The organism is Streptomyces sp. NPDC001415 (genome assembly GCF_053597395.1).
The window spans coordinates 1-57,671 of the sequence record NZ_JBSFIE010000027.1 but is presented as its reverse complement, the minus strand read 5'-3'; the positions used below and the strand labels follow the sequence as shown (position 1 = coordinate 57,671).

General features: G+C 71.2%; 44 protein-coding genes (1 of these 44 running past the window's edge). 34 read left to right on the top strand and 10 right to left on the bottom strand.

Features of this window, described 5'->3' with window-relative positions:
* From ACWC2B_RS28530 to ACWC2B_RS28515, 4 genes are all read left to right on the top strand, one after another.
* Positions 1-497, top strand: the 3' portion of a protein-coding gene (locus tag ACWC2B_RS28530; RefSeq protein ID WP_450721503.1) for a hypothetical protein. 55 nt of this gene lie to the left of the window's left edge; only the last 497 of its 552 coding nucleotides appear in the window; the start codon falls outside the window, past its left edge; the stop codon is at positions 495-497.
* 82 nt (positions 498-579) lie between these two features.
* The gene (locus tag ACWC2B_RS28525; protein WP_450721501.1) at positions 580-2,277 is read left to right on the top strand and encodes a recombinase family protein; all 1,698 of its coding nucleotides are present in this window, start codon (positions 580-582) and stop codon (positions 2,275-2,277) included.
* 22 nt (positions 2,278-2,299) lie between these two features.
* Positions 2,300-3,820: a tRNA (N6-isopentenyl adenosine(37)-C2)-methylthiotransferase MiaB gene (miaB, locus tag ACWC2B_RS28520; RefSeq protein WP_450721499.1), complete on the top strand. Its 1,521-nt coding sequence runs from the start codon at positions 2,300-2,302 to the stop codon at positions 3,818-3,820.
* A 71-nt stretch (positions 3,821-3,891) separates the two neighbouring features.
* Complete coding sequence (locus ACWC2B_RS28515) at positions 3,892-4,593, top strand: class III extradiol dioxygenase subunit B-like domain-containing protein (protein WP_450721497.1); 702 nt, start codon at positions 3,892-3,894, stop codon at positions 4,591-4,593.
* A 73-nt stretch (positions 4,594-4,666) separates the two neighbouring features.
* Here ACWC2B_RS28515 and ACWC2B_RS28510 read toward each other — a convergent pair whose 3' ends face one another.
* Complete coding sequence (locus ACWC2B_RS28510) at positions 4,667-4,909, bottom strand: antitoxin (RefSeq protein WP_450721495.1); 243 nt, start codon at positions 4,907-4,909, stop codon at positions 4,667-4,669.
* Positions 4,910-4,930: 21 nt separating this feature from the next.
* A complete protein-coding gene (locus ACWC2B_RS28505) occupies positions 4,931-5,212 on the bottom strand; it encodes a hypothetical protein (RefSeq protein ID WP_450721493.1) in 282 nt (93 codons plus the stop codon).
* Between the two features lie 182 nt (positions 5,213-5,394).
* On the opposite strand from ACWC2B_RS28505, the gene miaA reads away from it, so the two are divergent.
* The 6 genes from miaA (at position 5,395) to hflX (ending at position 13,494) form a co-directional block, all read left to right on the top strand.
* Positions 5,395-6,333 carry a tRNA (adenosine(37)-N6)-dimethylallyltransferase MiaA gene (gene miaA / locus ACWC2B_RS28500; protein ID WP_450721491.1) on the top strand — a complete coding sequence of 313 codons (939 nt, stop codon included), beginning with the start codon at positions 5,395-5,397 and terminating at the stop codon, positions 6,331-6,333.
* Between the two features lie 101 nt (positions 6,334-6,434).
* Positions 6,435-7,019 carry a hypothetical protein gene (locus tag ACWC2B_RS28495; protein WP_450721489.1) on the top strand — a complete coding sequence of 195 codons (585 nt, stop codon included), beginning with the start codon at positions 6,435-6,437 and terminating at the stop codon, positions 7,017-7,019.
* Between the two features lie 77 nt (positions 7,020-7,096).
* Positions 7,097-7,960 carry a diaminopimelate epimerase gene (dapF, locus tag ACWC2B_RS28490; RefSeq protein WP_450721487.1) on the top strand — a complete coding sequence of 288 codons (864 nt, stop codon included), beginning with the start codon at positions 7,097-7,099 and terminating at the stop codon, positions 7,958-7,960.
* Between the two features lie 207 nt (positions 7,961-8,167).
* Entirely contained in the window at positions 8,168-10,252 is a 2,085-nt protein-coding gene (locus tag ACWC2B_RS28485; RefSeq protein WP_450721485.1) for a RelA/SpoT family protein, read from the top strand.
* 75 nt (positions 10,253-10,327) lie between these two features.
* A complete protein-coding gene (locus ACWC2B_RS28480; RefSeq protein WP_450721483.1) occupies positions 10,328-11,791 on the top strand; it encodes a M1 family metallopeptidase in 1,464 nt (487 codons plus the stop codon).
* Between the two features lie 200 nt (positions 11,792-11,991).
* The gene (gene hflX / locus ACWC2B_RS28475; RefSeq protein ID WP_189969411.1) at positions 11,992-13,494 is read left to right on the top strand and encodes a GTPase HflX; all 1,503 of its coding nucleotides are present in this window, start codon (positions 11,992-11,994) and stop codon (positions 13,492-13,494) included.
* A 167-nt stretch (positions 13,495-13,661) separates the two neighbouring features.
* On the opposite strand, the gene ACWC2B_RS28470 is transcribed toward hflX, so the two are convergent.
* Both ACWC2B_RS28470 and ACWC2B_RS28465 read right to left on the bottom strand, forming a co-directional pair.
* Positions 13,662-14,831 (bottom strand): trypsin-like serine peptidase, encoded by a 1,170-nt coding sequence (locus tag ACWC2B_RS28470; protein WP_450721481.1) that lies wholly within the window; start codon positions 14,829-14,831, stop codon positions 13,662-13,664.
* Between the two features lie 173 nt (positions 14,832-15,004).
* A complete protein-coding gene (locus tag ACWC2B_RS28465; RefSeq protein ID WP_450721479.1) occupies positions 15,005-16,231 on the bottom strand; it encodes a trypsin-like serine peptidase in 1,227 nt (408 codons plus the stop codon).
* Between the two features lie 368 nt (positions 16,232-16,599).
* Here ACWC2B_RS28465 and ACWC2B_RS28460 point away from each other — a divergent pair, with 368 nt between their 5' ends.
* Genes ACWC2B_RS28460 through ACWC2B_RS28440 form a run of 5 tightly spaced genes read left to right on the top strand, consistent with a single transcriptional unit; the run spans position 16,600 to position 24,830 of the window.
* A complete protein-coding gene (locus ACWC2B_RS28460; protein ID WP_450721477.1) occupies positions 16,600-18,009 on the top strand; it encodes a diaminobutyrate--2-oxoglutarate transaminase family protein in 1,410 nt (469 codons plus the stop codon).
* A gap of 37 nt (positions 18,010-18,046) precedes the next feature.
* Positions 18,047-19,915, top strand: a complete 1,869-nt coding sequence (locus ACWC2B_RS28455; protein ID WP_450721475.1) for an IucA/IucC family protein — start codon at positions 18,047-18,049, stop codon at positions 19,913-19,915.
* A gap of 29 nt (positions 19,916-19,944) precedes the next feature.
* Positions 19,945-20,838, top strand: coding sequence for a GNAT family N-acetyltransferase (locus tag ACWC2B_RS28450; RefSeq protein WP_450721473.1), 894 nt, complete (start codon positions 19,945-19,947; stop codon positions 20,836-20,838).
* 58 nt (positions 20,839-20,896) lie between these two features.
* The gene (locus tag ACWC2B_RS28445) at positions 20,897-22,822 is read left to right on the top strand and encodes an IucA/IucC family protein (RefSeq protein ID WP_450721471.1); all 1,926 of its coding nucleotides are present in this window, start codon (positions 20,897-20,899) and stop codon (positions 22,820-22,822) included.
* Between the two features lie 37 nt (positions 22,823-22,859).
* Positions 22,860-24,830, top strand: coding sequence for an ATP-dependent DNA helicase (locus tag ACWC2B_RS28440; protein WP_450721469.1), 1,971 nt, complete (start codon positions 22,860-22,862; stop codon positions 24,828-24,830).
* A 109-nt stretch (positions 24,831-24,939) separates the two neighbouring features.
* Here ACWC2B_RS28440 and lexA read toward each other — a convergent pair whose 3' ends face one another.
* A complete protein-coding gene (lexA, locus tag ACWC2B_RS28435) occupies positions 24,940-25,728 on the bottom strand; it encodes a transcriptional repressor LexA (protein ID WP_053726378.1) in 789 nt (262 codons plus the stop codon).
* 556 nt (positions 25,729-26,284) lie between these two features.
* Here lexA and nrdR point away from each other — a divergent pair.
* Complete coding sequence (gene nrdR, locus ACWC2B_RS28430) at positions 26,285-26,806, top strand: transcriptional regulator NrdR (RefSeq protein ID WP_365442895.1); 522 nt, start codon at positions 26,285-26,287, stop codon at positions 26,804-26,806.
* Positions 26,807-26,961: 155 nt separating this feature from the next.
* Positions 26,962-29,856 (top strand): vitamin B12-dependent ribonucleotide reductase, encoded by a 2,895-nt coding sequence (locus ACWC2B_RS28425; protein ID WP_450721466.1) that lies wholly within the window; start codon positions 26,962-26,964, stop codon positions 29,854-29,856.
* 109 nt (positions 29,857-29,965) lie between these two features.
* Here ACWC2B_RS28425 and ACWC2B_RS28420 read toward each other — a convergent pair whose 3' ends face one another.
* Positions 29,966-30,496: a TerD family protein gene (locus ACWC2B_RS28420; RefSeq protein WP_450721464.1), complete on the bottom strand. Its 531-nt coding sequence runs from the start codon at positions 30,494-30,496 to the stop codon at positions 29,966-29,968.
* A gap of 165 nt (positions 30,497-30,661) precedes the next feature.
* Here ACWC2B_RS28420 and ACWC2B_RS28415 point away from each other — a divergent pair, with 165 nt between their 5' ends.
* The 4 genes from ACWC2B_RS28415 to ACWC2B_RS28400 all read left to right on the top strand — a co-directional run bounded on the left by ACWC2B_RS28415 (position 30,662) and on the right by ACWC2B_RS28400 (position 33,891).
* Positions 30,662-31,489 carry an arylamine N-acetyltransferase family protein gene (locus tag ACWC2B_RS28415; protein WP_450721462.1) on the top strand — a complete coding sequence of 276 codons (828 nt, stop codon included), beginning with the start codon at positions 30,662-30,664 and terminating at the stop codon, positions 31,487-31,489.
* A 112-nt stretch (positions 31,490-31,601) separates the two neighbouring features.
* A complete protein-coding gene (locus ACWC2B_RS28410) occupies positions 31,602-32,207 on the top strand; it encodes a YdbC family protein (protein ID WP_450721460.1) in 606 nt (201 codons plus the stop codon).
* Positions 32,208-32,298: 91 nt separating this feature from the next.
* A complete protein-coding gene (locus ACWC2B_RS28405; RefSeq protein ID WP_450721458.1) occupies positions 32,299-32,958 on the top strand; it encodes a histidine phosphatase family protein in 660 nt (219 codons plus the stop codon).
* A 12-nt stretch (positions 32,959-32,970) separates the two neighbouring features.
* Positions 32,971-33,891, top strand: coding sequence for an ADP-ribosylglycohydrolase family protein (locus ACWC2B_RS28400; RefSeq protein ID WP_450721456.1), 921 nt, complete (start codon positions 32,971-32,973; stop codon positions 33,889-33,891).
* Positions 33,892-34,012: 121 nt separating this feature from the next.
* On the opposite strand, the gene ACWC2B_RS28395 is transcribed toward ACWC2B_RS28400, so the two are convergent.
* Positions 34,013-35,566 (bottom strand): MFS transporter, encoded by a 1,554-nt coding sequence (locus ACWC2B_RS28395; protein ID WP_450721454.1) that lies wholly within the window; start codon positions 35,564-35,566, stop codon positions 34,013-34,015.
* Positions 35,567-35,867: 301 nt separating this feature from the next.
* On the opposite strand from ACWC2B_RS28395, the gene ACWC2B_RS28390 reads away from it, so the two are divergent.
* The 3 genes from ACWC2B_RS28390 (at position 35,868) to ACWC2B_RS28380 (ending at position 38,182) form a co-directional block, all read left to right on the top strand.
* Entirely contained in the window at positions 35,868-36,491 is a 624-nt protein-coding gene (locus tag ACWC2B_RS28390) for a TetR/AcrR family transcriptional regulator (RefSeq protein ID WP_450721452.1), read from the top strand.
* A 128-nt stretch (positions 36,492-36,619) separates the two neighbouring features.
* Positions 36,620-37,330: a ribonuclease HII gene (locus tag ACWC2B_RS28385; protein WP_450721450.1), complete on the top strand. Its 711-nt coding sequence runs from the start codon at positions 36,620-36,622 to the stop codon at positions 37,328-37,330.
* 234 nt (positions 37,331-37,564) lie between these two features.
* The gene (locus ACWC2B_RS28380; protein WP_450721448.1) at positions 37,565-38,182 is read left to right on the top strand and encodes a hypothetical protein; all 618 of its coding nucleotides are present in this window, start codon (positions 37,565-37,567) and stop codon (positions 38,180-38,182) included.
* A gap of 282 nt (positions 38,183-38,464) precedes the next feature.
* Here the strand turns inward: ACWC2B_RS28380 and ACWC2B_RS28375 are convergent, their stop codons facing one another.
* Both ACWC2B_RS28375 and ACWC2B_RS28370 read right to left on the bottom strand, forming a co-directional pair.
* On the bottom strand, positions 38,465-39,094 hold the full coding sequence (locus ACWC2B_RS28375; protein WP_450721446.1) for a hypothetical protein: 630 nt from the start codon (positions 39,092-39,094) through the stop codon (positions 38,465-38,467).
* A gap of 231 nt (positions 39,095-39,325) precedes the next feature.
* Positions 39,326-41,497 (bottom strand): RecQ family ATP-dependent DNA helicase, encoded by a 2,172-nt coding sequence (locus ACWC2B_RS28370; RefSeq protein WP_450721444.1) that lies wholly within the window; start codon positions 41,495-41,497, stop codon positions 39,326-39,328.
* A 243-nt stretch (positions 41,498-41,740) separates the two neighbouring features.
* Between ACWC2B_RS28370 and ACWC2B_RS28365 the strand changes: the two genes are divergently transcribed.
* The 5 genes from ACWC2B_RS28365 to ACWC2B_RS28345 all read left to right on the top strand — a co-directional run bounded on the left by ACWC2B_RS28365 (position 41,741) and on the right by ACWC2B_RS28345 (position 51,765).
* The gene (locus ACWC2B_RS28365) at positions 41,741-43,654 is read left to right on the top strand and encodes an FAD-dependent monooxygenase (RefSeq protein WP_450721442.1); all 1,914 of its coding nucleotides are present in this window, start codon (positions 41,741-41,743) and stop codon (positions 43,652-43,654) included.
* Positions 43,655-43,724: 70 nt separating this feature from the next.
* On the top strand, positions 43,725-49,010 hold the full coding sequence (locus ACWC2B_RS28360) for a type I polyketide synthase (RefSeq protein ID WP_450721440.1): 5,286 nt from the start codon (positions 43,725-43,727) through the stop codon (positions 49,008-49,010).
* 85 nt (positions 49,011-49,095) lie between these two features.
* Complete coding sequence (locus ACWC2B_RS28355) at positions 49,096-50,805, top strand: (2,3-dihydroxybenzoyl)adenylate synthase (protein ID WP_450721438.1); 1,710 nt, start codon at positions 49,096-49,098, stop codon at positions 50,803-50,805.
* Between the two features lie 88 nt (positions 50,806-50,893).
* Positions 50,894-51,526, top strand: a complete 633-nt coding sequence (locus ACWC2B_RS28350) for a VOC family protein (protein WP_450721436.1) — start codon at positions 50,894-50,896, stop codon at positions 51,524-51,526.
* The gene (locus ACWC2B_RS28345) at positions 51,523-51,765 is read left to right on the top strand and encodes a hypothetical protein (protein ID WP_450721434.1); all 243 of its coding nucleotides are present in this window, start codon (positions 51,523-51,525) and stop codon (positions 51,763-51,765) included. The genes ACWC2B_RS28350 and ACWC2B_RS28345 overlap by 4 nt, the downstream gene beginning before the upstream one ends.
* Before the next feature lie 42 nt (positions 51,766-51,807).
* On the opposite strand, the gene ACWC2B_RS28340 is transcribed toward ACWC2B_RS28345, so the two are convergent.
* Positions 51,808-52,707 carry a LysR family transcriptional regulator gene (locus ACWC2B_RS28340; protein WP_450721432.1) on the bottom strand — a complete coding sequence of 300 codons (900 nt, stop codon included), beginning with the start codon at positions 52,705-52,707 and terminating at the stop codon, positions 51,808-51,810.
* 174 nt (positions 52,708-52,881) lie between these two features.
* Here ACWC2B_RS28340 and ACWC2B_RS28335 point away from each other — a divergent pair, with 174 nt between their 5' ends.
* The 5 genes from ACWC2B_RS28335 to ACWC2B_RS28315 all read left to right on the top strand — a co-directional run.
* The gene (locus ACWC2B_RS28335; protein ID WP_450721430.1) at positions 52,882-54,321 is read left to right on the top strand and encodes an MFS transporter; all 1,440 of its coding nucleotides are present in this window, start codon (positions 52,882-52,884) and stop codon (positions 54,319-54,321) included.
* Positions 54,318-55,604, top strand: a complete 1,287-nt coding sequence (locus ACWC2B_RS28330; RefSeq protein ID WP_450721428.1) for a hypothetical protein — start codon at positions 54,318-54,320, stop codon at positions 55,602-55,604. Before ACWC2B_RS28335 ends, ACWC2B_RS28330 begins: the two co-directional genes overlap by 4 nt.
* Positions 55,601-56,350 (top strand): 4'-phosphopantetheinyl transferase family protein, encoded by a 750-nt coding sequence (locus ACWC2B_RS28325; RefSeq protein WP_450721426.1) that lies wholly within the window; start codon positions 55,601-55,603, stop codon positions 56,348-56,350. Before ACWC2B_RS28330 ends, ACWC2B_RS28325 begins: the two co-directional genes overlap by 4 nt.
* A gap of 112 nt (positions 56,351-56,462) precedes the next feature.
* On the top strand, positions 56,463-57,293 hold the full coding sequence (locus tag ACWC2B_RS28320) for an AfsR/SARP family transcriptional regulator (RefSeq protein WP_450721424.1): 831 nt from the start codon (positions 56,463-56,465) through the stop codon (positions 57,291-57,293).
* A 106-nt stretch (positions 57,294-57,399) separates the two neighbouring features.
* Positions 57,400-57,671 (top strand): carboxyl transferase domain-containing protein (locus ACWC2B_RS28315; protein WP_450721422.1); only part of this gene is annotated, 272 nt, incomplete at its 3' end.

Sequence of the window (57,671 nt, the reverse complement as noted above, 5' to 3'; positions counted from 1 at the left end):
TCCAGATGTGGTGGCCGCGCGACCAGCTCACCGGCGGCCCCAAGAAGCTCACAGTCGTCCCCGTCGCCGACGCCCCAGCCGCTGACATCGCGCGTGGCCTGTCCAGCACAGTCCTGCGTCAGATCGACACGGTCAGCGCGACGGCACACGTCGCCGAGATCGCCCCCAACATCGGGCGCGTGCGCGAGTACGCCGAGGGCATCGCAGCCCTGCGCCGCTCCCTGCGCCACCTGCTCGCCACCGAGGGCGTCTCAGACCTGTATCTGTCGCTTCTGGCGAGCGCGTACCACCTGTTCACACTCCAGGGGAAGCGGGGCATCGTCGCCGAACTCGCCGAGATGACTGAGCGCACCCCCGAGACGATCAAGGGGCATCTGAAGCAGGCGCGCAGGCGCGGTCTCCTGACCACGGTGGCAGGCAAGGCGGGGGGTGAACTCACCGGCAAAGCAAAGGGAATCCTGGCGCAGCACGACGCCCCTAACGGCACTACCGACTAGCAAACCAACCCCCGCAACGCCGCCGCCTGCCAGCGGTACGGAGCCACCAGGGACGAGGCTCCCGGCACAGAAAGACCAATAAGTGAGCGGAATACCCGCCACCTCCACCAGTGGCAAAATGCGACTTGTCGGAGTGATCCGGCTCAGCAAGGAGACCGAAGAGAGCACATCCCCCCAGGTTCAGCAGCGGATCATTCAGGGCCATGCAGACCTGCACAACGCCGTGATCGTCGGTTGGGCCGAAGACCTCGACGTGTCTGCGACCAAGTACGCCCCGCACCAGCGTCCAGAGCTTCGCAAGTGGCTCGACAAGCCGGACGAGTGGGACGGCCTTCTGTTCATGAGGCTGGACCGGTTCGTGCGGTCCACCATCGACTTCGCCGACATGATCCGCTGGTGTCAGCCGCTCGGGAAGAACCTCGTATCCGCGACCGAGCCCATCGACCTGTCCACCCCCATCGGCCGGGCCCTGGCCCAGATCATCGTGGTGTTCGCTGAGCTTGAAGCGGCGACCACCAAGCTCCGCGTTCTCCACGGAGTGGAGGAGAAGCGCCTCATGGGCCGCTGGACGGGCGGAGACCCGACGTACGGGTACAAGACCGTCCCCGCCCGCGACCACGTGGAGGGCTGCACGTGGGATGAATGCGGCTGCCCGCGGCGTGAAGGCCTTCAAATCGGCTTCGACCGCGATGTCGTCGGCGACGCCACGACCACGGCGTACGTCAACAGCTTTGAGGTCGTGACCCGGCTCCTCCGGGGCGACTCCATGAACTCCGTGTGCCTTGGCTTCGAGCGCCGGGACATCCTGGCGCCGTCCGACCACAGGCGCGCGCAGCGCGGCAAGCCTGCCCGCGAGAAGCGGGCTCAGTGGTGCCCGGAGACCATACGGAACATCGCCACCTCTCCCACGATTCGCGGCCTGATGTCCCACAACGGGGAAGTCGTGCACGGTCCCGACGGCATGCCCGTCCGGGTCGGTCCAGCCATGGTCACTGACGCCGAGGCGGCACAGCTTCAGATCCTCATGGAGAAGGAGACCCGAACCCGCACTGAGGGGGCGGCGCCCCTACTCGACGTGGGCTTCTGCCTCTCACCGGATTGTGGTCTGGTCAGCCCTGAACGCAGGCACGCCGAGGGCTGCACAGCCACGGGCCGCAAGCGGTGCGCTTGCCCCAGGGATCGGGTGCACGGCCCGGCCTCGCCCGGAAAGCTGTACGTGTGGCGAGTGACCCGCAAGCTGAAGAGCGGGCCCAAGGCGTACCGCTACTACCGGTGCGAGAACGTCACCCGGAAGACCTGCACTGCCCCGGCTCTCATCGCGGACGATCTCGAAGCCATCCTCGAAGCGACCCTGCTTCACGCGGCGGGTGACCTTGAGGTGCTGCGCAAGGTGTTCGTGGCAGGGGAAGACCACACCGAGGAGATTGAGCAGCGTCGAGCGGCCCTCTCGACTCTCACGGACCGGCTGTCCAAGGTTCCGGACGGGCCCGCGATGGACGCCGTATTGAGGTCCATGGGCGAGCACACCGAGGCTATTGAGAGGCTTGAGAAGCTGCCTCAGCGTGAGGCCACGTGGCACACCGAGCCGACTGGGGAGACGTGCGCGGAACTCTGGGCGCGGCTTGACTGGGCCGACCGGCGACGGTGGCTCATGGACTCCGGGGCGGCGCTCTACGCAGTTCACCCGAAGCAGGGGTTCTTCGAGGTACACACCAGCGTCGGGCAGGCCTACCAGGACCGCCAGGGTTTCGCTGCCACTGCCACCGCACTTGCAGCGTGATCGGAGCCCTTACCCTGGACGGGTGAGCGGTATCGACGTGGCAGGCGGAGCGGTGGACGGTTTTAAAACGTACGAGGTGCGCACCTACGGGTGCCAGATGAACGTCCACGACTCCGAGCGGCTGTCCGGCCTCCTTGAGGGGGCCGGTTACGTCCGCGCGCCCGAGGGCGCCGACGGAGATGCCGATGTCGTCGTCTTCAACACCTGCGCGGTGCGGGAGAACGCCGACAACAAGCTGTACGGCAATCTCGGCAGGCTCGCCCCGATGAAGACGAAGCGGCCCGGCATGCAGATCGCCGTGGGCGGCTGCCTCGCCCAGAAGGACCGCGACACCATCGTGCAGCGGGCCCCCTGGGTCGATGTCGTCTTCGGCACGCACAACATCGGCAAGCTGCCGGTGCTGCTGGAGCGTGCCCGCATCCAGGAGGAGGCGCAGGTCGAGATCGCCGAATCCCTTGAGGCGTTCCCGTCCACGCTGCCGACCCGCCGCGAGTCCGCGTACGCGGCCTGGGTGTCCATCTCGGTGGGCTGCAACAACACGTGCACCTTCTGCATCGTTCCGGCGCTGCGCGGCAAGGAGAAGGACCGCCGGCCCGGCGACATCCTGGCCGAGATCGAGGCGCTGGTCGGCGAGGGCGTCTCCGAGATCACGCTCCTCGGGCAGAACGTCAACGCCTACGGTTCGGACATCGGTGACCGCGAGGCGTTCAGCAAGCTGCTGCGGGCCTGCGGGAACATCGAGGGTCTGGAGCGGGTCCGCTTCACCTCGCCGCACCCGCGCGACTTCACGGACGACGTGATCGCCGCCATGGCCGAGACGCCGAACGTGATGCCGCAGCTCCACATGCCGCTGCAGTCCGGCTCGGACACGGTCCTCAAGGCGATGCGCCGCTCGTACCGGCAGGAGCGTTTCCTCGGGATCATCGAGAAGGTTCGTGCCGCCATTCCGCACGCCGCCATCTCCACCGACATCATCGTGGGTTTCCCCGGCGAGACCGAGGAGGACTTCGAGCAGACCATGCACACGGTCCGCGAGGCCCGCTTCGCGAACGCGTTCACGTTCCAGTACTCCAAGCGTCCCGGAACTCCGGCGGCGACCATGGACGGACAGATTCCCAAGGATGTCGTCCAGGATCGCTACATGCGTCTGTCCGCCCTCCAGGAGGAGATCTCCTGGGAGGAGAACAAGAAGCAGGTCGGCCGCGTTCTGGAGGTCATGGTCGCCGAGGGCGAGGGCCGCAAGGACGGCTCCACGCAGCGCCTGTCCGGCCGCGCCCCCGACAACCGTCTGGTCCACTTCACCAAGCCGGACCAGGAGGTGCGCCCGGGCGACGTGGTGACCGTCGAGATCACTTACGCGGCCCCGCACCACCTGCTCGCCGAGGGCCCGACGACCGGAGTGCGCCGCACCCGCGCGGGCGATGCCTGGGAGAAGCGCAACGCGGCGCCCGCCCAGAAGCCGGCCGGTGTGATGCTCGGCCTGCCGTCGATCGGCGCCCCGGCCCCGCTCCCGGAGCCCACGGGCGGCTGCTCGGTGCTCTGAGGCGGGACGGTCCCTGCCGCCGAGTCCCGGTGGCAGGGCCGGGCCGCCGGAACAGAGCTAGGCTGCGGATCATGCTCGTAGCCGCCGCTGTCTGCCCCTGCCCGCCCCTCCTCATACCCGAGGTGGCCGCCGGCGCCGCGCCGGAGCTCGACGCGGCGCGCGAAGCCTGTGCCGACGCGGTCGGCGTGCTCGCCGCCTCCCGGCCCGACCTCCTGGTCGTGGTCGGCCCGGCGGAGGACGGGGGCACCTTCCGGCAGGGCGCGGTGGGCTCCTTCGCCGGGTACGGCGTCGACGTGTCCGTACGCCTCGGGCCGGGCGAACCCGTCGCGCAGCGGCTCCCGTCGTCGCTCACGGTCGGCGCCTGGCTCCTGGAGCGGGCCGGCTGGGCGGACGCGCCCGTCGAGGGGCTCGCCGTCGCCGAGCGGCTGGAACCCGGGCCGTGCATCGACATCGGCGAGGGCCTCGCGGCGAGGGCCGCCCGCGTCGCCCTGCTCGTCATGGGCGACGGCAGCGCCTGCCGCACGCTGAAGGCGCCCGGCTACCTGGACGAGCGCGCCGCGAGCTTCGACGAGGTCGCCTCCGCCGCCCTGGGCGCCGCCGACACCGCCACCCTGAAGGGCCTCGACGACCGGCTGGCGTACGAGCTGAAGGTGGCAGGACGCGCGCCCTGGCAAGTGCTCGCCGGTGCGGGGGGCGACGCGGGCCTGGCCGGACGGCTGCTCTACGAGGACGCGCCTTACGGAGTCGGCTACTTCGTCGGCGTCTGGTCCTGAAACGCGGAGCCGGGGAGCGGACACGGCGGAGGGCCGTGGAGCTGTCCGCTCCACGGCCCTCCGGCGCGCGGGTTCAGGAAGTGGACGCGGGCGGCGTGCCGCCACCGTCCTTGTGGGAGATGCGGTCCAGGGCTTCCTTGGCCTTTCCCGTACCCGACTCGATCTTGTCGCTGTACTTGCCCTTGGTCTTTTGGTCGACCAGCTTGGCGGCCTTCTCCAGACCGTGGTCGATCTTGTCCCCGTGCTGCTGCGCGAGGTCCGAGACCTTGTCCTTGGCCGGGGCCAGCTTGGCTTTCAAAGTGTCCAGGAAACCCATGGGGCACCTTCCCTAGTGGAACTACTTGCGGGCGCTTTCGCCGGCCTCGCTGTCCGCCGCTTCCTCGGCGGACTGCTGCTTGGGGATGTCGACCCCCTCGGCGGCAGCGGCCTCGCCGGACTCCGCTCCGGTCTCCTCGGCGGCCTCGGACACCTCCGAAGCCTCGGCGGCAGGGGAGTCCGCCGAGGCTTCGGCGTCGCCCTCGGTCTCCGGCTCCGCCGTCGGCGTGTCCGCCTTCACTTCCTCGGTCGACTCCGCGACAGCAGCATCGGCCTTACGACGAAACCTTGAAAAAACGCCCATATCTACTCCATAGCGTACTCGTGTGGGCGAAATCCCGTGCCAACCGGAGCGCCTCATTGCGTCGCCCGGCGGCACCGGTCAACAAACCGGCGCTCGGAACCTCGCAACAGGCAACGAACCCAGCCGCGCCCCGTCACGTAGCTCGTTCGAGGAGGGCCGGTGAGGTTTGCGAGACTGTGACCGTGAGAAGTGCAGCTCCCGCACCGCGGGTCATCGCCGTCGTCGGCCCGACAGCGGCCGGAAAGTCCGATCTGGGCGTCTTCCTCGCCCAGCAACTGGGCGGCGAGGTCGTCAACGCCGACTCCATGCAGCTCTACCGGGGGATGGACATCGGCACCGCCAAGCTGACGCTCGACGAGCGCGGCGGCATCCCGCACCACCTCCTCGACATCTGGGACGTGACGGAACCAGCCAACGTCGCCACCTACCAGAAGCTCGCCCGCGCCGAGATCGACCGGCTGCTTGCCGAAGGGCGTACCCCCGTCCTCGTGGGCGGATCCGGACTCTATGTGCGCGCGGCGATCGACGTGCTCGAATTCCCCGGCACCGACCCCGAAGTGCGCGCCCGCCTGGAGGGCGAACTGGAGGAGCAGGGCCCCGGCGCCCTGCACGTCCGGCTCGCGGCCGCCGACCCCGAGGCGGCCCGCGCGATCCTGCCCAGCAACGGGCGCCGGATCGTCCGGGCCCTCGAAGTGATCGAGATCACCGGCCAGCCGTTCACGGCCAATCTCCCCACCCACGAATCGGTGTACGACACCGTCCAGATCGGCGTCGACGTCGGCCGCCCCGAACTCGACGAGCGGATCGCGCTGCGCGTCGACCGGATGTGGGAAGCGGGACTGATCGAAGAAGTGCGGGCACTTGAGGAAAGCGGACTGCGCGAGGGACGTACCGCTTCACGGGCGCTCGGCTACCAGCAGGTTCTCGGTGCATTCGCCGGCGAATGCACCGAGGACGAGGCGCGCGCCGAAACCGTGCGCGCCACCAAGCGCTTCGCGCGCCGCCAGGACTCCTGGTTTCGACGCGATCCACGCGTCCACTGGTTGAGCGGCGCCATGGAGCACCGTGCGGAACTCCCGCACCAGGCGCTGGCGTTGGTCGAACGAGCGGTTACAGCCTGATCACGTGATGGCATCGGGACGCTCCGCCGGTCATCGCGGCACTCTTGCGCGTGCCATCATCAATCGTCGATCGACCAGTGGAGTCCGAGTTGGGAGGGCGCGTGGCGATGGAGGCCGGCCCTCGAAACAGAGAGCAAGGATCGCGGGAGGACATCGCGCGCCCGGGCTCGACGGACCACGGTTCAGCGGCACCGAACCCCGCACAAGCGGAATCCGCCGACGGTACGGACGCCACCGCGCGCGCCGCGGAAGCGACCCCGTCGGCGCTGGGTTCCGCGGTGCTCGGCGCCTCGGGACTGAGCCCGGACGGGCCGGAGGACGGCTCGGTGGGCGCGGTCTCCGACGGCGGTGAGGTCGAGGTCGAACTGCGCCCCCAGCGCCGGCTGAGGATCTGGCAGCTCGCCCCCATCGTGATGCTCGCCGCGCTCGGCTCGCTCATGTTCGCCTTCCCCCTGGCCTTCGAATTCGGCGACGGCGGACCGGTCGTGGCCATGCTCGGACTTCTCATCAGCTGCTGCGCCGCGGGCTGGGGCATGATGGCCGCGCGCCGCGTCGGCCACACCTGGCCGGGGCTGCCCAGCAGGGGTTCCAAGGAGCGCCCGGACTGGCGCGCCGTCGCCCTGTACGTCGGCGTCGTCGGCGTACTCGTCGCGCTCGCGATCTGGCGCGTGGCCCGGCTCCGCTGAGCCCTCCTTCGGCCGGGACCGCGGTTCAGGACCCGCCGTCCCGGCCCGCTGTCAGCGCGTCCCCGTACGATTGACGCGTGAACACTTCGCCGATCGCATTCCTCAAGGGCCACGGGACCGAGAACGACTTCGTGATCGTCCCCGACCCGGACAACGCCCTCGACCTGCCCGCGTCCGCCGTCGCCAGGCTCTGCGACCGCCGGGCCGGAATCGGCGGCGACGGCCTGCTCCACGTGGTGCGCAGCGCGGCCCACCCCGAGGCGAAGGCCATGGCCGGGGAAGCCGAATGGTTCATGGACTACCGCAACGGCGACGGCTCGATCGCCGAGATGTGCGGCAACGGAGTGCGCGTCTTCGCCGGCTACCTGGAGCGCGCCGGGCTCGTCGAGGAGGGCGACCTGGCCGTCGCCACACGCGGCGGAGTCAAGAAGGTGCATATCGCCAAGGGCGGTGAGATCACCGTCTCCATGGGGCGCGCCCTGCTCCCCGAGGCCTCGGTCACGGTCACCGTCGACGGACGCAGCTGGCCCGCGCGCAACGTGAACATGGGCAACCCGCACGCCGTCGCCTTCGTGGCCGACCTGGATCATGCGGGAGAGCTGCGCTCGGTGCCCCCGTTCAGTCCCGCGGAGGTCTACCCGGACGGCGTGAACGTCGAGTTCGTCGTGGACCGCGGCCCCGCGCACGTCGCGATGCGGGTCTACGAGCGGGGCGCGGGCGAGACCCGCTCCTGTGGCACCGGTGCCTGCGCGGTCGCCGTCGCCGCCGCCCGCAGGGACGGGGCCGACCCGTCGGTCACCGGCACCCCGGCGACGTACACGGTCGACCTTCCCGGCGGCACCCTGGTCATCACCGAGTACCCGGACGGTGAGATCGAGATGACCGGGCCCGCGCTGATCGTCGCCGAAGGCGTCGTCGACCCGGCGCTGCTGACCGGCTGACCTGGGCTCCGAAGGCGTCCACCACACGACGATCAGCGCCGCCGGGATCGAAACAGCCGTGTCCTGAACCTTCGCTCGAATGGGTGATCCGGTTCACGCTGAGCGAGAGCGGGACTGCGCCACGTGGTGGGGTCGGTAGCATCAAGCACCGGTCCGGAGGGGCACGCCGGTCCCTCCACCACCGGTCGATGCTGCCGGAGGTGCCCCATGAGTGCAGAGGCCACAAATCCTGGTGCTCAGAGCCGCCGACGCGGCCGCCCCCGGATCGACCTTCGTCGCCTCGGCCGCGCGGCGCTGCTCGGACCGGTCTCCCGGGACCGGCTGCCCGACGCCATCGGCCACGTGGCCGACGCACACCGGGCCCACCATCCCGACGCCGATCTGGCCGTGCTCCACCGGGCGTACGTCCTCGCCGAAACGTCCCATCGCGGCCAGTTCCGCAAGAGCGGCGAGCCCTACATCACGCATCCGCTCGCGGTGACGCTGATCCTCGCCGAACTGGGCGCCGAGACCACCACGTTGACCGCGTCCCTCCTCCACGACACCGTCGAGGACACCGATGTGACGCTCGATCAGGTACGGGCCGAATTCGGCGAGGAAGTCACCTATCTGGTGGACGGCGTCACCAAACTGGAGAAGGTCGACTACGGGGCCGCGGCCGAACCCGAGACCTTCCGCAAGATGCTGGTCGCCACCGGCGACGACGTACGCGTGATGTCGATCAAGCTGGCCGACCGGCTGCACAACATGCGCACCCTCGGCGTGATGCGCCCCGAGAAACAGGCCCGGATCGCCAAGGTCACCAGGGACGTCCTGATCCCGCTCGCCGAACGCCTCGGCGTGCAGGCCCTCAAGTCCGAACTGGAGGACCTGGTCTTCGCGATCCTGCACCCCGAGGAGTACGAGCGCACCCGGATCCTGATCGCGGCCAACTCCGGCACCGTCGACCCGCTCACCGGCATCGCCGACGGCGTGCGCGGGGTGCTGCGCGAGGCCGGGATCAATGCCGAAGTCCTCATCCGGCCACGCCACTTCGTCTCCGTGCACCGGGTGCAGCTCAAGCGCGGCGAGCTGCGCGGAAGCGACTTCGGCCGGCTGCTGGTCCTGGTCGCAGAGGACGCCGACTGCTATGCCGTGCTCGGCGAACTGCACACCTGTTTCACGCCGGTCGTCTCCGAGTTCAAGGACTTCATCGCCTCGCCCAAGTTCAACCTGTACCAGTCGCTCCACACGGCGGTCGTGGGCCCGGGCGGCGAGGTCGCCGAAGTCCTCATCCGTACGCACCAGATGCACAAGGTCGCCGAGGCCGGCGTCATCGCGCTCGGCAACCCCTATGCGGGGGGACCCGGAGAGGGGGCGCAGCAGGCGGGCGACGAACGCGAGGACCCCACCAGGCCCGGCTGGCTCTCCCGCCTCCTCGACTGGCAGCAGAACGCCCCCGACCCCGACACGTTCTGGTCCTCCCTCCGCGAGGAACTGGCGGGGGACAGCGAGATCACGGTCTTCTGCGCCGACGGCCACACCGTGGTCCTGCCGACCGGTGCGAGCTGTGTGGACGCCGCGTACGCGCAGTACGGCGAGGACGCCCACAGTTGCATCGGAGCCCGCGTCAACGGCCGCCTGGCGACGCTCAGTACGGTCCTGAACGACGGCGACACCGTGCAGCCACTGCTCGCCCAGGACGCCGGCTCCGGCCCCTCGTCCGACTGGCTCGACCACGCCAGGACCCCGGCCGCGCGGATCGCGATCAGCGGCTGGCTCGCGGCCAACCCGGAGGGCGTCAAGGTGCCGGCCGCGGCGCCCCGGCCGCAGGTCAACGTCCCGGCCGACCGGCGCGCGGCCGCCAACGCGGTCACCGACCTGCCCGATGTGACGGTACGTCTCGCCGGCTGCTGCACCCCCGTGCCGCCCGATGCGGTCACCGGCTTCTCGGTACGCGGGGCGGCGGTGACCGTCCACCGTCAGGAGTGTCCGGCGGTCGCCCGCATGAAGGCGGTGGGACGCGCACCCGTGGAGGTGCGCTGGGGGGACGCGGCGGAGTGCAGGGTCACCCTGGTCGCCGAGGCCTTCGGCCGCCCCCGTCTCCTCGCCGACCTGACGGAGGCCATCGCCACCGCCGACGCGGCCATCGTCTCGGCCACGGTGGAGCCCCCCAGCGAACAACGTGTGCGCCACACCTACACCCTCCAACTCCCGGACGCCGCAGGGCTGCCCGCCCTCATGCGGGCCATGCGCGATGTGGCGGGGGTGTACGACGTGAGCCGGGCGCAGCATCCGGCGGCCGCGGGGTGAGCAGCACACCCTCGTTCGAGTGGCCCCCATGCGAGTCGGCGGACCCAGGGCCCGTCGCGCTGGTAGCGGTAGGGCATGTTGCTCACCCCGCGTCGCCCCCGTTCCCGCCGACTGCGTGCCGTTCTGTTCGCCGCAGCCGCGGCATCCGTAGTCGCCGCGGCTCTGCCCGCCCCGGTGCCGTTGGGGATCGGGGATCCACTGTTTCCGCACCTGGGCAACCCCGGGTACGACGTGCTCTCGTACGACATCGGGCTCACCTATCTGGGTGACAACAGCAAGCCGATGGAGGCTGTCACCACCATCGATGCCATCGCCACCGACGGCCTGGAGCGGATCAATCTCGACTTCGCCCGGGGCAAGGTGCACGGTGTGGAGGTCAACGGGCGGCCGGCGGAATTCGCCAGCGCGGACGAGGACTTGGTGGTCGCCCCCGAGAGCCCCGTCCACGCCGGCGAGCCCCTGCGGATCACCGTGCGGCACACCAGCGACCCGAACGCGGCACGTGACGGTGGCTGGGTGCGTACCTCCGACGGCCTGGTGATGGCCAACCAGGCCGACGCCGCCCACCGGGTGTTCCCCTGCAACGACCACCCCTCCGACAAGGCGTTCTTCACCTTCCATGTGACCGCCCCGGCCGATGTGACGGTCGTCGCCAACGGCCTGCCGGCCGCGCGGGAGCGCCACGGCGGGCAGATCGTCTCCACGTACCGCAGCAGGCACCCCATGGCGACCGAGCTGGCCCAGGTGTCGATCGGGCACTCCGCGGTGCTGCACCGGGAGGGGCCGCACGGGCTGCCCATCCGCGACGTGGTCCCGGCGGCCGACCAGGCCAAGCTGGAGCCCTGGCTGAAGAAGACGCCCCAGCACATCGCGTGGATGGAGCGGCAGGTCGGGCGGTACCCGTTCGAGACGTACGGGGTGCTGATCGCGAGCGCCGACACCGGCTTCGAGCTGGAGACACAGACCCTGACCCTGTTCGAGCGGTCGCTGTTCCTCCGGCCGGAGTTCACCGAGTGGTACGTGGACTCGGTGATGGTGCACGAGCTGGCACACCACTGGTTCGGCGACAGCGTCTCGCCCCGCGGCTGGGCGGACCTCTGGCTGAACGAGGGGCACGCCACCTGGTACGAGGCGCGGTACGCCGACGAGTTCGGCAAGCGGCGCTTGGAGGAGCGGATGCGGGCCGCCTACGGCCTGTCCGACGGCTGGCGCGCGGCGGGCGGGCCGCCCGCCGCGCCCAGGGCGTCCGCTCCCGGGCAGAAGATCGGGATCTTCCGGCCGGTCGTCTACGACGGCAGCGCCCTCGTCCTGTACGCGCTGCGCGAGGAGATCGGCACGAAGGCCTTCGACCGCCTGGAGCGACGCTGGGTGCGCGACCACCGGGACTCCACCGCCACCACCGCCGACTTCTCCGCGCTGGCCTCGCGAATCGCCGGGCGTGACCTGTCCGGCTTCTTCAAGGCGTGGCTGTACGGGGAGAAGACGCCGCCGATGCCCGGCCACCCGGACTGGCACACCCAGACGCCGAAGCACGCCTGACCGACCGGCGGGGCCCGGGCCGGGGCCGGAAAACCGGGGTGACGGCCCTGGAGGCACCGTGCGACCATCGTTGATGTCGGCGGCGCTGCCGGGGCCGGATTCCGTCCGGGAATCATTCGGACCCATTACGCGTTGTGACCGACACAGCCGGAATTCCCTCGGGGGCTCCGGTCCGGAATTCCAACGACGTAAAGGATCCAATGACCTCCTCTTCATCCCCTTCCCAGGACGAGCAGAGCTTCGCGGACACGCACCGCACCGAGAGCCTTCGGGCCGATGCCCTGATGGAAGAGGACGTCGCCTGGAGCCACGAGATCGACGGAGCGCGGGACGGCGACCAGCTGGACCGCTCCGAGCGTGCCGCTCTGCGGCGCGTGGCGGGCCTCTCCACCGAGCTGGAGGACGTCACCGAGGTCGAGTACCGGCAGCTGCGCCTGGAGCGCGTGGTGCTGGTCGGCGTATGGACCACGGGGACGCTTCAGGACGCGGAGAACTCCCTCGCGGAGCTCGCGGCCCTCGCCGAGACGGCGGGCGCCCTGGTGCTCGACGGCGTCTACCAGCGCCGCGACAAGCCCGACCCGGCCACCTACATCGGCTCCGGCAAGGCGCAGGAGCTGCGGGACATCGTGCTCGAAACCGGCGCGGACACGGTGGTCTGCGACGGTGAGCTCAGCCCGGGCCAGCTGATCCACCTCGAAGACGTCGTCAAGGTCAAGGTCGTCGACCGGACCGCGCTGATCCTCGACATCTTCGCCCAGCACGCCAAGTCCCGTGAGGGCAAGGCGCAGGTCTCGCTGGCGCAGATGCAGTACATGCTGCCGCGCCTGCGCGGCTGGGGTCAGTCGCTGTCGCGTCAGATGGGCGGCGGCGGGTCCAGCGGTGGCGGCGGCATGGCCACCCGTGGTCCCGGTGAGACCAAGATCGAGACGGACCGGCGGCGGATCCGCGAGAAGATGGCGAAGATGCGCCGGGAGATCGCGGAGATGAAGACCGGCCGCGAGATCAAGCGCCAGGAACGGCGCCGCAACAAGGTGCCTTCGGTCGCCATCGCGGGATACACCAACGCCGGAAAGTCCTCGCTGCTCAACCGCCTCACGGGCGCGGGCGTGCTGGTGGAGAACTCGCTGTTCGCCACCCTCGACCCGACCGTGCGCCGGGCCGAGACGCCCACCGGGCGGCTGTACACGCTGGCCGACACCGTCGGATTCGTACGGCATCTGCCGCACCACCTCGTGGAGGCGTTCCGCTCCACCATGGAGGAGGTCGGCGACTCCGATCTCATCCTGCACGTGGTGGACGGGTCGCACCCCGCGCCGGAGGAGCAGCTCGCCGCCGTGCGTGAGGTCATCCGCGATGTGGGCGCCGTCGACGTGCCCGAGATCGTGGTGATCAACAAGGCGGACGCGGCGGACCCGCTCGTGCTGCAGCGGCTGCTGCGGATCGAGCGGCACTCCATCGCGGTCTCGGCCCGCACCGGCGAAGGCATCGAGGAGCTGCTCGCGCTCATCGACACCGAACTGCCGCGCCCCTCGATCGAGATCGAGGCGCTGGTGCCCTACACGCACGGGCAGCTGGTCGCCCGGGCGCACGCCGAGGGCGAGGTGATCTCCGAGGAGCACGTCGCGGAGGGCACCGTGCTCAAGGCCCGGGTGCACGAGGTGCTCGCCGCCGAACTGGCTCCGTACGTGCCGGCCGCGCACTGAGCGCACGGACCGCGTACTGCCTCTGGACAGGCGGTAGTTGGCCGCACTGAACGACGCCCGGACTGAATGAGCCCGGACTGAACGACGCAAGGCCCGCCCCCTCGCAGGACAGGAGGGGACGGGCCTTGCGTCATATCCGGGTGTTGCGGTGTTCCGGTGCTTCCGGGTTACTGACCGCCGTACTTCGCGCTCATCGACTCGAAGAGCGCCTTGGCGCCGGGGCCGAGCTGCGGGCCGGCCAGCCAGCCCGAAGTGACCGGGCCGATCGAGGTGTTGGAGACCAGCTGCGCCTTGCCGTCGGGGCCGTTCATGAACCAGCCGCCGCCGGAGGAGCCGCCCGTCATGGTGCAGCCGATGCGGTACATCGGGGGCGTGCCGGGGCTGATGGAGAGCTGGCCGGGACGGTCGACGCACTTGAACATCTGCAGACCGTCGTACGGCGGCGCCGCCGGGTAGCCCCAAGCGCCCATCGCGCCGACGGACTTGGCCTGAGGGGCGGAGAAGTTGACCGTCAGGGCGTTGCCGACGGTCTCTTCGAGGGACTTGGTGCCGTTCTCCGGCTTCACATGCAGGACCGCGTAGTCGTACGGGGCGCCGGTGCCGCCGGTCGGGCCGCCGTCCTTGATCCACTCGCCGGACGTCGAGGCCCAGTCGGCCCAGTACACGCCGTAGGGCGCGATCTCCTGCGGCTGCGCGTTGTTGAGCGACGCCGCCGACTTGCCCTTGTCGTTGTACGACGGGACGAAGGCGATGTTGCGGTACCAGCCGCCGGAGCCGCCCTGGTGGACGCAGTGGCCCGCGGTCCACACCATGTTGGACTTGCCGGGGTGGGCCGGGTCCTTCACGACGGTGCCCGAGCACACCATGGCGCCCTCGGGGGAGTCGAAGAACACCTTGCCGACCGGGGCCGCGAAGTTGTGGTACGGCAGCTTCTCCTGGACGGCCTTGACGGGTGCCGGCTCGGGGTCGGAGATGCCCGTACCGCCGTTGACGTCACCGGCCGCCATGGTCTTCTGCGGGTCCTTGGCGGACTTCATCCGGTCGGGCTTCCACAAGCCGTCGATCACCGGGTTGACGAAGTCCTTGGCCTCACGAAGCCACTTGTCCTTGTCCCAGTTCTTCCAGCCGCCGCTCTTCCACTTGTCGAGGTCGACGCCGTGCTTCTTGAGGGCGTCGGCCAGGTCGGCGGGATTGGCGGAGTCGCCCTTGGCCTGCGCGGAGCCGGAGGCGGACGGCTTGCTGTCCGCGTCGTTGCCGCCGGGGCCGCACGCGGTGGCGGTGAGCGCGAGAGCCGCGGCGAGGCCGGAAGCGGCCAGCAGCGGACGTATGGATCGCATGAAAACGATTCCCCCTGATGAGCCTGCCCGTCGAGAGCAGGTTTTGCCATGTACTTGTCAGTACGGTGGGCGGGCGTACACACCTTCGCCCACCGTGCAGCCCCCTACTATGCCTGCTCGGCACGGGGGGTACGAACGGGGGCCCCGGCGTTCACAGGACCCCCGCAAAGCGCCTACTGTCCCGCGTACTTGGTGCTCACCGAGTCGTACACGCCCTTGGCCTCCTTGCCCAGGCGCGGGCCGGCCAGCCAGCCCGCCGTGACCGGGCCTATGGAGGTGTTGGAGACGAGCGACGGCTTGCCGTCCGAGCCGGTGGCGATCCAGCCGCCGCCGGAGGAGCCGCCGGTCATGGTGCAGCCGATGCGGTACATCGTCGGCAGATTCGCCTCAAGGGAGAGCCGGCCCGGCTTGTCCTTGCACTCGTACAGCTTCTGGCCGTCGTAAGGAGGCGCGGCCGGGTAGCCGTTGGCCTGCATGGCGCTGATCTTCGGCACGGCCGCCGCGTTGAAGTCCACCGGAAGCGCACCGCCGACGGTCTCCTCCAGGGACTTGCCGTTCGAGCCCTTCTCCGGCGTCACGTGCAGCACCGCGAAGTCGTACGGCGCGCCGGTTCCGCCGGTCGGGCCGCCGCCCTCGATCCACTGCTGCGACGTCTGCGCCCAGTCGGCCCAGTAGACGCCGTACGGAGCGATCTCCGCCTTGGCGGCCTTCTGCAGCCGAGCCATCGGCAGGTTGGAGTTGTTGTACGAGGGGACGAAGGCGATGTTGCGGTACCAGCCGCCCTTGGCGCCCGCGTGCACACAGTGGCCCGCGGTCCACACCATATTGGACTTGCCGGGGTGCGCCGGGTCCTTCACGACGGTCGCGGAGCACACCATCGAACCCTCGGGGCTGTCGAAGAACAGCTTGCCCAGCTCCGGCAGGCTCTGGTGGTAAGGAGCCTTCGCCGCGGCGGCCTTGACGGGCACCGGCGTCGGGTCCGTCACGCCCTTGTCGCCGGAGATGTCATTGGGGACGGCCTTCTCCGGGGGCTTGTCCGCCTTGCGCATCCGGTCCGGGTCCCACAGGTCCTGGATGATCGGGTTGACGTAGTCCTTGGCCTCACGAAGCCACTGGTCCTTGTTCCAGTTCTTCCACTCGCCGTTCTTCCACTTGTCCAGGTCGATGCCGTGCTTCTTCAGCTGGTTCTTGACGTCGTCCGGGATCTGGAGCTTGCCGGCGTCGCCCGTGGCCGCCGCCGAGGCCGTCGCCTTGCTGTCGGCGGTGGAATCACCGGGTCCGCAAGCGGTGGCGGTCAGCGCCAGCGCGGCCGTGAGGCCGAGAGCGGCCAGCACGGGGGAGACCCCGCGGCGCGTTCTCCTCCCCGTCGGCTCGGCGCTGGACGGGCGTATCGGTCGCATGTCGAATTCCCCCTGGAACTTCGTCATCAAAGCGTCTTCGTCTTCTTCGTCTTCTGAACTCGTGAACAGACTCGTGGACAAACTCGTGAACAGCGGCACCGTGAGCCGGTGCCGGAGTGCGGCCCCCACTATGCCGGTGCCGATGGGGACGGCACGCGGCAGGGCCGCGGTTCCCTCCCGCCAGGACCGTCCGGCCGGCCCGGTAAGGCGAACCTTGCCTGGAGGCAAGGAAGTTCCGGTCAGGCCGTGCTCCGGCGGTGCCGGCGTCGTTGGTACGTACGGGGGACATCAGGACAGCGTTCAGCGTGGGAGTACGCGCCGCGCAACGGACGCGACACGGAACCGTCACAGCGGGAGGACCAGCAGTCGTGGCCGTGACCGAACCAGCTCCGACGGCGCTGCCCAGCACCCCTGAGGGAATCCTGCGAAGGCAGTCCCTGAGGGAGTCGGCGGCCCGCACCTATGCCCGTTCGCTGCCCATCGTGCCCGTGCGGGCGCGCGGGCTGACGATCGAGGGCGCGGACGGGCGGCGCTATCTCGACTGCCTCTCGGGGGCCGGGACACTGGCGCTCGGGCACAACCACCCCGTCGTGCTCGAAGCGATCCGCAAGGTCCTCGACTCGGGGGCGCCGCTGCACATCCTGGACCTCGCGACGCCGGTCAAGGACGCCTTCACCACGGAACTGTTCGCCACCCTGCCGCGCCAACTCGCCGAGAACGGGCGGATCCAGTTCTGCGGACCGGCCGGCACGGACGCGGTCGAGGCCGCCCTGAAGCTGGTCCGCACCGCCACCGGGCGCACCGGAATGCTCGCCTTCACCGGCGCCTACCACGGCATGACCGCCGGCGCGTTCGCCGTCTCCGGCGGCGCCCGGGACGCCGGGGTGACCCGGCTGCCCTATCCGCAGAACTACCGCTGCCCCTACGGCGTCGGCGGCGAACGCGGGGCCGAGACCGCCGCCCGCTGGACCGAGAACCTCCTCGACGACCCCAAGGGCGGGGTGCCCGCCCCGGCCGGGATGATCCTCGAACCGGTGCAGGGGGAGGGCGGGGTGATCCCGGCGCCCGACGTCTGGATGCGCCGGATGCGCGAGATCACCGCGAGCCGCTCCATCCCGCTGATCGCCGACGAGGTGCAGACGGGCGTCGGCCGGACCGGAACGTTCTGGGCCGTCGAGCACAGTGGGGTGGTGCCCGACGTGATGGTGCTCTCCAAGGCGATCGGCGGCTCGCTGCCCCTCGCCGTGATCGTGTACCGGGACGGCCTCGACGCCTGGGAACCGGGTGCGCACGCCGGTACGTTCCGCGGCAACCAGCTCGCCATGGCGGCAGGCAGAGCCACCCTCGCGTACGTCCGCGAGAACCGGCTCGCCGACCGTGCGGCCGTCCTCGGCGCCCGCATGCTCGGCCAGTTGCAGGGCCTCGCCGCCGACCACGCCTGCATCGGCGACGTGCGAGGCCGGGGCCTGATGATCGGCGTCGAACTCGTCGACCCGGAGCGCGAGGACCTCAGCTCCGGCAATCCGCCGCCGCCCGCGCCCGCCCTGGCCGCCGCCGTGCAGCAGGAGTGCCTGCGCCGCGGGCTCATCGTCGAACTCGGCGGTCGCCACTCCAGCGTCGTACGGCTGCTGCCGCCGCTCACCCTCACAGACGAACAGGCCGTGGCCGTCCTCGACCGGCTCGCCGACGCCCTGGCCGCCGCCGCACGCTCCTCGCACCCGCGCGCCGACCCGGGGGCCGGCGTGCACCACCGGGCCGAGACCGGACCGTCCCACTGATCCCGGACCACCCCACGAGCTCGCAAGGAAGACCGCCGTGAACCCCACTCCCGCACCCGATGCGCCCGAGGCCGACGGCCCTGTCACGGCCCACCGCAGCCCGCTGGTGGCCGAGCCGACGACGGTGCCGCGCCAGAAGGCCGGGATCCACGGCGAACGACTGACCGCCCGCGACGATCCGGACCCGCTGGACGCCCCCGATCCCGAGGCCGCCGCCGAAGCGGCCGCCGTCGAGAACCTTCTCCGCTGCTGGGTGCGGGAGAACGACCTGGCCGCGCCCGACGGTCCCCTCCTGCGCATCCCGCTCCCGGCCAGCGCGACCGCCCTGCTCGTGCCCGTGCCGTACTGGTCGGCCACCGGCTGGCACCGGTTCGGCCGGCCCACCCTGGAAGGCGGCTCCGCCGGCGCCCCACCCGCCGACGCCGTCACGGTCGCCGCCCTGCTCGGCCGTGAGGCAGGCCGGAGCGAGGGGGCCGACCTGGTGGGACGCGTCGCCGATTCCGTGCGCCGCACCGCGGACTTCATCGCCGACCGGCGCACCCGCCCCGGCCCGCGCGACACAGCCGATCTCTTCCTCACCGCCGAACAGTCCCTCCTGCTGGGCCACCCGCTGCATCCCACCCCGAAGAGCCGCGAAGGCCTCTCCGAGACGGAAGTACGCCGCTACTCACCCGAGTTGTACGGCTCCTTCCCCCTGCACTGGATGGCCGTCGACCCCTCCGTGCTCGCCACCGACTCGGAATGGACCGAAGGCGGCCGCACCATCGACGCCGCGCAGCTGGCACACCGGCTCGCGGGCGACCTCCAACTCCCGCCCGGCACCGCCCCGTTGCCCCTGCACCCCTGGCAGGCCCGGGACGTCACCCAGCGCCCCGCCGTCGCCGCACTGCTCGACGCCGGACTCCTGCACGACCTGGGCCCGCACGGCGACGACTGGCACCCCACGTCCTCCGTCCGCACCGTCCACCGCCCCGGCACCGACGCCATGCTCAAGCTGTCGCTCGGCGTACGCATCACCAACTCCCGTCGTGAGAACCTCCGCAAGGAACTCCACCGGGGCGTGGAGGTCCACCGCCTGCTGCGGGCGGGCCTCGGCGAGGAATGGCAGTCCGCCCACCCCGGCTTCGACATCGTCCGCGACCCCGCCTGGCTCGCAGTCGACACCCCGGACGGCGAACCCCTGCCGGGCCTCGACGTCATCGTCCGCCACAACCCCTTCGCGCTCGGCGACGACGCCGTCTGCATCGCCGCACTCACCGCCCCGCGCCCCATGCCGGGCCGTACCGGCATGCACTCGCGCCTCGCCGACCTCGTGGGCCGGATCGCGGCCCGCACCGGCCGGCCCATCACGGCCGTCTGCGCCGAGTGGTTCCTGCGCTATCTCGACCAGGTCGTACGCCCGCTGCTCTGGCTGGACGGCACGGCAGGCATCGCCCTGGAGGCCCACCAGCAGAACACGCTGGTGCTGCTCGACCCCGACGGCTGGCCCGTGGGCGGCCGTTACCGCGACAACCAGGGCTACTACTTCCGCGAGTCGCACCGCGCCGCCCTGGAGCGGCGACTGCCCGGCATCGGTGTCGCCAGCGACACCTTCGTCCCCGACGCCGTGACCGACGAGCGCTTCGCCTACTACCTCGGCATCAACAACATCCTCGGTCTCATCGGGGCCTTCGGCGCCCAGCACCTCGCCGACGAACGCGTACTGCTCGCCGCCCTGCGCCAGTTCCTCACCAAGGCCACGGACCTCGGCTCGCCCCTGCCCGCCCAGTTGCTGGACTGCGCGACGCTGCGCTGCAAGGCCAACCTGCTGACCCGGCTGCACGGCCTCGACGAACTCGTCGGCCCGGTCGACACCCAGTCCGTCTACGTCACCATCACCAACCCCCTTCACACCAACGGAACTTGACCGTACGAACTGTTGAGAGGAGCGTCGCCGTGCCTCCCACCGATGCGAGTACCGGCGCCGGACCGGCCCCCCACCCGGGCGAGGCGGCCGAGGACACCCTGGACCTGGAGCTGCCCGACGAGCTGGTCGCCCTGTTCGGCGACAGCGCAGCCGGGCCGGGCGGCTGGAGCCCGGACAGGACCGGCGGGCCCCTGGGGCCCGAGCACGGCGGCCCGGGCACCGATCCCGCTCCCGTCGGCCCAGGGAGCGCGAGCCCGGATCCTCTCCCGGGCGACGCGGCCCAGCAGCTCGCCGCCACCGGCCCGCCGCCGCAGTCAGGCGGTGCTGACCGGCGGGCCCGCCCCGTCGCGGAGGACCTGCTCGATTCGCCGGGCGACTGGGCGCCCGTCACGACCCCGCTCGGGGTGTTCCAGCTCGTCCCCGTACATCTCGAACGCGACCTCGCTCTCCTTGCCCAGTGGATGAACGACCCTGCCGTGGCCGCCTTCTGGGACCTGGCGGGACCCGCGTCCGTCACCGCCGCCCATCTGCGCAACCAGCTGGACGGCGACGGCCGCAGCGTGCCCTGCCTGGGCGTCCTCGACGGAACTCCCATGAGCTACTGGGAGATCTACCGCGCGGACCTGGACCCGCTGGCCCGTCACTATCCGGCCCGCCCGCACGACACCGGTCTCCATCTGCTCATCGGCGGCGTCGCCGACCGCGGCCGGGGGGTCGGGACCGCCCTGCTCCGGGCCGTCGCCGACCTGGTCATCGACAACCGTCCGCACTGCCCCCGCGTGATCGCCGAACCCGATCTGCGCAACACCCCCTCCGTCTCCGCGTTCCTCGGCGCCGGCTTCCGCTTCCACGCGGAGGTCGACCTGCCCGACAAGCGAGCCGCCCTGATGGTCCGCGACCGCGCGCTCAGGAACCTGCTGTGAACGCCCCGCCGCTCCGCATACACCCTCAGTCGAATCGGTCCCACCCCGAGGAGTCTTTGTGCCGAACCCTCCTTCCCCCCATGACTCCCGCGGCCTCCTTACCCCCGAAGCCCCGCCCGGGCTGCTGGCCCCTCCCGAGCTGAACCGCGAGGCCTGGGACCGTGCGGGACGCCTCCTCCTCGCGAAGATGATCGGTGCCTTCGCGTACGAGGAAATCGTGCAACCAACGGTAGGCCCCACCACTGACAACGCCGGTCCGGGCGGAAAACACGCAGGTCAGTACGGGTTCACGCTGGACGACGGCAGCACTTTGACCTTCCTGGCCCGGCGCGGTGCGTACGGCGGCTGGCAGGTGGACCCCGACTCCGTCCGGCGCACCGAGCAGGGCCCCCGGCGCGTGGAGGAGCCCGGCGGCCGGAGCGCCCCCGGCCACTCGCTCCCGTCCTCCGAGGCATTCGGCGACCCCATCCGCTTCCTCGCGCTCGCCCGCCGGACCCTCGGTGTCGACGGGGCCACCTTCGGTCACCTCGTACGGGAACTCACCGCCACGCTGGCCGCCGACACCCGCCTGAACTCCACCGCGCTGCCCGTCGACCGGCTCGCCGACCTCGGCTACGCGGAGCTGGAGGGCCACCAGACCGGCCACCCCTGGCTCGTGCTCAACAAGGGCCGGCTCGGGTTCTCCGCCGACGACGCCGCGCGCTGGAGCCCGGAGGCCCGCACCCCGGCCAGGCTGCCCTGGATCGCGGTCCGCACCGACCTCGCGAGCTACCGCGGGGTCGAGACGCTGGCCACGCCGGACCGGCTCTACGACCGCGAGCTCGACACCCCCGCCCGCGGGGCGTTCGCCGCCGCGCTCCGGGCCCGCGGCCTCGACCCGGCGGCGTACCTCTACCTGCCCGTGCACCCCTGGCAGTGGACGGAGATGATCCTTCCGCTCTTCGCCCCGGCCGTCGCCGACAACGCCATCGTGCCGCTGCCCACCGACGGCGACGTACGGCTTCCGCAGCAGTCCATCCGCACCTTCCTGAACCTCTCGCGGCCCGAGCGCCACACGGTGAAACTGCCGCTGTCCATCCTCAACACCCTGGTCTGGCGGGGCCTGCCGACCGAGCGCACCGTGGCCGCGCCCGCCGTCACCGCCTGGGTGCAGGGCCTGTGCGACCGGGACCCCTTTCTGCGGGACGAATGCCGGGTGATCCTGCTTGGAGAGGTCGCCTCGGTCGCCGTGGAGCACCCGCTGTACGACCGCATGGGCGAAGTCCCTTACCAGTACAAGGAGTTGCTGGGGGCGATCTGGCGCGAGCCTCTGCCGCGGCGGCTCGCGGCGGGGGAGCGGGCCCGCACGCTGGCCGCGCTGCTCCACACCGACCCCGAAGGGCGCGCCTTCACGGCCGAACTCGTCGCCCGCTCGGGGCTCGCGCCCCAGGTGTGGCTGCGTCGGCTCTTCAATGCCTTGCTGCCGCCGCTGCTGCACTTCCTCTACCGCTACGGAACCGTCTTCTCGCCGCACGGGGAGAACGCCATCGTCGTCTTCGACGACCAGGACGTGCCCGTACGCCTGGCGATCAAGGACTTCGTCGACGACATCAATGTGAGCGCCGAACATCTTCCCGAGCACGACTCGATGCCCGAGGACGTGCGGAACATCCTCCTTACAGAGGAGCCCTCCTTCCTCACGCAATTCATTCATTCGGGGCTCTTCGTGGGCGTCTTCCGGTTCCTGGCCCCGCTCTGCGAGGACCAACTGGGCGTCCCCGAGGCCAACTTCTGGGCTCTGGTGCGCGAAGAGATCCTGCGCCACCAGGCACGCTTCCCGCACGAGAAGGACCGCCATGAGACGTTCGACCTGCTCACACCCCGGATCGACCGGCTCTGCCTGAACCGGAACCGGCTGCACACGGACGGCTACCGGGACCGCTCCGAGCGGCCGCACGCCACCGTCCACGGCACCGTGGCGAACCCTCTCGCAGCGGCTGAGTGATCGGATTGTCAGTGGCGAGCCGTAGGGTGGTCTGGCTATGACAAAGCCTTCACTCCCCGAGCTCCTGCACGCCGCCGTCACCGCCGTCGGCGGCGTGGAGCGGCCTGGCCAGGTCACCATGGCCACGGCTGTCGCCGATGCCGTTGACGACAGCTCCCACCTGCTGGTCCAGGCCGGGACCGGCACCGGAAAGTCCCTCGGCTATCTGGTGCCGGCCCTCGCGCACGGGGAGCGCGTCGTGATCGCCACGGCGACGCTGGCGCTCCAGCGCCAGCTCGTGGAGCGCGACCTGCCGCGCACCGTGGACGCGCTGCACCCGCTGCTGCGGCGCCGCCCGCAGTTCGCGATGCTGAAGGGCCGCTCCAATTACCTGTGTCTGCACCGCCTCCACGAGGGCGCGCCGCAGGACGAGGACGAGGGGCTCTTCGACCAGTTCGAGTCGGCCGCGCCCACCAGCAAGCTGGGCCAGGACCTGCTCAGGATGCGGGACTGGGCGGACGAGACCGAGACCGGCGACCGCGACGACCTGACACCGGGTGTCTCGGACAAGGCGTGGGGCCAGGTCTCGGTGTCCTCCCGCGAATGTGTGGGCGCCACGAAGTGCGCCTACGGGGCGGAATGCTTCGCGGAGATGGCCCGCGAGCGCGCCAAGCTCTCCGACGTCGTCGTCACCAACCACGCCCTGCTCGCCATCGACGCGATCGAGGGCGCCCCGGTGCTCCCGCAGCACGAGGTGCTGATCGTCGACGAGGCCCATGAGCTGGTCTCCCGGGTCACCGGCGTCGCCACCGGCGAGCTCACCCCCGGCCAGGTCAACCGGGCCGTGCGGCGCAGCGCCAAGCTCGTCAACGAGAAGGTGGCCGACAGCCTCCAGACGGCCGCCGAGGGTTTCGAGCGGGTGATGGAGCTGGCGCTGCCGGGCCGCCTGGAGGAGGTCCCGGAGGACCTCGGCTATGCGCTGATGGCGCTGCGCGACGCCGCCCGCGAGGTGATCTCGGCGCTCGGCTCCACCCGCGACAAGTCCGTCCAGGACGAGGACGCCGTGCGCAAGCAGGCCCTCGCCATGCTGGAGACGGTTCACGGCGTGGCCGAGCGCATCACCAACGGCTCCGAGTGGGACGTCGTCTGGTACGAGCGCCACGACCGCTTCGGCGCCTCCCTGCGGGTGGCCCCACTGTCGGTGTCGGGCCTGCTCCGGGAGAAGCTCTTCGCCGAGCGCTCGGTGGTCCTGACGTCCGCGACGCTCAAGCTGGGTGGGGACTTCAACGGCGTGGGCGCCTCGCTCGGCCTGTCCCCGGAGGGCACCGGCGGCGAGGACGTCCCGCAGTGGAAGGGCCTGGATGTCGGCTCGCCGTTCGACTACCCCAAGCAGGGCATCCTCTACGTCGCGAAGCACCTGGCCACCCCGGGCCGGGAGGGTTCGCGCGGCGACATGATGGACGAGCTGGCCGAGCTGGTGGAGGCGGCCGGCGGCCGCACCCTCGGCCTGTTCTCCTCGATGCGGGCCGCCCAGGCCGCCGCCGAGGAACTGCGCGGACGCTTGGACAATCCGATCCTGCTGCAGGGCGAGGAGACGCTGGGCGAGCTGATCAAGTCGTTCGCGGCCGACCCGAAGACCTGTCTGTTCGGCACGCTGTCGCTGTGGCAGGGCGTCGATGTGCCCGGGCCGAGCTGTCAGCTGGTGGTCATGGACCGGATCCCGTTCCCGCGCCCCGACGACCCGCTGATGAGCGCCCGCCAGAAGGCGGTGGAGGAGGGCGGCGGCAACGGCTTCATGGCCGTGGCGGCGACACATGCCGCGCTCCTGATGGCGCAGGGCGCGGGCCGTCTCGTACGGGCGACGGGGGACCGGGGCGTGGTCGCGGTGCTCGATCCGAGGCTGGCCAACGCCCGCTACGGCAGCTATCTGCGGGCCTCGCTGCCCGACTTCTGGTACACCACGGACCGTAACCAGGCGCGTCGCTCGCTCGCGGCCATTGACGCGGCGGCCAAGGCGGACGGCAAGTAGGACGGGTGCCGCTCCCGCCCACAGCGCGTGGGCGGGAGCGCGGCGGACACAGCGGGGCCCCGGGACCGGCGCAGAGGGTCCCGGGGCCCGGTCAGAGCCGGCGGAGGGGTCAGACCCGCCGGAGCACCGCCACGACCTTGCCCAGAATGGTCGCGTCGTCGCCGGGAATCGGCTGGTAGGCGGCGTTGTGCGGGAGCAGCCAGATGTGGTTGTCCTCGCGCTTGAAGCGCTTGACGGTGGCCTCGCCGTCCAGCATCGCGGCGACGATGTCGCCGTTCTCGGCGACGGGCTGGCGGCGCACCGTGACCCAGTCGCCGTCACAGATCGCGGCTTCGATCATCGAGTCGCCGACGACCTTCAGGACGAACAGTTCGCCGTCGCCGACCAGCTGGCGGGGGAGAGGGAAGACGTCCTCGACCGACTCCTCGGCGAGGATCGGGCCACCGGCGGCGATCCGGCCCACCAGCGGCACGTACGAGGCGGCGGGCTTGCCCGCGGTGTCCGTGGGCTGGCTGCTCGGCTGGTCGGAGCCGCGCACCTCGTACGCGCGCGGGCGGTGCGGGTCGCGGCGGAGGAAGCCCTTGCGCTCCAGGGCCATCAGCTGGTGGGCGACGGACGAGGTGCTGGAGAGGCCGACGGCCTGCCCGATCTCCCGCATCGACGGCGGGTAGCCACGCCGCTGCACCGAGTCCCGGATGACTTCGATGACCCGCCGCTGCCGGTCGGTGAGGCCGGAGCTGTCCGCCCTGATCCCTGGAGGTCGGCCGGGCAGCGAGCGGGCACGCCCCGCGTCCGCCCCCTGGTTCGTGACTGCGTCATTCATGGCATGCACCGGCTCAAGTCGGGTCTGGGAGCGGTCCTGGGCAGTGATGGTGGCACTGTCTGCGGTGGTGGTCACGTCGGCCCCTCTCGAAATGGTCTCCCTAGCTGGACAACGGTAGTTGCTTTCGAAAGGTTGCGCCAAACACACGTTCGAGTGAAAAATCGCAGAACGCGTTACACCGCTCGGCGGGTGGGTGTATGTGCGAGTCCCGATTGGGGGCCCGTCGAACGTCAATTCGGCCCATTACGGTACCCTTCACCGCTGAGGCGGACGCTTGGCGACCACCCCCTGGGGGACCGTTCCGGCGGCCGCCGCGTGTCGCTCGCGACGGCGGCGTACCGGCGCACAGTCTGTCATCCGGCACCCCGCGATCCGGCGCTGCGACGCGCTTCCCGTAACCTCTTGGGCGGCCGGAAACCGTCGGCCCGCAGCCGGGGTTCCACGACACGCGGTAGGGCCGGACCAACCAGCGAAACCCTAGATCTAGTGGTTGGATTGGTACAGCCGCCCAGAAGTTGTGGTCCATGGTCCTTCAAGACCCCGGCCATCGCCTATGCTTGTGGTCGCTTCGCCGGAGGTTTCCGGGCCTGGTGAGGCTATTCAGTCGTGCTGTGAAGGAGGGTTGGGAACCATGCACTGCCCCTTCTGCAGGCACCCCGACAGCCGTGTCGTCGACAGTCGTACGACCGACGACGGCACGTCGATCCGCCGGCGCCGCCAGTGCCCCGACTGCTCCCGTCGCTTCACGACGGTGGAGACGGCCTCGCTGATGGTCATCAAGCGTTCCGGCGTGACCGAGCCCTTCAGCCGCACCAAGGTCATCTCTGGCGTCCGCAAGGCATGCCAGGGGCGACCCGTCACGGAGGACGCCCTCGCCAAGCTCGGCCAGCGGGTCGAAGAGGCGGTGCGCGCCACCGGCAGCGCCGAGCTGACCACCCACGACGTGGGGCTTGCCATACTCGGCCCGTTGCAGGAGCTCGACCTCGTCGCGTACCTGCGCTTCGCGTCCGTTTACCGAGCTTTCGACACGCTCGAAGACTTCGAGGCCGCCATCGTGGAACTCCGCGAGCGACGGCCTCCCACAGACCGATCAGACGAGTGCGTGGCCGGCGTGACCCCCGAGGTCCCCGTGCCCGCCACCGCTGCCGACTGACCGAGGGGCCCGGACGGGCCCGCGGTCGCCGATCGGCGGCAATCCAGGACCTGCCAGGGGTGAGCTTCGGCTGCGCCCGTGGCAACAGACAAACACCGTGCCTTGGGAACATTCAGGCACTTTTGGGCGTTTTTGCCCGCGTATGGGAGGCGGCAATGACAGAGACGGCGAGCGGCCCGGCACGAGGCTCCCGAGCCAAGGGATCCAAGGCCACCAAGGGGCTGCGCATCGAGCGCATCCACACCACCCCCGGCGTGCATCCGTACGACGAGGTGGCCTGGGAGCGCCGTGACGTCGTCATGACCAACTGGCGCGACGGCTCGGTCAACTTCGAGCAGCGTGGCGTCGAGTTCCCCGACTTCTGGTCGGTGAACGCGGTCAACATCGTCACCAGCAAGTACTTCCGCGGGGCCGTCGGTACCCCGCAGCGCGAGACCGGTCTCAAGCAGCTGATCGACCGGATCGTCAAGACCTACCGCAAGGCCGGCGAGGACTACGGCTACTTCGCCTCGCCCGCCGACGCCGAGATCTTCGAGCACGAGCTGGCGTACGCACTCCTGCACCAGATCTTCAGCTTCAACTCGCCGGTGTGGTTCAACGTCGGCACGCCCCAGCCGCAGCAGGTCTCGGCCTGCTTCATCCTGGCCGTCGACGACTCCATGGAGTCGATCCTCGACTGGTACAAGGAAGAGGGCATGATCTTCAAGGGCGGCTCCGGCGCCGGCCTGAACCTCTCCCGCATCCGCTCCTCCAAGGAGCTGCTGTCCTCCGGCGGGAACGCCTCGGGCCCCGTCTCCTTCATGCGCGGCGCGGACGCGTCGGCCGGAACCATCAAGTCCGGCGGTGCGACCCGCCGCGCGGCCAAGATGGTCATCCTCGACGTCGACCACCCCGACATCGAGAACTTCATCGAGACCAAGGTGAAGGAAGAGGAGAAGATCCGCGCGCTGCGCGACGCGGGCTTCGACATGGACCTGGGCGGCGACGACATCACGTCCGTCCAGTACCAGAACGCCAACAACTCGGTCCGCGTGAACGACGAGTTCATGAAGGCCGTCGAGACCGGCGGCAAGTTCGGCCTGCGGGCCCGCATGACCGGTGACGTCATCGAAGAGGTCGACGCCAAGTCGCTCTTCCGCAAGATGGCCGAGGCGGCCTGGGCCTGCGCCGACCCGGGCATCCAGTACGACGACACCATCAACCACTGGCACACCTGCCCCGAGTCCGGCCGCATCAACGGCTCGAACCCGTGCAGCGAGTACATGCACCTGGACAACACGTCCTGCAACCTCGCGTCCCTGAACCTGATGAAGTTCCTCAAGGACGACGGCAAGGGCCACCAGTCCTTCGAGGTCGAGCGCTTCGCCAAGGTCGTCGAGCTGGTCATCACCGCGATGGACATCTCGATCTGCTTCGCGGACTTCCCGACCCAGAAGATCGGCGAGAACACTCGCGCCTACCGCCAGCTGGGCATCGGCTACGCCAACCTCGGCGCCCTCCTGATGGCCACCGGCCACGCGTACGACTCCGACGGCGGCCGCGCGCTCGCCGGCGCCATCACCTCCCTGATGACCGGCACCTCGTACAAGCGCTCCGCCGAGCTCGCCGCCGTCGTCGGCGCGTACGACGGTTACGCACGCAACGCCGAGCCGCACCAGCGCGTCATGAAGCAGCACGCCGACGCCAACGCCGCGGCCATCCACGTGGACGACCTGGACAACCCGATCTGGGCCGCTGCCACGGAGGCCTGGCAGGACGTGATCCGGCTGGGTGCGAAGAACGGCTTCCGCAACGCGCAGGCCTCGGTCATCGCGCCCACCGGCACCATCGGTCTCGCCATGTCGTGCGACACCACCGGCCTGGAGCCCGACCTCGCGCTGGTCAAGTTCAAGAAGCTGGTCGGCGGCGGCTCGATGCAGATCGTCAACGGCACGGTGCCGCAGGCGCTGCGCCGCCTCGGCTACCAGGAGGAGGCGATCGAGGCGATCGTCGCCCACATCGCCGAGCACGGGAACGTCATCGACGCCCCCGGCCTGAAGACCGAGCACTACGAGGTCTTCGACTGCGCCATGGGCGAGCGTTCCATCTCCGCGATGGGCCACGTCCGCATGATGGCGGCCATCCAGCCGTGGATCTCGGGCGCGCTCTCCAAGACGGTCAACCTGCCGGAGACGGCGACCGTCGAGGACGTCGAAGAGGTCTATTTCGAGGCCTGGAAGATGGGCGTCAAGGCGCTCGCCATCTACCGCGACAACTGCAAGGTCGGCCAGCCCCTCTCCGCCAAGACCAAGGACAAGGAGAAGGAGGCGGTCACCGCCAAGGCCGAGGAGACCATCCGCACCGCGGTCGAGAAGGTCGTCGAGTACCGCCCGGTCCGCAAGCGCCTCCCCAAGGGGCGGCCGGGGATCACCACCTCCTTCACGGTCGGTGGCGCCGAGGGCTACATGACCGCCAACTCCTACCCGGACGACGGTCTCGGTGAGGTCTTCCTGAAGATGTCCAAGCAGGGCTCCACCCTCGCGGGCATGATGGACGCCTTCTCCATCGCCGTCTCGGTCGGCCTCCAGTACGGCGTGCCGCTGGAGACCTACGTCTCGAAGTTCACCAACATGCGCTTCGAACCGGCCGGCATGACGGACGACCCGGACGTGCGGATGGCGCAGTCGATCGTCGACTACATCTTCCGCCGCCTGGCGCTCGACTTCCTGCCGTTCGAGACCCGTTCCGCGCTCGGCATCCACTCCGCCGAGGAGCGCCAGCGCCACCTGGACACCGGTTCGTACGAGCCGACCATGGACGACGAGGAGCTGGACGTCGAGAGTCTGGCCCAGTCGGCGCCGCGCCAGACGGAGACCCTGAAGGCCGTCGCCGCACCGAAGCCGGCCGCGGTCGAGGCCCCCAAGGTCGCGCACAACTCGGCCGAGCTCGTCGAGATGCAGCTCGGTGTCAGCGCCGACGCCCCGCTCTGCTTCTCCTGCGGTACGAAGATGCAGCGGGCCGGCTCCTGCTACATCTGCGAGGGCTGCGGCTCGACCAGCGGTTGCAGCTGACACCGGCCGGACACGTAGGGCGGACCGTCCCACGTGACTCGCAGGTTTAGCTGAGCAGAAGTGCGCTGAGGGGACCGGCAATCGCCGGTCCCCTCAGTCGTGCCCAGGTTCAAGCCGACGCGGTGCCCATAGCGGCGATGAAGGCGTCCGGGTCAAGGGAGAAACCGCGGATGTCCTCGCGGAATGCCCACGCGCCGGACTCGGCGCGGGTGAACTCCGCGACCGTCGTCGCCCGGGAGCCCGCCACCTGCGTGAAGCCGTGGTTCGACAGTTCGGTGTAGCCGTCCCGGATGCGGACGCCGGGGTTCGCCACATCGCCGAAGACGAGGCGTCCGGCCCGCTGTTGGATGATCACGCCGATCACGACGCGCGCGTGTTCCGCGGGCATGCGGGCGAGCTCCACGGTCATGACCTCGTCGTAGCCGAGGCCCTGGCCGGTCCGGCTGTCGCGGTTCAGGTAGATGGTGCCGTCGGGGGAGCGGCTGTCGAAGTACACCCAGTAGTCGGGCGGTCCGTACGGGGCGGCCGCCGGATAGACGCCCGCGACCACATCCAGGTCGTGGGCGGGGGCGCCGAGCGGGCTGGGGTCCCATCGCAGTGCCACCTCGACCGTGCCGAGCCCTTTGCTGATGCCGCTCATCCAAACCCCTCCCCGTGCCCGACCTGCCGCCCCCGCGAGCTTCCATGCTGTCACGCTCGTCATGGTGAAGTCGTTCGAAGAATGGTTTGGCGCGCGACGCCCGGGGCGGTGATCATTGTGGGTGGCGGGGGCCGCGGGGGTCCTCGGGTTTTCATCAGGGGGATCATGATGTGGAACGGCCAAGACGTCGACCTGGACGCCTACTTCGCGCGGATCGGCTACGACGGTGACGCGTCGCCCACGCTCAGGACGTTGCGGGAACTGCACCGCGCGCACGTGGCGGCCATCCCCTTCGAGAACCTGGACGTGGCCCTCGGCCGGCCCGTCCCGCTGGATGTGAAGAGCCTCGTCGGCAAACTCGTCGGGCAGGCCCGCGGAGGCTACTGCTACGAGCAGAACTCGCTGTTCGCGGCCGTGCTGGAACGCCTGGGCTTCGAGTTCGGCGGGCGCGGAGCCCGCAACCGGAGCCGGGGGACGACGCTGGTGCCGGTGACCCATGCGCTGCTCGCGGTCACGGTCGAGGGTCAACTCTGGCTCTGCGACACGGGGTTCGGGGGGCAGGGGCCGCTGGAGCCGGTGCCGCTGAGGGACGGTGCGGTCGTGGAGCAGGGCGGATGGACCTTCGGCATCGGCACTGAGGGCGACGGCACCCACGTACTGCGGTCGCTGCGGCCCGAGGGATGGCTCGACCTCTATGCCTTCGCCCCGCAGACGCTGTACCCGGCCGACTTCACGGTCATGAACCACTACAGCTCCTCGCATCCCCAATCCCGTTTCGTGGGCCAGGTCGTGGCGCAGCGGACCGCGCCCGGAGTGCGCCGGGCGCTGGTGCGGGACGAGTTCACCACCGTTCGTACGGATGGAACCCAGGAGCGTCGACGGGTGCCCGCCGACGAGCTCGGAGCGGTGTTGTCAGAGGTCTTCGATATCGTGATGGAGCATGAGGAACTCGCACAACTGGGCGCATTGGGGGGTGGGTTGAATGGCCGGTGATTTCGGCCCGGTGTTCGGCAGTGAACTGGGATTCGGGGCGCGCGGCATATTCCCGCGGAAGCAGTCCGCCGGAGCCTGACCGGGGCATGGTGGTGCGCCGTACGATGGCGCGGTGCTGGTCAAGTGGATTCGCTGCACCGTGGTGGACCGCCGCGGTTTCGAGCGGGGGCAGCGGAAATGGGCGGGGTTGCTGGGTGAGCCCGGTTTCCGGGGGCAGGGCGGCGGCTGGAGCCGGAGGCGGCCGGAAGTGGCCCATGTCTTCGGCTTCTGGGAGAGCCGCGCGTTCTACGACTCCTTCATGGCCCGGGCGCACGACCGGCTCGCCGCCGCACAGTCCGGCACGTACAAGGACATCGAGGCGAAGCTCTTCGACCATCGCTTCGATGTGAAGACCGGCTTCGAGCCGCGCTTCACCGACGCGGACGTGGTCCGCGTCGCGCACTGCAGGGTGCACGAGGAACGGGTCGAGCACTTCGCGCTGATGCAGGAGAAGGTCTGGAACCCGGCGATGGCGGGGTCCCCGGGCATGCTGCGCGGAGTGTTCGCCGAGGCGCCCGGCCACGAGTTCCTGGTCCTTTCCATGTGGCAGTCGGCCGCCGAGCACGGCAAGTACCGGGCCGACCGGGTGGAGCGGCTCTCGCTGCGCGCGCAGACCGAGACCGATGTCGCAGCGCTGACCGGCGATGTCGTCGAGCTCGACGCGGACTGGACGGTCTGAGGGACGTCCAGCCCGAAGGGCGCCTACCGCCTACGCCGGATGGAGGCCGGACAAGTGCTCGATCGTGGCGCGGGCGATCTAGGGTTTGGGCATGGCAAGACCGCGACGCATCGTCCTCGTCCGGCACGGCGAGTCGGAGGGCAACGCCGACGACACCGTGTACGAGCGCGAGCCCGACCATGCGCTGAGGCTCACCGAGGCCGGCCTGCGCCAGGCCGAGGCCACGGGGGAGCGGCTGCGTGCGACGTTCGGGAACGAGAAGGTCAGCGTCTACGTCTCGCCCTACCGGCGCACCCACGAGACGTTCCGGGCGTTCGGCCTCGACCCGGCGCAGGTGCGGATCCGGGAGGAGCCGCGGCTGCGCGAGCAGGACTGGGGGAACTGGCAGGACCGGGACGACGTCAAGCTGCAGAAGGCGTACCGGGACGCGTACGGGCACTTCTTCTACCGGTTCGCGCAGGGCGAGTCGGGGGCCGACGTCTACGACCGGGTGGGGGCGTTCCTGGAGAGCCTCTACCGGAGCTTCGAGGCACCGGACCATCCGCCCAACGTGCTGCTCGTGACGCACGGGCTCACCATGAGGCTGTTCTGCATGCGCTGGTTCCACTGGAGCGTGGCGGACTTCGAGTCGCTGTCCAATCCGGGGAACGCCGAGACCAGGACGCTGCTGCTCGGCGCCGACGGGCGGTACTCGCTGGACCGGCCGTTCCAGCGGTGGCGTGCCCCGGAACCGTACGGGATCACCGGATAGAGTGGCTCCGAGATGACCGCTGACTCCTCCACCGAATCACTCGACCCGCGTTTCGTACGCGCGCTGGGCAGCCTGCGCGGGCTGTCCGTCGGCGACGCCCTGGGCTCCCAGTTCTTCGTCCCCGCCAACTATCCCCGCCTCAAGCGCCGGGAACTGCCCGACGGCCCCTGGCAGTGGACCGACGACACCGAGATGGCCTGCTCGGTCCTCGCGGTGCTCGCCTCGCAGGGTCGGATCGACCAGGACGCGCTCGCGCTGTCCTTCGCGCATCACCACGACTTCGACCGGGGCTACGGCCCCGCCGTCAACCGGATGCTCCGCCTGGTCCGGGAGGGCGGGGACTGGCGGGAGCTGGCCTCCGCGCTGTTCAAGGGGCAGGGCTCCTGGGGCAACGGTTCCGCCATGCGGATCGCGCCGCTCGGCGCCTGGTACGCGGACGATCCCGAGCAGGCCACGCACCAGGCCGAGATCTCGTCGTACACCACCCACCAGCACCGCGAGGCCGTCGTCGGTGCCATGGCCGTCGCGGCGGCCGCGGCCCTGGTCGCCGCGCCCGCGGGTCCTCCCGCGCCGGGCGAGCTGCTCGACGCGGTGGTCGCGCTCGTGCCGCGCAGCGCGGTCGGTGCCGGGCTGCGGCGGGCGCGGGACATGCTCGACTACGACGACGCGGCGACGGTGGCCGCGGTGCTCGGCTCCGGGCGGCGCACCAGCGCGCACGACACCGTGCCGTTCGCCCTCTGGTCGGCGGCGCGCGGGCTCGGCGACTATGCGTCGGCGTTCTGGACGACCGCGCAGGTGGGCGGCGACGTCGACACGACCTGCGCGATCGTGGGCGGGGTGATCGCGTCCGCCCCGGCCGGGGCGCCGCCCGCCGAGTGGCTGGAGCGCACCGAGCACCTGCCGGACTGGGTCCCGGCCGCCCCGGTCGGCTGACGCGACCCCCTCGTAGACGAGCCGCCCCGCACGACGCGGACGGGGCGGCTGCGTCACGGCCGGAGTGCCGGGCCCGCGCGTCCCGGACAAGATCCGCAGGACGGGCCCAAGAAGCGCACTCCTAGAGCGCGGCGCCGGCGTTGTTGCCGCTCAGGGCCTCCAGGTCGCTCTTGCGGACCTGGATGACGAACACGGCCGTCACGATCGCCAGGGCGACCAGTGCGACGGCCGCGATGAACGCGATGCCGATGCCGTGGGCGAGGACCTCGTCGCTCCAAGGGGCGGGCAGCTGATGGGACTTGAGGAACGCGGCCTTCTGCTCGGGCGAACCGTTCGCCAGGAAGTCCTTGACCTGGGTGGTGGCCTCGTGGCGGCTCGCGGTGCCGAACACGGTGGTCAGGATGGACAGGCCGAGCGCGCCGCCGACCTGCTGGGTGGTGTTCAACAGGCCCGAGGCGGCGCCCGATTCCTTGTCGGCGACACCGGACACGGCGGTCAGGGTCAGGGTGACGAAGTTGAGGCCCATGCCGGTGCCGAACATGAGCATCGGGCCGAGGATCCCGCCCGCGTACGAGCTGTCCGGGTCGATCTGGGTCAGCCAGGCCATGCCGAGGCCGGTGAGCGTGGTTCCGGTCACCATGAAGGGTTTGGGGCCGAGCTTCGGCAGAAGGTTGGAGGAGATTCCGGCGCCCGTGACGATCGCGACCGTCACCGGAAGGAAGGCCAGGCCCGCCTTGATCGGGCTGTAGTGCAGCACGTTCTGCACGAACAGCACGATGAAGAAGAACATGCCGAACATCGCGGCGGCCAGGCTGAGCATCATCACGTACGTACCGGAACGGTTGCGGTCGGCGAACATCCGCAGGGGCGTGATGGGTTGGGCCGAGCGGCGCTCGACCGCGATGAAGGCGAGGAGGAGCAGGACGGCCGCGGCGAACGAGCCCAGCGTCAGCGAGTCGCTCCAGCCGTCGGTCGACGCCCGGATGAATCCGTAGACCAGCGCGGCCATGCCAAGGGTGGACGTGAGCGCGCCCGTGAGGTCGAAGCGGCCCGGATGGCGCTGCGACTCGTTGATGAAACGGGGTGCGAGGAACGCGATGAAGAGACCGATGGGTACGTTGACGAACAGCACCCAGCGCCAGTTCAGCCAGTCGGTGAGCATGCCGCCCGCGAGCAGACCGATCGCGCCGCCACCGGCCGAGACGGCGGCGAACACACCGAACGCGCGGTTGCGTTCCGGGCCTTCGGGGAACGTCGTCGCGATGAGCGCGAGCGAGGTCGGTGAGGCGATGGCGCCGCCGATGCCCTGGAGGGCGCGCGCCGCGAGCAACTGCCAGGGCTCCTGGGCGAATCCGCCGAGCAGCGAGGCGAGCGTGAAGACCAGGATGCCGGTGATGAACATCCGGCGCCGGCCGAGCAGGTCACCGGCCCGGCCGCCGAGCAGCAGCAGCCCGCCGAAGGTGAGCGCGTAGGCGTTGATGACCCAGGTGAGGTCGTTGGTGGAGAAGCCGAGAGCGGTCTGGATGTGGGGCAGAGCGATGTTGACGATGGTCGCGTCGAGCACCACCATCAGCTGGCATGCCGCGATGACGGTCAGGGCTATGCCGGGCCGGGCCGAACGGTCCTTGGGGCGGGTTTCTGTGGGCTGGGCCGTGCCTATCTGATTGGGCGTCACTTAGATCCCCCTGAAAACTTTAGTGAACGCTTCCGTTCACTAATGGGTGACGATAGTGAGTGGCCGGGACCGAACACAAGGCTTTTCCTTGGGAGTTGGGCGCGAGACGGCCGTGCGCCGGTGCCGGTCCGGGTGTCGATGAGGCCGGTCGGCGTCTGGAACATCCGGTGACGCGGGGTCACCATGGGAGGCGGCGCGCCGCCTCCCCCCGTACGCTTCAACCCCCCCTCCCCAAGGGGGAAACACCGTCCCCAACAGGGGATATCCGTCCCCGCGGAGAATCCCCAACGGAGAGAAGCAGATGGCTACTTCGCGCTGGACCGACGCCCGGGCGCAGCCCGTCTCGCTGCGCCGCCGGGGCCCCGTCCTGGAACGGGCGATCCTGGATGCCGCGCTGGAACAGCTGAGCACGGTCGGCTGGAGCGGTCTCACCATGGAGGGCGTGGCCGCCGGCGCGCAGACCGGGAAGGCCGCGGTCTACCGCCGCTGGCCCTCCAAGGCGGAGCTGGTCGCGGACGCGCTGCGGTCCGGCTTCCCCGGCCTCGACGACGCGCCGGACCACGGTTCCGTACGCGAGGACCTCTACCAGCTGTGCCGGCGGATCCGCGGCACGATGTACTCGCGGTCCGGCCACGCACTGCGTTCGGTCCTTTACGAATGCGACAGCGCCTCGGCCGACCGGTTCCACGAGCTGATCCGGCACCGGGTGATCGAGCCCGCCGACCGGCTCTTCCGTGAGGTGGTGCGCCGCGGGATCGAGCGGGGCGATGTGCGCCCCGACGCCACCGGCGAGCTGGTCTTCGACGTGATCCCGGGACTGATGATGTACCGGCAGAAGGTGTGCGGAAGCGAATGGAGCGACGAGGACATCGCCGCGATGATCGACCAGGTCATGGTGCCGCTGCTGCGTCCCCGCACGGGTTGAGACCCTGTGTATCGAGCGCTGTGCGGATCGGACACGGGCTCTGACCGGGGCCTCGGGGCGATCCTCGGGCGGTCGGCGGTGACCTGGGTGTCGCGGGCGGTTCCCGGCGGCGTAACCTTGCAAACGCCATGCCGTACGAACCACCCACCCACACCGTCGAGCGCTCGATTCGCGCCACGACCGGGGCCAAGATCGTCGCCGGTGTCGACGAAGTCGGACGCGGGGCGTGGGCCGGTCCCGTCACGGTGTGCGCCGCCGTCACCGGACTGCGCCGCCCGCCCGCCGGACTCACCGACTCCAAGCTGATCACGCCCAAGCGCCGCACCGAGCTCGCCGCGGTCCTCGAAGGCTGGGTCACCGCTTACGCGCTCGGCGACGCCTCACCCGAGGAGATCGACGAGCTGGGCATGACCGCGGCGCTGCGCCTTGCCGCGGTGCGCGCCCTGGAGGCGCTGCCGGTACGGCCGGACGCGGTGATCCTGGACGGGAAGCACGACTACCTCGGCCTTCCCTGGCGGGTCCGTACGGTGATCAAGGGCGACCAGTCCTGCATCGCGGTCTCGGCCGCCTCGGTGATCGCCAAGGTGCGCAGGGACGCGATGATGGCCCAACTCGTGGGCGCCCAGGGCCAGTACGCCGGATTCGGCTTCGCCGAGAACGCCGGCTACCCCTCGCCCGTGCACAAGGCGGCCCTTGAGGAACTCGGGCCAACGCCCTACCACCGGCTGTCCTGGTCGTACCTGGACGCGATGCCCCGGTGGCGGCACCTGAAGAAGACGCGGCTGTCCGCGGAGGCGGCCGCACTCGAAAGCGGGGGACAGCTCGGCTTCGACTTCTGACTTGGATCGCCCAACGGATCGCGGCCGATTTCCGGAGGTTGTCCGTCCGTGTTCCGTACGGTGCGACCCCGTTCCCGGAGTCTTCCGGTCCGCTTCGCGGACGTGCGAAAGTCCGGGCCCGCATCCCGAAATCCCTGGACTTTCCCGCCCAGTTGCGGGGAGACTCCGCCCCGATCGCACCTTTGTGCCCACCCGCCGGTGACGCCTTCACCGGCATTTGATAGACATCAGTTCATGCCTCTCATCCCCGAGGAGCCTCAGATTCACGAGAGTGCCCAGGGTCCCCGCGTCACCCCGGCCGCCGGCCGCACCGCGCAGACCCCTCGCCCCGTACCCGGTCCGCGTCCCGCGGCCGCACCGCGTCCCGGACGTCCGGGCCCCGGCCCGGCCCGGCCCACGCCCCCCGCGCAGCGCACGCACAGCGCCGCCGCGCAGACCCCGCCGAATAGGCCACCGAGCCCGTCCGGCCCGCAGATCCAGCTCATCCCGGCTCCGGCCGACGGCGCGCTCGACGCCGCGGGCGAAGCGGTGGACCTGCTGCTCGACTCCGGCCGCGCGCCGGGCGACATCCTGGTCCTCACCACCGGTGAGGCGCACCCGTGGGCGGCGCACGAGCTGTCCTTCGGAGAGGACGCCTACTGGGCCCAGCACGACGCCCGGGACGACGTCTTCTACGCCGGTGCCGCCGCCGTGGAGCGGGCCTCGGCCCGGCCCGTGGTCGTCGTCGCCGTCAACGCCGCCGATGACGACGCCGCCCGCGCGCTTCCGCTCGCCCTGGCCCGTGCCGAGGCGCTGCTCATCGTGTGCGGCGACCCGCAGCGGATCAACTCGGCGCTGGGCGCCGGAGTCTGAGCGCCCGGGTCTGAGCTCCGGCCCAGGCGCTCAGGCTCCGGTGCTCCGCCCTCGCGCACGATCGTCCGAGCGCGCGGGCCCGAGCCGGGAATCCGGGGCGAGCGCTCCGGAGCCCGAAGCCCAGCGGCCGTGCCGCCATGCCCCGGGCCGGATCTGTCCGGCGGGGCGGCGGCCGGACCCGAAACGGACCCGACCCCGAACCAGGGCAGGCCTGCAACCGGGCTGCGACCCGAATCGGGGCCGTGCCTGCGCCGCCGGAACGGTCGGCCGTGCCGGAACGGTTCAGCGCGCGGCGGTGCGCCGCAGCATCTCCACCGCTCCGGTTCCGGAACGCAGCGGCAGCGGCTCGGCCAGCTCGCTCTCGGCGTCGGCCAGTGAACCCGGCCCGGCGATCGAGCTCGGACGACGGCCGCCGCGGCCCTCGCCGAGCACCTGCCAGCCGCCGCGCGTCAGCGTGATGTACGCGCCGCAGCGCAGCCCGTGCAGCGTGCAGGCGTCGCGCAGGCCCCACATCCAGGCGCCGTCCTCCTCCGTCCAGCGCTCGTCGCCGTCGCGGCAGTAGAGCAGCACGGCGGTGCGCACCGGGGCCCGGCGGCGCAGATCGTGCGGGATCACCCGGCGCAGGTGGGCGAGCAGCGCGTTGCGGAACTCCCAGCCGTCGGCCGGAGCCGCGCGGCGGGTGAACGACGCGCTGGCCGCGAGCCGTTCCTCGTGGTCGAGGACCGCGACGACGGCGGTCGTGGGCGTCGGCCGGTGCCGGGCGTGCAGCCCGCTGACGACCTCACGGGGATTGCGCAGCAGCGGAATTCCGGCCGCGGCCCACTCGGCGGGCTCCAGGATCCTGCCGAAGCGGTTCGCGGAGTCGGCCGGCATGGGGGCGGACGCTGCGGACGGAGCGAATCCGAAGGTCACGTTCCTCCCTTCCGGATACGCGCCCGCAGTGCGGGCAGGGTCGGGTGAGGGCGCACCACGGCACAGCCCTTCCGGACCACAGGGGGACCGTGCGGGGGCGGCTCCAATTCTCGCCGCCGGGGAGTCAGGCGGCAACGAGCAATTGACGCCGCTGACCTGAATCGACGGGTATGGCGCTCATATCCCTGCCCAGCGGCACCCCCGGTCACCCCTGCCCGTCACGACTGGCCGTCACGACTGGACCGCGAGGGCCAGCGGGAACACCCCCTTGGCTCCGGAGCGGCGCAGCAGCCTGGCCGCCACCGCCAGCGTCCAGCCCGTGTCGGACGCGTCGTCGATCAGGAGCACCGGGCCCTGCGCCTCGGCGAGCGCGGCCGCCAGCGCGTCAGGAACGACGAAGGCGTGGTGCAGCGCGCGCACCCGCTGGGCGCTGTTCGACTGGGCGATCCGCTCGCCCGCCGGGCCCTCGGCGTATTCCAGCGAGCCGAGCAGGGGCATCCGGCCGATCTCGGAGATCCGCGCGCCGAGCGATCCGACGAGCGCGGGCCGGGTGCGCGAGGGCACCGTCACCACGCCGGCCGGCCGCGGCGGCGCGTCGGGACGGCCCGAGGCCCAGCCGCCCGGACCCTTCGCCCAGTCGGCGAGGACGCTCACCACGGCCTGCACCACATCGTCCGGGACCGGCCCGTCCGGGGCGCCCGGCGCGAGCATCGGGCGCAGCCGGTTGCCCCAGCCGATGTCCGAAAGCCGCCCCAACGCCCTTCCGGGGAAGGCCAGTTCGCCCGCCGGGATGCGTCCCTTCAGGTCGATGCCGATGGCCGCCAGACCCGTGGGCCACATCTTGCGGGGCTCCACCTCCACGCCGGGCCTGGTCAGCTCGCCGCGCGCCTCGTCCAGGGCCCTGCCGGACACGTCCGCGGTGAAGCGGGCGCCCGCGCAGTTGTCGCAGCGCCCGCACGGCGCCGCCTGCTCGTCGTCGAGCTGCCGGCGCAGGAACTCCATGCGGCAGCCCGTCGTCGACGCGTAGTCGCGCATCGCCTGCTGCTCGGCGGAGCGCTGCCGGGCGACCCACGCGTACCGCTCGGTGTCGTACACCCAGGGCTCGCCCGTGCTCGTCCAGCCGCCCTTGACGCGGTGCACCGCGCCGTCCACGTCGAGCACCTTGAGCATCGTCTCCAGGCGTGTGCGGCGCAGCTCCACCAGCGGTTCCAGGGCGGGCAGCGACAGCGGGCGGCCGGCCTGGGCGAGGACGTCGAGGGTGCGCCGGACCTGCTCCTCGGGCGGGAAGGCCACCGACGCGAAGTATTTCCAGATCGCCTCGTCCTCGCGGCCCGGAAGCAGCAGTACCTCCGCGTGGGCCACGCCGCGGCCCGCGCGGCCGACCTGCTGGTAGTAGGCGATGGGGGAGGAGGGCGAGCCCAGGTGGACCACGAAGCCCAGGTCCGGCTTGTCGAAGCCCATGCCGAGCGCGGACGTGGCGACCAGGGCCTTGACCCGGTTGGCGAGCAGATCGTCCTCGGCCTGCTGGCGGTCCGCGTTCTCCGTCTTGCCGGTGTACGAGGCGACCGTGTGCCCGCGCCGGCGCAGATACGTGGTGATCTCCTCGGCCGCCGCGACGGTCAGCGTGTAGATGATCCCCGAGCCCGGCAGCTCGTCGAGGTGGTCGGCGAGCCAGCCGAGCCGGTGGGCCGCGTCCGGCAGCGCGAGCACGTTGAGGCTGAGGCTCTCGCGGTCCAGGGGGCCGCGCAGCACCAGCGCGTCCGAGCCGCCGCCGGTGCCGAGCTGCTCGGCCACGTCCGCCGTCACCCGGGCGTTCGCGGTCGCCGTGGTCGCCAACACCGGGACGCCGGGCGGCAGTTCGGCCAGCATCGTACGCAGTCGGCGGTAGTCGGGCCGGAAGTCGTGGCCCCAGTCGGAGATGCAGTGCGCCTCGTCCACCACGAGCAGACCCGTCGCCGCGGACAGCTTCGGCAGCACGTTGTCCCGGAAATCCGGATTGTTCAGGCGCTCGGGCGACACCAGCAACACGTCCACCGCGCCCGCCGCGACCTCCGCCTGGATGGTGTCCCACTCCTCGGGGTTGGCCGAGTTGATCGTCCGGGCGCTGATGCCCGCCCGGGCCGCCGCCTCGACCTGGTTGCGCATGAGCGCGAGCAGCGGCGAGACGATCACGGTGGGGCCCGCGCCCCGGGCCCGCAGCAGCGCGGTCGCCACGAAGTACACCGCGGACTTGCCCCAGCCGGTGCGCTGCACGACGAGCGCCCGCCGCTTGTCGGCGACCAGCGCCTCGATCGCCCGCCACTGGTCCTCGCGCAGCCGCGCGGTGCCGGTGGCGTCCCCGACGAGACGGGCGAGGACCGTGTCGGCCTCGGTGCGCAGTTCCGCGTTGCTCGTGTGCTCCATGCCCCCATACAACAGGACACCTCTGACAATCGCGGAACGAACCGTTCCTGATCAGCCGTTCCCGCTGGTCACCGAGGTGGGCGGCAGCCCGCCACGGCCGGGCGCGACTGGCTTGAAGCCACCTTGAAGGCACCTTGAAGACCGCTTGAGAACGGCTTGAGCAGGCCACGCCAAGCTCCCTCACGTCGCCCGGTGGACAACCCCCGGGCAGATGCCGCCGAGCAGGGAAAGAGGGTGCTGGCCGTGCTGGATGTCGCTGTCGTCGGGGGAGGTCCCGGAGGGCTGTTCCTCGCCAGGCTGCTGAAGCTGCGGGGCACCGCCCGGCAGGTCACCGTCCACGAGCGCAACGCCCCGGACGCCACGTTCGGATTCGGGGTCGTCTTCTCGGACCGTACGATGTCCGCCTTCGAGCGGGCCGACCCCGCCACCCACCGCCGGATCGTCGAGGCCAGCGTCGCCTGGACCGACATGGAACTGCGGTACGGGGGACGGTCGTTGCGCTACGGCGGGTACGGATTCACCGCCATCGCCCGCAAGACGCTGCTCGCCATCCTCCAGGAGCAGGCCGCCGAAGCCGGGGCCGAGCTCCACTTCGAGGACCGGGCCGACGCCCTGGAGCTGACCTCCGCACACGACGTGGTGGTGGCGGCCGACGGGGTCAACTCGGCCACCCGCAACGCCCTTTCGGACCGCTTCGGCACGCTGGCCCGGCCCGGCGCCGGCAAGTACGTCTGGTTCGGCACCCGCGCCCCCTTCGAGGTGGTGACCTTCCCGTTCGTGCAGACCGCGTTCGGCGCGTTCGCCGCGCACGCCTATCCGTACGGTGAGGGACTGCACACCTTCATCGTCGAGACCGACGAGACCACTTGGCGGGCGGCCGGACTCGAAACCTCCACCGAGCGCTCCGCCGCCCCCGGGGTCAGCGACACCTATGCCCAGGAGCTCATGGAGCAGGTCTTCGCCGAACAGCTCCAGGGTCACCCGCTCCTGGTGAACAACAGCAAGTGGGCCAACTTCCTGCATGTGAGCAACCGCTCCTGGTCGTACCGCAATCTCGTCCTTCTGGGGGACGCGGCGCACACCGCGCACTTCTCTGTGGGCTCGGGCACCAAGATGGCGATGGAGGACGCCATAGGGCTCGCCGCCGAACTGGCGACCAGAGGCGCGGAAGAGCCCGTCGAGGGCGCGCTCCACCGCTACGAGGCGCGGCGCCGCCCGGAGACCGAACGCACCCAGCGCTGGGCGCTGCCCAGCATGCGCTGGTGGGAGACGTTCGGCTCACGCATGGACCGCGACCCTGACCGCTTCGGATTCCACTTCCTGACCAGGACCAGCGCGATCGGCCTGGCGGGCCTGCGCCGCCGCCACCCCGAACGCATCGCCGCCGCCGAGGAGGCCTACGCCCACGACGCGCCGCGCACCGCGGCACCAGGCCCCGGCGGGCACGCGCTCAGCGCGCCGCTGCGGCTCGGCGGCGCACTGCTGCGCAACCGGCTCGTCACCGTCGCCGCGGACCGCGCCGAGCGCCAGATCCGCGCCTGCGAGGCGTACTCGGTGGCCGGCGGCTCCCTGGTGCTCGCCGACTGGCGGCGCCCGGTCGGCGCCGGTGAGAGCGACGCCTGGCGCGCCGCCCTGGAGCGGGTCTCCTTCGACGGCACCGTGCTCGGGGTGGTCCTGCGCGCCCTCGACACGGCTGCGGCCGACCGGGCCGAGGCCGTCGGCTTCCCCGTCGTCGAGGTGGTCCTCGACGACCTCGGCCACCACAGCGAGGCCGAGGCCGTCGAACACGGCCTCCTGGAACGGAAGTTCCTCGGCTCGCTGCCCGCCGGCGCCGCGCTGATCGCGGGACTCGGCTGCCCCGAGACCGGGGCGTACGAGAACGATTCCCTGGTCGAGCGGGCCCTCGGAGCAGCCGAGGCGGGCGCCTGCGCGCTGCATCTGCGGGCGCCCGGCACCGGCCTCGCGCACGCCCTGGAGCACGCCGACCGGATCCGTACCGCCACAGGCCTGCCCGTGGTGCTCGCGTGCGGCGACGGCTGGGCGCTTCAGACGCCCGCCGACCGGGCCGAAGGCCGGCACGCCCTGCTGCACACCGCCCTGGTCGCCGGCCGGATCGACGCGGTCTCCGGCTGGCCGCTCGCCGGCCCCGGCCGCTGACCCGGGCCCTTCGACTTTCTGTCTTCCACCCGCACGGCACATCCCTCGTCCACCGCAAAAAGCTGCCCCCATGGAGGAGCACGTGAACACCCTGATCGAAGGTCCCCGCGACATCCGGTCCGGTTCCGAGCCGATCGCCGTCATCGGCATGGGCTGCCGATTCGCCGGCGGAGTGGATTCACCCGAGTCGTTCTGGAAGCTGCTCACCGCAGGCACGGACGCGATCACCGAGGTGCCGCCGGAGCGCTGGGCCGCCTACGAGGCCGCATCGCCGCAGAACGCCGCGGCCCTGCGCCGCACCACCCGCAACGGCGGGTTCCTCGACGACATCGAGGGGTTCGACGCGGAGTTCTTCGGGATCACTCCGCGCGAGGCCGAACTCATGGACCCGCAGCAGCGGATCGTCCTCGAAGTGTCCTGGGAGGCCCTTGAGCACGCGGGCATCGCCCCGCAGTCCCTGGCCGGCACCGACGCCGGGGTGTTCATCGGCGTCGGCTCCGACGACTACGGCAGACGGATGCTGGAGGACCTGCCACGCATCGAGGCCTGGACCGGGATCGGCGCCGCGTTCTGCGCCGTGGCCAACCGCGTCTCGTACACGCTCGACCTGCGCGGCTCCAGCCTCGCCGTCGACACCGCGTGCTCGGCCTCCCTGGTCGCCTTCCACCTCGCCGTCCAGGCGCTGCGCGACGGCGAGGTCCCGGTCGCGCTCGCCGGCGGCGTCAACATCATGGCGGGCCCCGGCCTGACCATGGTCCTGGACGCCGCGGGCGCCGTCTCGCCGGACGGCCGCAGCAAGTCCTTCGACGCGGCCGCCGACGGCTACGGACGCGGCGAGGGCGCCGGTGTCGTGGTGCTCAAGCGGCTCGCCGACGCCCGCCGCGACGGCGACCGCGTGCTCGCCGTCATCAAGGGCACCGCCGTCAACCAGGACGGCCGCACCAACGGCATCATGGCGCCGAGCTCCGAGGCCCAGGCCCACCTCCTGCGCCAGGCCTACCGCAGCGCCGGAGTGGACCCGCTCACCGTCGACTACATCGAGGCGCACGGCACCGGCACCCGGGCAGGCGACCCCATCGAGACGACCGCCATGGCCGAGGTCTTCGGCGCCGGACGCCCCGCCGACCGGCCCGTCCTGATCGGCTCGGTGAAGCCCAACATCGGCCACCTGGAGGCCGGGGCCGGCGTCGCGGGCCTGATCAAGGCCGTACTCGCCCTGCACCACGCGCACATCCCGCCACAGGCCAACTTCCACACGCCCAACCCGGCCATCGACTGGGAGGCGTCCCGCCTCAAGGTCGTCGCCGAGCCGACGCCCTGGCCGGTGACGGGCCGCCCGCGCCGCGCCGGTGTCTCCGGCTACGGCTACGGCGGCACCATCGGCCACATCGTCCTGGAGCAGGGGCCCGATGACTGCGCTGTTGAGGGCGCTGACCTTGCCGGGGCCACGGCCGCCGAGGACGGCGTACGGCTGTTCCCGCTGTCCGGCGCGACCGAGGCCGGCACCCGCGCCCAAGCGGCCGCCCTCGCCGACTGGCTGGACGCCGAAGGCGGCGAGACCCCGCTCGACGACATCGCCCGCACCCTCGCCGTGCACCGCGGCCACGCCGCGAGCCGGGCCGTGGCCGCCGCGTCCGATGTGGCCCAACTCTCCACCCGGCTGCGGGCGTTCGCCGCCGAGGAGAGCGAGGACGGCATCGAGACGGGCACCGCCTTGTCCGCCGCCGCCCGCGGAGCCGTCTGGGTGTTCTCCGGACACGGCTCGCAGTGGGCCGGAATGGGCCGCGAACTCCTCTCCGAACAGGGTGAGTTCGCGAAGGTCCTCGACGAGATCGACCCCGTCTTCCTGGACGAGATCGGCTTCTCGCCGCGTCAGGTGCTGCTCGACGGCGACCTGGGTGACGTCGACAAGATCCAGCCGATGATCTTCGCCATGCAGGTCGGTCTCGCCGCCGTCTGGCGCGAGCGCGGCCTGGAGCCCGCCGCCGTCATCGGCCACTCCGTGGGCGAGATAGCCGCCGCCGTCGTCTCCGGCATCCTCTCGCTCGCCGACGGCGCCCGCCTCATCTGCCGCCGCTCCGCGCTGCTCAGCCGGGTCGCGGGCAAGGGCGCCATGATCATGGTCGCGCTCCCCTTCGACGAGGTCGCCCACCGCCTGAACGGCCGCACCGACGTGACCGCGGCGATCTCCGCCTCGCCCGGCTCGACCGTCGTCGCCGGTGACACCGACGCCATCGAGGACCTCGCCGCGGCCTGGGAGGCCGAGCCGCTCGTCGTGCGCCGCGTCGCCTCCGACGTCGCCTTCCACAGCCCCCACATGGACCCGCTGCTCGCCGAACTGGCAGCCGCCGCCGACGACTTGACGATCGGCGCGCCCTCGCTGCCCGTCTACAGCACGATGCTCGCCGACCCGCGCGGCGACACCCCGCGCGACGGCGCCTACTGGGCCGGGAACCTGCGCAACCCGGTCCGCTTCACCCAGGCCGTCACCGCCGCCGTCGAGGACGGCTTCCGCGCCTTCGTCGAGATATCCGGCCACCCCGTCGTCGCCCACTCCATCGGCGAGATCCTGGACGGCCTCGGCACCGAGGACGCCGTCGTCGCGCACAGCCTGCGCCGCAACAAGCCCGAGCGGGACATCCTGCTCGCCAACGTCGCGGCCCTGCACTGCCACGGCGTGCCCCTCGACTGGAACGCGGCCACCCCGGGCCGCTTCGCCGATCTGCCGCACACCGTCTGGCAGCACCGGCGGTACTGGTATGAGTCGGTGGGCTCCGCCGGCGGCGGCACCCAGCACGACGTCGACAGCCACACCCTGCTCGGCGGCCAGACCGCCGTCAACGGCAGCACCCCCGCCCGCCTGTGGCAGACCTACCTCGACGAGTCGTGCCGCCCCTACCCGGGCGACCACCCCGTCCAGGGCGTCGAGATCATCCCGGCCACGGTGCTGCTCAACACCTTCTTCACGGCCGCGGCCGACGGAGGCGAGCGCCCCGGCCTCGCCGACATCACCCTCAAGGTGCCGGTCGCCGTCTCGACGCCGCGCGAACTCCAGGTCGTCCACCAGGAGGGCACCGTCCGCCTCGCCTCGCGGATCATCGGCGACGGCACGGCCGACGACACCGACGCGTCCTGGCTGACCCACACCACCGCCGTCGTCTCGCCCGGCACCGCCGTCGGCCAACGCACCCTGGACGCCGACCAGTTGCGTACCACCTGTGCCGAAGTGCTCGACAACAGGTTCACCATCGACCGGCTCGCCGGCATCGGGGTCGCCGCCATGGGCTTCCCGTGGGAGGTCAAGGAGATGCGGCGCGCCGAGGGCGAGATCTTCGCCGTCGTCGCGGCCCAGCCGGACGGCGAACTGCCCGGCTCCTGGGGCTCGGTCCTGGACGCGGCGCTCTCCATCGCCTCCGTCGTCTTCCCGGGCGAACCGATCCTGCGGATGCCCGCGCACATCCGTGAGGCCGTCGTCTCGGGCGACTGCCCAGCCGAGGTGCTGCTGCACGTCGCGACCGTCGAGGGCGCGGCGGCCGTGGACACCGTCGACGTCTCCATCGCCGCCACCGACGGCCGCCTCCTGGCCCGCCTCACCGGCCTGCGCTACGGCGTCCTGGACGGCGACCCCGGCGCCACCGCCAGCCCCCGGCGCCTGGTCAGCGAGGTGGCCTGGCGGGCGCTCGAACTGCCCGCCGAACCCGCCCGCGAGCGCGCCGCGGTCACCGCCGCCGTGATCGTCGGCGACCGCAAGACCGGGCTGCGCATCGGCGAGGCGCTGTCCGCCACCGGCCTGCCCTGGACGGCCATCGACACCCCGGACGACCTGACCGCGCTCGCCGAGCCGCTCACCTCCTCCACCGCCGTACTCGTGGTGCCCGAGCGGGCCGGCGCCGCCGACAGTGTCAGCGGCGCCGCCGTGGACGCCGCCTGGCTGGTCACCCGCACCGCGCAGCACCTCGCCGCGGCGGGCCCCGACGCGCACCCCGGCCTGTGGTGCGTCACCCGGGGCGTGCGCGAGTCGCTGGCCACCGAGTCCCTGGGCGACGCCCCGCTGTGGGGCCTGGGCCGGGTCATCGGCGGCGAGCACCCCGAACTGTGGGGCGGCACCGTCGACCTGGCCGACGAAACCGACCCGGAGACCCTGGCCGCCCTCGTCGACGTCGTACGCGCCCAGCCCGGCGAGGACCTCGTCTCGGTGCGCGGCGCCGCGATCGAGACCGCCCGCCTGGTGGCCATCGAGCGCGAGCCGGTCCGGGCCGCCCTGGAATGCCGGCCCGACGGCACGTACCTGATCACCGGCGGGCTCGGGGTGCTCGGCCTGGAGGTCGCCACCTGGCTCGCCGGGCGCGGCGCCCGGCGTCTCGTCCTCGTCGGCCGACGCGGCCTGCCGCCGCGGTCCGCCTGGGACGAGATGACCGACACGACCACCCGCCGCCAGATCGAGGCGGTCCGCGCCCTGGAGGGGCTCGGCGTCAGCGTCCGCGTGGTGTCCGTGGACATCACCGACGCCGAGGCCGTCGCCGCGGCCCTCTCGCCGCAGGCGCTCGACCTGCCGCCGATCCGCGGTGTCGTGCACGCCGCCGGTGTCCTCGACAACCGGATGGCCGTCAACGTCGACGAGGACTCGCTCGCCCAGGTCATGGGGCCCAAGGTGGCCGGAGCGATGGTCCTGCACGAGCTGTTCGCCCCCGGCAGCCTGGACTTCTTCACCCTGTTCTCGTCCTGCGGCCTGCTCCTCGGCCTGCCGGGCCAGGCCAGTTACGCCTCCGGCAACGCCTTCCTGGACGCGCTCGCCGCCCACCGTGCGGCCCTGGGCGACGACAGCACCGTCAGCTACGCCTGGACCTCGTGGCGGGGCCTGGGCATGTCGACCTCCTCGGACCTCATCGACGCCGAACTCGCCGCCCGCGGCACCGCCGACATCTCCGCCGCCGAGGCGTTCCGCAGCTGGGAGTTCGCCTCCCGCTACGACGCCCCGTACTACGCGGTGCTCCGCACCATCGAACTGGAGCCGTCCGCGGTCCGCCCGGCGCTGCTCGACGAACTGGCCGTGGAGGTCGCCGAGTCCGGCGCCGACCAGGGCGAGGCCGCCTGGGCGACGCTCGCCCCCGAGGAACTGCACGCCCACCTGGTGGACGCGGTGCGCGGCCTGGTCGCGGCCGAGATGAAGTGGGCGCCCGACTCCTTCGACGTGCGGCGCCCGCTCATGGAGATGGGCCTCGACTCGGTGATGACCCTCGTCATCCGGCGCCGCCTGGAGAAGCTCTTCCGGCTCGCCCTGCCGGCCACGCTCCTGTGGGACCGGCCCACCGTGACCGCCATCGCCGACTTCCTCGCCGAGAAGCTCGCCGCCTGAGACCGCGGCCCGGCCCCGTCCGCAAGAGGTCGGGGCCGGGCCGCCCCCCTGCACGGATCCACCCGATCGAGCGAAGGAGGAACAGATGAAGCGCGCCGGGACCGTCCCGTGGCCCGAGCACGAGGCCGAGCGCTACACCGCGGCCGGATACTGGCGCGGCCGCCCGCTGGGCGACTGGATGTGGACCTGGAGCGAGAGCTACGGATCCCGTACGGCACTGGTGGACGGCGCGACCAGGATCAGCTACCGCGAACTGGCCGCCCACGCCGACGCGTTGGCGGAGCGGCTCGCCTCGCTTGGCCTCGGTGACGGGGACAACCTGCTCGTCCAGCTTCCCAACCGCTGGGAGTTCGTGGCCCTGTTCCTGGCCTGCCAGCGCATCGGCGTGGCGCCGGTCCTGGCGCTCATGCCGCACCGGGAGCACGAGCTGGAGTACCTCGCGGAACTCGCCGACGTCGCGGCGATCGCCGTCCCCGACACCTGCCGCGACTTCGACCACCAGACGCTCGCCGCCAAGATCGCCGGTACCCGGCCGCGGCCGGTCCCCGTCCTGGTCGTCGGCGACCACGTCGAGCCGGGCCACGTCGACCTGCGAGGCGCCCTGCGCGTCGAAGGCGACGTGGCGGAACGCCGGCGCCGGCTCGACGAACGGGCCCCGGACGCGGGGGAGGTGGCGTTGTTCCTGCTCTCGGGCGGCACCACCGGACTTCCCAAGATCATCGCCCGGACGCACAACGACTACGCGTACAACTTCCGGCGCAGCGGCGAGGTCTGCGGCTTCACCGCCGAAACCACCTATCTGGCGGCGCTTCCCCTCGCGCACAACTTCCCGCTCGGCTGCCCGGGCGTGCTCGGCACCCTCGCGGTGGGCGGCCGCGCCGTCCTGTCGCCCTCGCCGCACCCCAGGACCGCCTTCGCCGAGATCGCCCGCGAGCGGGTCACCGTCACCTCGGTGGTGCCCGCCGTCGCCCACCGCTGGCTGGAACACGCGGCGGACACCGCGTACGACCTGAGCAGCCTGGAACTGCTCCAGGTCGGCGGCTCCGTCCTGCCCGCCGAGCTGGCCCGCGACCTCGGTCCGGGCCTGGGCTGCACCCTCCAGCAGGTGTACGGAATGGCCGAGGGCCTGCTCAACTACACGCGGCCGGACGATCCCCCGCAGGTGCTGCGCGAGACCCAGGGCCGGCCGATCAGTGAGGCGGACGAGATCCTCGTGGCGGACGCCGAGGGCCGCGCGGTGCCGGACGGCGCCACCGGCGAACTGCTCACCCGGGGCCCGTACACGCCCCGCGGCTACTACCGCGCCCCGCAGCACAACCAGCGGGCCTTCACCGCCGACGGCTGGTACCGCACGGGCGATCTCGTACGGTGGCACCCCAGCGGCAACCTCGTCGTCGAAGGACGGCTCAAGGACCTGGTCAACCGCGGCGGCGAGAAGGTCTCCATCGACGAGGTGGAGGACCTGGTGCGGGCGGTGCCCGGCGTCGCGGACGCGGCGGCCCTGGCCCTGCCCGACCCGGCGCTCGGCGAACGCGTCGGCGTGTGCGTGATCCCCGGGGGCGGGCCGAGGCCCACGCTGGAAACCATCCACGCCTTCTTCGCGGCACGCGGCGTAGCGGCCTTCAAAACCCCCGAACTCCTCCATCTGGTCGAGGAGTTCCCGCTGACCCCGGTCGGCAAGGTGGACCGCCGCACACTGCGCGAACGGGTCCTGGCGCTCACCCGGGCGAGCGTGCCGGCCCAGCCGAAGGCTCAGCCGGAGACCCGGCCGAGCGCGACCCCCACTCCGGCCTGACCATCAACTCGCCAATACAGCCGACGAGTTGAACACGATCCCTCAAAACTTCTCCCCGCTCCACGCTCCACAGCGAAAGGAACAAGCCATGTCGCAGATACCGGCGGCCGGTGCGCCGCTCGACACCGGATCGCTGCGCCTCAAGGGCGTCGACCACCTCGCGCACGTCACCTGGAAGCCCGAGGAGACCCTGCACTTCTACCGAGACGTGCTCGGCCTGCCGCTGGTCCACGCCATCACCGCGACCGGCTGGGTCACCGAGGACTTCCCCGACTTCGTGCACTTCTTCTTCGCCCTCGGCAAGGGCAACCACCTGGCCTTCTTCTACTACTTCGGGCTGCCCGAGGAGGAGGACCCGGGCGACCTCATGCACCGCTCGCGCCACCTGGCGCTGCACGTCGACACCGAGGAGGAGCTGACCGCCTGGCGTGTCCGCCTGAAGGAGCACGGCGTACGGGTCACCCCGCCGCTCGCCCATGAGCTCCTGGAATCCCTGTACTTCGACGACCCGAACGGAATCCAGCTGGAGATCACCCGCCCGCTGCGTGCCTTCGCCGAAGTCGACGCACGCGACGCCGAGTTGACGCTCCGCGCGCTCAGCGACATCGCGAAGGGCGAGCGCCCCACCGTCGAGGACATGTGGCGCCGCAAGGGCGAACTCGCCCGCGACCACGCCGAGCGGGCCGCCGGCGCGGCCAAGGAGAAGGTGAGCATCCGATGACGACGCTGTACGTGCTGGACATCCCCGAGTTCGACGACCTGGTACGCGTCGCCCGCGACACCGGGTACGGCATCCGCTCCGCGGGCGACTACGTCGAGGTGACCGCGGACGGGCCCCTGGTGCTCGCCCGGGATGCGGTCGGCGCCCGCCCCGCGATCTGGTTCGCCGCGCTGACCGGCGGCTACAGCGGCCGGCTCGTACACCTCGACGAGGACGAACTCCGCCTGGACGAGGGCTGAGACCGCCCCGGTGCGGCAGGCGTCGCCGCACCGGGGCGGGGGCTACAGCGCCGGGCTGCCAAGCAGTTCGCGCGCGGTGTCCAGGAACGGGCGGAGCCCCGGCGAGCCGGGGCCCTGCGCGCGCCAGGAGACCTGCACCTCCGTCTCCCGGCGGGCGTTGGTCCACGGCACCGTCTCCAGGGCGCCCCGCGCCAGGTCCGCCGCCACCGCGATCCCCGGAAGCAGCGCGCAGCCCATCCCCTCGGCGACGCAGCTGCGCAGCGCCCCGATGCTGGTCAGCTCGGCCACCACGTTCGGCCGGGGCCCGCGCACGGAGCCCAGCGTCTCGTCGTACATCCGGCGGTAGCTGCAACCGGGCTCGGTCACCAGGAAGTCCACACCGGCGAGGTCGGCCGTGCTCACTTCCTTCATCTTGGTCAGCGGATGTCCGGGTGGCGCCACCACGACGACGCTCTCGGGAGCCAGCGCCATGCTCTCGAACTCCGGCTCCGTGGGCGGCGGCCCGAACGTGAAGCACAGATCCAGGGTTCCCTCGCGCACCCCGCCGCGGGACTCCGACCGGTTGCCCGGACGAAGGACGACCCGGACCTTCGGATGGGTTTCCCGGAACCGGGTCAGCAGAGAAGGCAGCCGGTAGACGCAGAGTGTCTCCGGTGCGCCGACGGTGAGTTCGCCGGCCGGGTCCGCCATTCCGGACACCGCGGCCCTCGCCTCCTCGGCGAGCTGGAGCATGCGCTCGGCGTACTCGACCAGGCGGTTGCCCGCGTCGGTGAGCCGTATCCGGCGGCCGGAACGGTCGAAGAGCGCCACCCCCAGATCCGCTTCGAGTGACTGGATCTGTTCGGTGACACTTGACTGGGCGTAATTCAGTCGCTCGGCCGCCCGTGTGATATTGAGGGTTTCGGCAACGGTGCGGAACGTGTTCAACTGACGGAGCTGCATCTCTCGGCCTCCCCCGGTCCATCGGCGCTTCCGATGGTGCAATCGGAATTTCCCGTTTCTCTTTCGCCCGGGCTCCCGCCAGGCTGTAACAGCCGCAGGTTCTCGACCCCGGCCGCCTCGAATTCGCTTTTTCGCATCAGTGATTCCGCATCAGTAATTGAGAAGGGAACAACTATGTCCTCGCAGTCATCGACGGTGACGGCCGCACAAGGAGGGAGCACTACGGCGGGCGTCAAGCCCGAGGCCGGGGTCCGGCGCAAGGGGCTTCTGCTTCTGGGCCTTTCGCTCGGCTACTTCATGGTGCTGCTCGACACCAGCGTCGTGAACGTGGCACTGCCCGCCATCCGCGATGATATCGGCGGCGGCCTTTCCGGGCTCCAGTGGGTGGTCAACGGATACACCCTCACCTTCGCCGCACTGCTGCTCACGATGGGCGCGCTGTCCGACCGCTTCGGCGCCCGCAAGGTGTTCCTCACCGGCACCTGGGCCTTCCTGATCGCCTCCGGACTCACCGCCGCCGCACCGAACCTGGGCGTCCTCATCGGCATGCGCGGTGTCCTCGGCATCGCGGGAGCCGCCCTGCTTCCGGCCTCGATGGCCGTCATCGCGACCGCCTACACCGACCCGGCGCAGCGGGCCCGCGCCCTCGGATCCTGGGCGGCCATCACCGGTGTCGCGCTCGCCGCGGGCCCGGTCGTCGGCGGCGTCCTCACGGACACGCTGGGATGGCGCTTCATCTTCGTCATCAACGTGCCCGTCGCCCTGCTCAGCGTGCTCATCACCCGCGCCTTCGCACCGCAGGTGCCCCGCAACCCGGACCGCGCCATCGACCTGCCGGGCCAGCTGCTCGCCGTACTCGCCCTGGCGGGCCTGACGTTCGGCGTCATCCAGAGCGAGCCCGAGGGCTGGACGTCCGCGCCGGTGCTCATCGCGCTGGCCGTGGGTGTCGCCGCCGCGATCGGCTTCATCATGGTGGAGCGCCGCGAGCCCGGTGTGCGCGGCCCGATGCTGCCGCTCCAGCTCTTCCGCAAGGCCACCTTCTCGGTCGGCCTGCTCAACGGCCTCCTCGTCAACTTCGGCCTCTCCGGCGTCCTGTTCGTCATGTCGCTCCACTTCCAGCAGGGCCTCGGCTACACCGCCATGGCCGCCGGCCTCGCCTTCCTGCCGCTGACCCTGCCCACCGCGTTCAACCCGATCTACACCGGGCGTCTGGTCGCCAGGAAGGGGCCGCGCATCCCGTCGATCCTCGGCTTCTCGCTGATGACGGTGGGCGCGCTCATCCAGCTGCTCTTCGTGGGTGGCGACGGCGCCGGCCGGTACGCACTGACCGCGGTCGGCCTGCTGGTCTTCGGGTTCGGTGTCTCCTTCGCCATCCCGTCCCTGGTCACCACCCTTGTCTCGTCGGTGCCCAAGGAGCAGGCGGGCATCGCGTCGGGCGCCCTCAACTCGGCCCGCCAGACCGGCGCCGTGGTCGGTGTCGCCGTACTCGGCTCCGTGCTCCAGGCATCTCCCGGCGACAGCGGCACCAAGGTCGCCCTGTCGGTCGCCGCGGCGGCCCTCGCGGTGGGCGCCCTGCTCGCCGTCGGGTACATCGGCCGGCGCACCGCCCAGTGAGCGAGCGGCGGGCGAGCCGGTTCACCGGCGCCGGACTGCCCCAGGGCAGCACCGGCGCGGGCTCCCCGCCCGTCCTGCGGGGCGATCGGCACCGCAGCGACGAGACGATCCGCAGGATGCGGGCGGTCATCCGCTCCCACGGGGTGCCCACCGTGGAGCGCGGCTGGCCGCCACCCCCGGCGGCCCGGCCGCCGACACCCGCCCAACTGGCCGCCTCCTTCAAAGAAGGCGGACGCCTGGTCCTGGCCGTCCCCGGCCGGGACAGCACACGGCGGCCGTACGGAGTGGACGGTGCGCGCCGGCGCCAGGGAGTGGACGCGGGCCAGGACGCCAAGGTCTGGCTCACCGTCCCGAGCTGCGCGGCCGACGGGCACGAGGAGGGCTGCCGCTGCGACCCGGAGCTGACGGAGGCGTTCGTACGCACCGTGCTGCCCGGCTGGCTCGTGGCCGCCGCCGACACCCGGCTGCGCACCGCGGTGCGGGCCTACCAGGAGCACTACGCGCCCGTGGACGACCTGTCCGCGGTCGGGGCGCTCACCGGGTCCTTCGCCGACGTCCTGCTCGCCGACTGCGTGGTCGGCGCCGCGACCGACGCCCTGAGCGTGGGACCCGGGACCCGGGCCCTGTCCGCCGTCTGCGGCCACCTGGTGCCACGGCTGCTGCAAGAGGGCGCGGAGGAACTGATTCCGCTGAGTGCCCGGCGCCGGGACGGCAGCCTCGTCCGGTCCGCGTACGACTTCTCGGCCGCGCGGGAGAGCGAGGCACTGATGGCGGCGGCCGGTCAGGCCGCCACCCGGCTGCCCCAGCTCCTCGCCGAGTTCCAGCCCGGATCGACGGGACGCGAACTGCGCCTGCTGGGCCGGGAGTTCCGCGACTTCTCACGTCTTCCGGACGGGCGCGACCCGGCCGGCCGAAGCCTCCGGGAGCTCATCCGGATGCTCAACCGGGAGCTGCGGGGCCTGGAACGGCGCCGTTCCTACCTCGGCCGCCCCCTGCCCGGAAGGCCCGACCCGGCGGCCCTCGCGGTCGCCGACCGGCTCGCGCTGCTCACCGCGGCGGCCTGCGCACTCGGCAGACTGAGGCTCACCGGCGAGGACACCGACCGCGCCTGGCTGCTGCTGGCTCTCACCAGGGTGCTGCGGCGCCTGGGCCACTCGACGCCGAGGCTGCCGAGGGGCCAAGTGGGGCTCGTCCTCAAGGAATTGATCGTCCGTGACCGTGAGGCACTGGCCTACGACCTGTCCCGGGAACGGATCGATCCGGAGATCGGGAGCACGGCTTGACTCAACGGCCGACACCCGCGCTATATACGGCGCGGGGCCCGGACGACCTGGAAGCGGCAAGGATCAGGAAGGAGTTGGAGGAGAGCCGGTGCATCGTCGTAGCGGGCCGGACCGAGGACTGGTGGCCGCGCGAGGCCAGGCCCGACGCCGAGGACATCCGGGTGCTGCTCGGTGCGGACCGCGCCCGGGCCGACCGGCAGCCCACACCGGAGCGGCGCATCCGCTTCATCGTGTCCCGGCTGATGCTCAGAGCCGCCGCCGGCGCCCTGCTCGGCGCCGACCCCGCCCTCTTCGAGGTCGCCTACACGGTGACGGGGCGCCCTTATTTAAGAGGCTGTGACGAGCTGGACATCAGTGTCGGCGACTGTGAGGGACTGGTCGCCGTGGGCCTGATGGACGGTGGCCGGGTCGGTGTGGACGTGGCGCCGCTGCAACCGCCGCCCCTGCGGTTGCCGTCCGTGGAACACCTGCTCACCCGGCACGAGCTGGACCGCCTGCGCGCGGTCCGGCCGTCCGCGCGCCACCCGCTGCTGCTCCGCTTCCTGACCCTGAAGAATTCCTATGCCAAGGCGATGGGAAGCGGGCGGAGGATTCCGTACGCCGATTTCGGATTGGCGACGGACCGCGATGGATGCCACCTCATGGGGAAGGATGGGCGCTTTTACGTGCCCGGCCTCGGGGCGGCCTCCAACAATTTCGGTTCCACTCATCTGATTTCCGCGACAGGCGTTGCCAAATCTGGGTAGCCTGCACTCGTCCGTGCAGGTCGGATGCGGGTGGGGACCCCAGACATCAACCGATCAGTACGTTCGGAAAAATTGACGAGACAGAGCAATCAATAGCTCAGGGGGAGTTGTCTTGGATATCGGAGTTCTCGGTGACGTCCAGATAATGGACGGAGAACTGGGCTGGGGACCGACGGCGCCGAAGCAGCAGCAACTGCTCGCCACCCTGGCCCTCGCCGTCGGCCACGTGGTGACCATGTCGAGTCTGATCGACGAGCTCTGGTTCGGGGTGGTGCCCCCGCGCAGCGCGGTGACCGCGGTCCAGACGTACGTCATGAACCTGCGTGCGTTGATGACCTCGCGGTCCTCGCACGGGCGGCTCGACCCGAAGGACGTACTGATCACTTCGCGCGGCGGCTACCGGCTCGACCTGGGCACCGGCACGGTGGACGCCGACCTCTTCGAGCAGGCCGTCGACGAGGGCTGCCAGTCGCTCAGCGAGGGCGACAACACCGAGGCGGCCCAGGCCTTCCAGCGCGGTCTCGCCCTGTGGCGCGGCTCGGCCCCACTGGACGGCGTCCCGCTCGGCCCGCGCCTCTCCCTCGAAGTCTCCCGCCTGGAAGAGCTCCGGCTCACCGCGCTGGAGGGCCGCATCGAGGCTGACATCCGCATCGGCCGACACCGCCAAGTCCTCGGCGAACTCCGCTACTTAACGGAGAACCACCCCCTGCACGAGGGATTCCACGCCCAGTTGATGCTCGTCCTGCACCGAACCGGCCGCCGAGGCCAGGCCCTGGAGGCCTTCGCCCGGCTGCGCGCCGCCCTGCGCCAAGAGCTCGGCATCGACCCGATGCCCGAACTGCGGGATCTGCAAAGGGAGATCCTGCACGGCGCGAGCGAGAAGCGCTGGGCCGCACAGGGCGCCGGCTGGGGCGGCATGGCCGTCATCGGGCAGGTGGGCTGATGAGCGTCGCCGTACGTGACCTGCGCAAAGCTCACGACCTATGCAGAGAAGCCGCACATAGAAGGGCCGCCCGCTTGGGGGCCACAAGAAGCGAGAGGGATCCGGCATGAACACACTGCAGTCGACGGCGACTCGCAATCGGGTCGCCGAGCTTCTTGCCCTGCGGGAGGAGGCCCGTCGTGGGCCGAGTGAGCTTGCGACCGAGGCGCAGCACGCGAAGGGCAAGCTGACGGCGCGTGAGCGCATCGATCTGCTGCTGGATGCCGATTCGTTTCATGAGGTTGAGCAGTTGCGTCGGCATCGTGCGGTGGGTTTCGGGCTGGAGGCGAAGAAGCCGTACACCGATGGTGTGGTCACCGGGTGGGGGACGGTGGAGGG

Coding starts and splice junctions, on each gene's coding strand:
- hflX (WP_189969411.1), top strand. CDS start 11,992: ATGACCTCCTCTTCATCCCCTTCCCAGGACGAGCAGAGCTTCGCGGAC.
- ACWC2B_RS28390 (WP_450721452.1), top strand. CDS start 35,868: ATGGCTACTTCGCGCTGGACCGACGCCCGGGCGCAGCCCGTCTCGCTG.
- ACWC2B_RS28505 (WP_450721493.1), bottom strand. CDS start 5,212: ATGGGCGTTTTTTCAAGGTTTCGTCGTAAGGCCGATGCTGCTGTCGCG.
- ACWC2B_RS28380 (WP_450721448.1), top strand. CDS start 37,565: ATGCCTCTCATCCCCGAGGAGCCTCAGATTCACGAGAGTGCCCAGGGT.
- ACWC2B_RS28510 (WP_450721495.1), bottom strand. CDS start 4,909: ATGGGTTTCCTGGACACTTTGAAAGCCAAGCTGGCCCCGGCCAAGGAC.
- ACWC2B_RS28415 (WP_450721462.1), top strand. CDS start 30,662: ATGATGTGGAACGGCCAAGACGTCGACCTGGACGCCTACTTCGCGCGG.
- ACWC2B_RS28480 (WP_450721483.1), top strand. CDS start 10,328: ATGTTGCTCACCCCGCGTCGCCCCCGTTCCCGCCGACTGCGTGCCGTT.
- ACWC2B_RS28370 (WP_450721444.1), bottom strand. CDS start 41,497: ATGGAGCACACGAGCAACGCGGAACTGCGCACCGAGGCCGACACGGTC.
- nrdR (WP_365442895.1), top strand. CDS start 26,285: ATGCACTGCCCCTTCTGCAGGCACCCCGACAGCCGTGTCGTCGACAGT.
- ACWC2B_RS28405 (WP_450721458.1), top strand. CDS start 32,299: ATGGCAAGACCGCGACGCATCGTCCTCGTCCGGCACGGCGAGTCGGAG.
- ACWC2B_RS28350 (WP_450721436.1), top strand. CDS start 50,894: ATGTCGCAGATACCGGCGGCCGGTGCGCCGCTCGACACCGGATCGCTG.
- ACWC2B_RS28360 (WP_450721440.1), top strand. CDS start 43,725: ATGGAGGAGCACGTGAACACCCTGATCGAAGGTCCCCGCGACATCCGG.
- ACWC2B_RS28425 (WP_450721466.1), top strand. CDS start 26,962: ATGACAGAGACGGCGAGCGGCCCGGCACGAGGCTCCCGAGCCAAGGGA.
- ACWC2B_RS28345 (WP_450721434.1), top strand. CDS start 51,523: ATGACGACGCTGTACGTGCTGGACATCCCCGAGTTCGACGACCTGGTA.
- ACWC2B_RS28485 (WP_450721485.1), top strand. CDS start 8,168: ATGAGTGCAGAGGCCACAAATCCTGGTGCTCAGAGCCGCCGACGCGGC.
- ACWC2B_RS28335 (WP_450721430.1), top strand. CDS start 52,882: ATGTCCTCGCAGTCATCGACGGTGACGGCCGCACAAGGAGGGAGCACT.
- ACWC2B_RS28420 (WP_450721464.1), bottom strand. CDS start 30,496: ATGAGCGGCATCAGCAAAGGGCTCGGCACGGTCGAGGTGGCACTGCGA.
- ACWC2B_RS28385 (WP_450721450.1), top strand. CDS start 36,620: ATGCCGTACGAACCACCCACCCACACCGTCGAGCGCTCGATTCGCGCC.
- ACWC2B_RS28355 (WP_450721438.1), top strand. CDS start 49,096: ATGAAGCGCGCCGGGACCGTCCCGTGGCCCGAGCACGAGGCCGAGCGC.
- ACWC2B_RS28400 (WP_450721456.1), top strand. CDS start 32,971: ATGACCGCTGACTCCTCCACCGAATCACTCGACCCGCGTTTCGTACGC.
- ACWC2B_RS28440 (WP_450721469.1), top strand. CDS start 22,860: ATGACAAAGCCTTCACTCCCCGAGCTCCTGCACGCCGCCGTCACCGCC.
- ACWC2B_RS28340 (WP_450721432.1), bottom strand. CDS start 52,707: ATGCAGCTCCGTCAGTTGAACACGTTCCGCACCGTTGCCGAAACCCTC.
- ACWC2B_RS28470 (WP_450721481.1), bottom strand. CDS start 14,831: ATGCGATCCATACGTCCGCTGCTGGCCGCTTCCGGCCTCGCCGCGGCT.
- ACWC2B_RS28515 (WP_450721497.1), top strand. CDS start 3,892: ATGCTCGTAGCCGCCGCTGTCTGCCCCTGCCCGCCCCTCCTCATACCC.
- ACWC2B_RS28465 (WP_450721479.1), bottom strand. CDS start 16,231: ATGCGACCGATACGCCCGTCCAGCGCCGAGCCGACGGGGAGGAGAACG.